The organism is Algoriphagus kandeliae (assembly GCF_004571135.1).
In the GTDB taxonomy this organism is placed as follows: domain Bacteria; phylum Bacteroidota; class Bacteroidia; order Cytophagales; family Cyclobacteriaceae; genus Algoriphagus; species Algoriphagus kandeliae.
This window is the reverse complement of the sequence record NZ_SPSB01000001.1, coordinates 980,418-1,038,088: the sequence shown is the minus strand read 5'-3', so window position 1 is coordinate 1,038,088 and position 57,671 is coordinate 980,418. Positions and strand designations below refer to the sequence as shown.

Genomic DNA, 57,671 nt, shown 5'->3' with positions numbered 1-57,671 from the left:
TTCAAATCAAAATGTTTTCGAGCGTTTGATGGAGGCGACAAAATATTGTTCTTTGGGACAAATTACTCAAGCCCTTTACCAAGTGGGCGGTCAGTATAGAAGAAATATGTAACCCATTCAATAGAATTCATGGCACATACTAGACATGTTACCGTCCGAATGAAGGCGGATTTTGAATATGAAGCTGAAAATCAGCAAGGAAATAAGGTGCAGATCGATATGTATGATGCGCCTGAGAAAAAAGCCCAATCTCCAATGGATTTATTGTTGAGTTCACTGGGAGGTTGTGCTTCTGTAGATGCTGTATTGATGATGAAAAAGAAGCGGAAAGAGGTGGTAGATTTTTATGTAGAAATCACGGGTGAGCGGAATGAAGGCGTTCCTTCTTTTTACACCGATATTCATCTTCATTTTGTTTTGGTTTCTCCGGATGCTAAAGAAGAAGAGTTTGAAAAAGTTGTTGCACTTTCAGTTGATAAATACTGTTCTGTTGCATCTTCGCTAAAATCCAGAATTTCCTACAGCTCTTCCGTAAAGCGAGTTCTATGAGAGTTGTAAAAGAATTGGTTCAGGAGGATATCCGAATAAGTATTTTTTCCTGGAACAATAAATATCTGATCAAATTTGAATTGGGGCCTATGGAACAGACCTTCAAAGTGAACGAATTGGATGTGTTTTCCGAGGAGGACTTGGAGGTCTTTTTCCAGGGGGAATTTTTTGATTCTGTTAAGAATCGATTTGAAGAAATGGGAAAATCATTGCGTAAGCAGCTCGAAAATCTTTAATTTTCCTGAAATCGTCAGGAAATGAATAAAGTTCGAAGTCTCTTTTCCTTATTTTTTATTCTGATTGCATGTAGTGATTCGATACAGGAAGGCTACCGATCGGATAAATTGCTGCTTGGAGAAATGGTTTCTGTGCTAGAGGAACAAGCAGATATTTTAACCCAGGAAATCGTAATTCTTGCTGATTACATGGATTCTTTATTGAAAAATAAAGAAACTGTCCTTGCCCAAAATTTGGCGGACCCCTACCTGATGGATGGTGTTTTCTCGTCGATTCCTACTTTGGGGGATACTGCTCGAAGTACAGTCATTCTTTTAAATTCTACCAAAAATTATGAAGCTGGTTTAGAAGAAATCAAGCTGACCAATTCCATGGATAGTGTATTTTCTAACCTGTATTCAAGATACGTTAATATCGCTCAGGTATATTTTAATACTTCCAATCAAGTCTCTAGAGTATATCCATCCTACGATGTGATCAACATGGTTGATCCAAATATTGATGTTACTGAGTTCAACTTTTATTATGAAGCGGATGAGGAGCATAATCCCGAGAAAGGTCCGGTTTGGATTCAAGAGCCTTATGTAGATCCTGCAGGTAAAGGTTGGATTCTTTCCCTAGTTCATCCCGTCTATGATGGAGACAAGCTTTTTGCAGTGATTGGGATAGATGTAACTGTGGATGAGATTATCCAAAACTTCTTCGATAATTATGAGGGAAGTTTTTTGATTGTAAACAGAAAGGGAGATATCGTGGCGGGAACGTCTTCGGCTATTGAGTCTCTTAGTATGCCTCCCCTCAAAAACCATGTTTATCGAGAGACAATCAATGCCGATTATTTTCGAATTACAGATTATAATCTATTCAACAGTAAAAGTAGAGAGGTTCGAAAAATGGCGAGTCGCTTTTTGATTGAGTCACAGGATTTATTTCCTTTTGAGTCAGAGTCTTATTTGCAAAATGCTGTATGTCAGCGTTTTGATGGGATTGATTGGTTTATGATAAAAATAAACCCACGAATCAAATGAAAATTAAACTTCCATTATTTGGTGAGTTTTGGGTCAATTTTTTGATTGGCACCCTTCTGGTATTTTTGATTTTGGTTTTAGGTCTTTCCTTTTTCAATGCGATCTATAATACCCAAATTGATTCCAGAAGGGAGTTTTTAAGTAAGCAGTCGGAATTGGCAGCTCGTGGCTTGGAGATGGAAATCAGACGCTTTGAAGAAGAATCAAGGGCTTTGATTGGTTATTTAGAAGATCCTGGTCATGAGTTGGATGATTATGACGAGGAGTTTACTTCTGCTGCCCGAAGGCTTTTTAATGCCTTTCCAAGTTTGATTGATTCTGCATGGGTAGATATGCAGGATTCGGTTTTGACTTTTACTTTCAACGAACGGAATGACTTTTTCAGAAAAGCTGTGGATACAGGATTTCCGGAGTCGAGCTCCAAAAAATACTCGACGCTAGTCATAGGAAGAAAAGGGTTTCGGATTTTATACTCCCTGGATTTTTTGGAGTATGTGACTGACTTTTCAGAGAATTATTACCTAAACCCAACCGGAGCAAAATTTCTCTACTTTGAAGGGAATGTCACTCCTTTAAACAGAAGTCAAATCCAGCTTTCTGATGAGGCTCTTAAGCAAGTCAGAGAAGATCTAGCTTTAGGGTTAAAGGGGATGTATGATATTAATTGGAGTATAGATGGAGAGGATTTTTCTGGAGTAGTTTCTCAATATCCGTTTCGTTTTAATATATCGAATAAGACTGGTGCTTTTGTTTTTGTAATCCCGATCGAAAGCCTTTCTTCTGGCATATACAGGACATACTTTTTTCTTTTCTTGGGCTTCATGATCCTTTTGGTGGGTACCATTGGTTTTTTTGTGGTTTCTCTGAAAAATAGCCTAGAGTTTCAACGAACTCAGGAGAGGAACATAAAAGAAATTCGGGATTTGTTTGAACAGCAAATTCTACTGCTTCAGGAGCTTCGTGGCTTTGTCTATTTCCATAATCAACGTGGTGAAATTATCCGCGTGAGTGAGGAGGTGGAAGCCGTTCTTGGGTACAATCAGAAGGAATTTATTGATGCCTTTCAAAGTAATTCTACGCATGAGGAGGCTAATCGTATTCGGGGTATTGTTTTGGAAAAAATTACCCAAAAGCTCGATGTAATGGACCTCGAATATGATTTTATCCGAAAGGATAGTAAGAAGCTTAGGGTCCGGATTTTTGAAAAATTTGTTTACGATTCTGAAGGGAATTTTTTGGGAGGAATGGGGATTTGTACCGATATCACTGAACAATATCAATCCCAGGTTAAACTTCAAGAGAGTGAAAACCGCCTGAGAAACTTGATTAGAAGTATTCCGGATATCATTTTCATTTATAACAATAAAGGAACTATCCTGGATGTACACCTACCTGTGGAGGCTAAAGATTTTCCGGATTTGCAGAAGGCAGTGGGTAAAAACTTTGCCGAAATTTTCTCTAAGGAGCAAAGAGAGGACGTGCAGAGTGCCTTTGAAGATGCTTTGAAATCCAGAAAGATTCATTCGGTGGAGGCTGCTTTTAGGAATTCTGGAACTGATCGATTTTTTGAAAACCGTTATTTCCCATTAGATGAAAATCAGATGATGTCCATTTCTCGAGACATTACCGGTCAAAAAATCTGGGAAAAGGGTTTGATGGAAGCCATCGCTGTAGCAGATAAGGCCAATAGAGCGAAGTCTGAATTTTTAGCGAATATGAGTCATGAAATTCGAACTCCCATGAATGGCTTGCTAGGAATCATTGACCTTTTAGAGCAGACCAAGCTAGACAAGATTCAAAAACAGTATGTAGATATTATCAAAAATAGCGGGAATACGCTTTTAGGAATCATTAAAGATATTCTCGACTATTCAAAAATCGAGGCTGGAAAAGTAGAAATCCTACCTGAGAAATTTGATCCTTTTGAAGAATTGGAAAACCAGTGTAAAATATTCTTAGGCTTAGCTTCTAAAAAGAATATTCAGTTTTCATTTCATAGAGGATTTGTAGATCCTTTATTAATCGAGGCGGATAAATTCAAGATCAATCAGGTCTTTCTGAATCTGGTTGGAAACGCAGTAAAGTTTACCCCGGATGGAGGTACTGTAAAAGTTGAGGTCAATTTCTTACCAATAAGCGAAGAAACGGGATTTTTGGAGTGTAGTGTAGAAGATACAGGGATAGGAATATCTGAGGACCATTTACAGCATCTTAGCGATCCTTTTTATCAAATCGACAGCTCCAATACAAGAAGTCATCAAGGAACTGGACTGGGATTGGCCATAGCCAAAAAACTCACAGAACTGATGGGAGGGGAGTTTGAAGTAAGCAGTGAATTGGGTAAAGGTTCCAAGTTTGAGTTTTCTGTTTTAGTAAAGAAGGTTTCTGCTTTAGAAGAACAGGTTCCATCTAAAGACCATAGTTGGGCTGATATCCGAAAAACATCCGGAAAATATCCTTTTAAAGTCCTTTTGATTGAGGATAATGATCTGAATTTACAGTTGATGGGGATGATGTTGGATCAGTTGGGTTTTACCTATGAGGTAGCGCGAAATGGAGCTGAATCTTTAGAAAAAGTAAATACGGGGAATTTCGATATCCTACTAATGGATGTTCAAATGCCTGTCATGAATGGACTAGAAGCTACTCGAATAATCCGAAAAATGGACCTTACAAAGCAGCCAATTATCATCGGTTTATCTGCAAACGTCTTTGATGATGATAAATTGGCTGCGATTGAATCAGGAATGGATGATTACTTAACGAAGCCGATTCGTTTGGGAGTTTTAGCTGAAAGACTTGAACACCATTTTCAAAAAATAAAATAAAAAAAGCCCCGATTTAGTCGGGGCTAATTTTTTAAAAGGTTGAATTCATATCAAATGCCTCCAAGTAATCGGCTACTCTTCTGACAAACATTCCTCCTAAAGAACCATCAACTACGCGGTGGTCATAGGAGTGGGAAAGGAACATTTTATGACGGATAGCGATTACATCTCCTGTTGGAGTTTCGACAACGGCAGGTTTTTTAACAATGGCACCTACTGCCATAATAGCAACTTGAGGCTGAGGAATAATTGGCGTTCCCATTACGTTACCAAATGAACCTACATTAGAAACTGTATACGTTCCACCAGCTAGGTCATCGGCATTCAATTTATTGCTTCTAGCTCGATTAGCGAGGTCATTTACCTTCTTGGATATTCCAACGAGGTTCAACTGATCAGCATTCTTGATAATAGGAACAATCAAATTGCCACTTGGAAGGGCTACAGCCATTCCGACGTTAATATCCTTTTTCTTAATGATTCTGTCTCCATCTACAGAGATGTTGATCATTGGAAAATCACGAATAGCTTTGGCTACCGCCTCGATGAAGAATGGAGTATAGGTGATTGGTTCGCCATACTTTTCTTTGTAGGCGTTCTTGTTCTTTTCTCTCCAAAGAACAATATTGGTCATATCAGCTTCCACGAAAGAAGTCACATGAGGAGAAATACGCTTGGAATCCACCATTCGCTGGGCGATCATTTTGCGCATTCTATCCATCTCAATGATTTCATCACTTGCAGAAACACTTACATGAACCTTAGGTTCTGCAATGGATGGTGATGCTGGTGTAGTTTGTAGATTCCCGGACGTTCTGTTTTTAAGGTAGGAAAGCATATCCTGCTTCGTTACCCTTCCATCTTTTCCTGTACCAGGGATTTTGGCTAGTTCGGCAGCTGAAATACCTTCCTCTTTAGCAATGCTTCTAACTAGAGGTGAATAAAATCTCCCATCTTCACCTGTGGAAGAGCTAATTGGTTCCGGTTGTTGTAGAATAGTATCGGTATTTGCAGGAGCTGCAGCTACAAGTTCTTCCTTGCTTTCTTCTTTCTCAACAGCTGGGGAAGGAGTTTCGGCAACTTCTCCGGTTGTCTCAATGATTGCGATAGGAGCTCCTACAGCAACCACATCGCCTTCTTTTACTAATATTTTTTTCAAGACCCCTCCATGAGTCGCTGGAACTTCTGTATCTACTTTATCAGTAGCTACTTCCAATACCGACTCATCCTGCTCTATCACATCACCCTCACTCTTTAACCAAGTAAGGATAGTTCCCTCTATGATACTTTCACCCATCTTGGGCATGAGCATTTCTACACTAGCCATTCTTTTTTAATATTTAATTGGGTATATATTCAAGTTTTAAAATTAAATTTTATATATGATCCATCAAAACCGATCACATAAAATTTTATTTGTCGTATTTCTGAATGCAAATTCTTAACAAGTTTAAAACAGCAACCCCTGTCAATTGAATATTTAACATTCGGTCTTGGGTCAATTGGAGTTTTTTAGTCTCCGTAAACCCTTCTCCTGCGCAGGCAATCCATACTGTTCCAACCGGTTTTTCGGGAGTTCCTCCATCAGGTCCGGCTATCCCGCTACTTGCCAATCCAAAATCTGCTCCAAATAGCTTTCGTACTCCTTGACTCATTTGCTCCACCGTTTCTTCGCTCACAGCACCAACTGTTTCCAAAGTTTCCTTTTTTACTCCAAGGATTTTCTCTTTGAATTGATTGTGATATGGCACTACAGCCCCTTGCAAATATTCACTACTTCCCGGTACAGTGGTAATCAAATGAGTGATATAGCCTCCCGAGCAGCTTTCAGCCAAAGCTAAGGTTTTCCCCTTTTCCTTCAAAAGTTTGCCTATCGCAGTTTCAAGGCTCTCTTCATTATAGCCATAAACATATTTTTGAATGGTAGGAAAGACCAATTCGATCTGATTTTCAATCTCAGCTTGAATTTGCTCCAGATTTGTACCAAATCCTGTTAGTCGTAATTTAACATGACCCAAAGAGGGAAGATAGGCTAGTTTGATATGTTCAGGGAGTGCATTTTCCCAGTCTTTGATAAGGTCGGCTAACCAGCTTTCCCCAATACCTGCAGTCTTGATGACTTTGTGATGAATAACTGGCAATTCAAAAATTTGGGGAAGTTTAGGCAAGACAAAGTCTTTCATGAGTTTTTTCATCTCATGAGGAACTCCGGGCATTGACATCCAATAGGTTCCGTTTCGTTCGAACCACATTCCCGGGGCAGTCCCAACTTCATTGGGTACATATTCACAGCATGAAGGCAAATGCCCCTGAAGTATGTTTAATGGGGTCATTTCACGACCTCGCCTTTTAAAAAATTCCGTGATAGCAGCTACTGCTTCGGGAACTTCCTGAATAGGGCACTCAAAATACTCCGCCAAAAGAGGTTTGGTTAAATCATCTTGAGTGGGACCGAGCCCTCCGGTGATTAGCACAAGGTCAGCTTTTTTTTCTGCCTCTGAAAAAGCATCCAAAATATCTTTTCGATTGTCTCCGACAGTTGTTTTCCGAACAACTTTCACCCCAACTAAGTCCAATTCCTTGGAAATCCAATGGCTATTGGTATCCATGATTTGTCCATAAAGGAGCTCATCGCCAATGGCAATGATTTCAGCTTTTACCAGTTTCATATTATCTGACTTTGGCTTTTCTAAGGATTTTTGAAAAAATGTGTGGGAAAAAGCGCTTGAGGTAAACCGCATAGATTTCTTTGCCTCCAACCAAAACCTCTTCCTTCTGCTTTTGGATTGCTTTGAAAATTGCATTTGCACAGCTTTCAGGGCTCATTCCCTTGGCTTGTGCATCATCCATTTTTCCTAAAGAAGAACCGTCTCCGGTAAGGGCGTTTACCGAAACCTGCGTGCGGATAAAGCCGGGGCAAATCAAGGTAACTGCAATATTATCCTGATAATGTTCTGCTCTTAACGTATCAAAAAAGCCATGTAGGGCATGCTTTGAAGCAGCATAAGCAGATCGGTAAGGAGAGGCAAATTTTCCTACTAAACTTGTCACAACTGCAAAATGACCAGATTTTCTTTCCATGAAATAGGGCAGAATGGCTTTGGTCAAAGCGACAGTTCCAAAGAAGTTGACTTCCATTAATTTCCGATCCACTTCTAAATCGGTTTCCTTTATAAGTGACCGCTGGCTGATCCCACCGTTGTGTAATAGAATGTCAACCTTACCAAATAGGGAGACGGCTTGCTTGACGGTATGTTCAAAATCTGATTGATCAGCTAGATCTAAAGGAAGAATTTTTACCCTATCAGGATGAATGCAGGTGTTTTTAACTCGCTCAAGTTCTGCTTCCTTCCTGGAGGAGATAATGACTTGATAGCCTTCTTGACAAAACTTTTTGGCGCAAGCCTCACCAATTCCTGAAGAGGCTCCGGTAATCCAAATTACGGGTTCATTCATACTTCTGTAACTTTTTCATAATCCACAAAAGAGAAGGCATATTGATGCTTACTATCCGCAGGATGGTATTCCCTAAAGACTTCTTTCCAATTAGTTGGATCAAATTCAGGGAAATAGGTATCACCATCAGGACTTGCTTCAACTTCGGTGAGAATCAGTTTATCGGCTAAAGGAAGTGTTTGCTTATAGATTTCACCCCCACCAATTACAAAAAGCTTATCGACCTCCAATTTGTTACAAAAAGTGAATGCATCTTCTATATTTTGGAAAACAAAATGCCCTTCAGGAACCTGATAATTTTTATCTCTGGAAATGACTAAGTGAATTCGATTTGGAAGAGGTTTTCCTAAGGATTCAAAGGTTTTTCTTCCCATCAAAAGGTAATGGCCGGTAGTCAGGGCTTTGAATCGCTTGAAATCTTCAGGTAGTCGCCAAACCAACTCGTTATTTTTACCAATAACATTGTTTTTTGCCTTGGCTGCAATGATTAGAATTTCCATAATTGATAAAATAAGGCTTGAAGATACCGGAGATAATTTGCTTAAAAAAGGAAAAGGGGACCTGAAGTCCCCTTTCTATTTGAATAATTTCTGATCCTATTTTCCTTGAAAGACATTTGGATATTCCTGCAAATTGAATAGGCTAGGAGATGAGGTTTGGAGATCAATGGTTTTCATATCAGCACTTGATCCATCTTTATCCAGGTAGTGCATTTCAAGGATACTTCCTTTTGGCATAGAAGAAAATATTTCTTGATACCTATCCATGGTCTTATTGGATACCATGGGGCTAGATCCTGGCGAAAAAAGTGAAAAGCCTTTAATTGCCTCCTGTGATACCCAATAGGTTCCTTTTCCCTCAGGTTGTTCAACCTCATATTCTTCACAGTGAAAACCCAAGATTTCTTTGGTGTTTCCAGTCTTGGTGATTTTAATTTGATCAGGAGCGGATTCTTCAGTCGAATTCAAATCCACTTGCTCTTGAATTTTGTCAAAATCAGATCCAATTGCCATGGATGATTTTCTCTCGCCATCATCCATCAGCAAAACAGTAGCTTGATTTTTAAGGTCCATGATCAAAACAGTTTTCATTTCTTCCTGATCAGGATCTTGAATTTCTATTCCAGAAAAATCAGGGTTTTCCGACAAAAAGGATTTCATCCTTACCGGATCTTCAGACTTTCCTCGGCTATTTGTGGAAGTAATCTCTAGGATCATAAAACCTGAAAAAGCATAAGATTCTTCTACATCTGCAGGTTCACCCAAAGCTCCCATCATACCCTCTAACATTTTGTTAGTTTCTTCCTCTGATTTTTCGTTTGTGGATTTGCTGACACTTTCTTCGACTGCTTTTTTGAGTTTTTTGAGGACTTGGGAATTGGCAGAAAATCCAATCGAAATCAAAAAGAATAAGCTGAAAATAATTTTTAGGTTTCTCATGATTTAAAAATTTTTGGTTCTTATAAAGTTTGGAAAAATAATACTCAAAAGGAAAAAGAATATAGAATTTTAAAGGGTGTTTCCTCGAAGGAAATCCTTGATATTCATCCGCTTTTTACCTTCCAGTTGGATTTCTAGCACTTCTAAATGCCCGTCTCCACATTGAAATTTCAGGTAATTTTTTCCATCGCTTAACCATTCTCCAGGCTTTTTTCCTGACAAGTCATCCGCTTGCGGTTTTGCCTTAAAGATTTTGCAATTTTTTTCTTCTATCAGTGTCCAAGCCGCTGGATAGGGAGAAAGTCCACGAATCAGATTATTTATTTCGATGGCACTCCTTGACCAATCAATTTGACAGGTTTCTTTGAAAATTTTTGGTGCATGATGTAGGGCCTTGCTTTCATCTTGTGGGATTGGTTTTACCTCATCTTTTGCAATAGCTTCTACAGTTCTTAAAACTAAATCAGCCCCTAGGTTCATCAGTTTGGTATAGACATCTCCCAAATCCTCTTCAGGCAAAATTGGAACCTTCTCCTGGAAAATGATTGATCCTGTATCGATTTCATGTTTTAGGAAAAATGTGGTCACCCCAGTTTCTGTCTCGCCATTGATGATGGCCCAGTTGATCGGAGCAGCTCCACGATAATCGGGAAGGAGGGATGCATGAAGATTGAATGTTCCCAAAGGTGGCATGTTCCAAACCACTTCAGGAAGCATCCTAAAAGCCACTACGATTTGAAGATCGACATTTAGCTTTCGAAGCTCTTCCAAGAATTCTGGGCTTTTCAAATTGGTAGGCTGTAACACATTCAAACCATATTTTAAGGCAGCTTCCTTGACAGGTGAAGGGATGAGCTTTTGACCTCTTCCTCTGGGTTTGTCGGGAGCAGTAATGACGCCAACTATGTTCCAACCCGCCTCTACCAAGCGCTCCAATGCCGGCACGGCAAACTCAGGAGTACCCATGTAAACAATTCTCAAATCTTTGGACTGAGCTGAATTCTTCATAAAATTTGTTTTGTAATTATTTTAATAATTGGTTTAGGAAAGAATTTTTAATTAATTATAAATCAGATAGTTGTTTCTTAATATTTTATATTCTTCCAACTCCTTTTTCCAGGTTTCTCGGATCTCTTGTTCACTTTTTCCTTCCAAGATCTGTTTCTTCAATTCATCTGTTCCGCTTAGGGTGTTGAAATAATTATTGAAGAATTTCTCACCCATTTCGGAGTCATTAAAGGCTTGCAATAGGAACCTTAATGTGAATTGATGATCCAGGGATTGAGTTCTCAAATCTTGCCCATAACATAATTTATCTTGATGTGGTGGATTTTTCGACATTCCATCGATGCTAATGGGAGTAAAGGTAAAGTCTCCGAATTTTGGGTCCGGATATCCATAAACCTGAAAAGGGAAAAGAGTTCCTCTTCCCAAGGAAACCACAGTTCCTTCGAAAAAACAAGTACTTGGATAAAGCCGAATGGCTAAGTCGTTGGGAAGATTTGGTGAAGGTTTGATTGGTAAGTGATATTCCTGGTCATGTACCCAATTTTTAACAGGTATAATCTCAAGTTCTACTTGTAATCCACCTTTTAGCCATTTTTCTCCATTGATCATTTTTGCCAATTCTCCCACAGTCAGGCCATGCACTATGGGGATGGGATGCATTCCAACAAAGCTTTCGAACCCTTCTTTACGAATAGGACCATCCACATAATCTCCTAGTGGGTTAGGCCGATCGAAAATAATCACCTGCTTTCCATTTTCTGCCGCAGCTTCCATTACATAATGCATCGTAGAGATATATGTAAAAAAGCGAACTCCCACATCCTGCAAATCAAAAATCAAGACATCTAAATCCTGAATTTGACTTGCAGAAGGTTTTTTGTTATTTCCATAGAGAGACACTATGTTCAAACCTGTCTTTTGATCGATGGAATTATCCACTTTTTCTCCTGCATCTGCGGTACCACGAAAGCCATGTTCTGGCACAAAGACTTTTTTCAAGGCCACTCCATTTTCCAATAAAAAGTCAACCACATGTTTATTGTTGCTTTGTGGCATGATAGAGGTCTGATTAGCTACAATCCCAACTTTTTTACCTTTTAAAAGGGGGAGATATAAGTCCGAACGTTCGGAACCTGTGAGAACCTGGGACCAAGCGAAATTTAATTGACCTATAGTCAAAAATAGAAGAAGAGACAAAAAACAAGTTGAGATTAATTTTTTCATAAGGTTCATGCTATTTTGCGATGCATTAGGACAAATTAAATCACTCCTTTGAACCTTTCCTATTTCATTGCCAAAAGAATCAGTTTTAGCCGGGTTGGTGGATTTTCAGCCATCATCCATCAGATTGCTGTCGGTAGCTTGGCAATAGGAATAGCAGTTTCTATAATTGCCTTCATGGTTTTGGGAGGTTTTCAAAAAACCGTTTCCGAAAAAGTATACGATTTCACGGGACATTATCAGGTTCAGCGCTTTACCATGAGTAATTCTTTTGAGGAAAATCCTTTTTCCTTGAAAGCTGATTTTTATCAGAATTATTCCTCCATTCCACAAATTGAAAAAGTACAGTCTTTTGCTCATAAAGCAGCATTAATCAAAGGAGAAGAGGAAGTAGAAGGCGTCCTGATGAAAGGGTTATCCACTGACTTTGATACGCTCAATTTTCAACAATACTTGGTGGAAGGCCGCTTTATCAACTTTCCTGAAACCGGTACTTCTAACGAAGTGGTAATTAGCCGCTATCTAGCCAATCGGCTTCTTTTGGAAGTTGGGGATAGAATTATCCTGTATTTTGTCCAAAATCCTCCTCGTTATCGGCGAGTGGAAGTAGTTGGGATCTATGAAACCTTGCTGGAAAACTTTGATCAAAAAATCATTCTTGGCGAGCTTCAAACAATCCGAAATCTTAATGGCTGGCAAGATGATGAAGTAGGGGGATTGGAGATTTTTATCAATGATAAACCGAGCCAAGAATTGAGTCGATCTATTGAAGAAATTCTGGATTTAGACCTAAAGCTGATTAATTCAGAAGACAAATATTTGGAAATATTTGATTGGCTTAAGTTGCTGGATACCAATGTATATGTGTTTATCAGTTTAATTGGTTTTGTTGCTATTTTTAACATGGGGGCTATATTGTTTATTTTGATCATGGAGCGCACCCAAATGATAGGTTTGTTAAAGGCTCTGGGAACTCAAGACTTTCAAATCCGACGTATATTTTTCTGGAATGGAATGCGAATCTTGGGAAGAGGTCTTTTGATAGGAAATGCTATTGGATTGGGTTTTGGACTGATTCAAGATATGTTTCGAATAATTCCTCTCGACGCTCAAAGTTATTATATGAGCTATGTGCCTATCGAATGGAATTGGCCGATTTTCATAGCCATCAATATTGGAATTACCCTTTTGACCGCTTTGGTTTTATGGATTCCTGTAATCGTGATATCAAGGGTAAACCCTATTCAATCTATACGCTTTGATTGAGCTTATAGGGTGAAAAAATACTTTTTACTTTCATCCAAATCACTCCGAAAATAGCTTCCTTAAAAATTCCTTTACTCATTTTGGATGTGCCTTTGGTACGATCTGTAAAAATGATGGGTACCTCTTTGATTTTGAAACCCAACTTCCAAGCTGTGAATTTCATTTCTATTTGAAATGCATAGCCAATAAACTTGATCTCATCGAGTTGGATTCCAGCTAAAACAGAACGATGGTAGCATTTAAAGCCCGCCGTAGCATCATTGATTGGTAAGCCGGTGATAAATCGAACATAGACCGAAGCAAAATAGGACATCAATACCCTTCCCATAGGCCAGTTGACTACATTTACTCCTGTGATGTAACGGCTACCAATAGCCATGTCAAAACCTTCAATAGCACAGGCCTCATAAAGTCGCACGAGATCTTTTGGATCATGGGAAAAATCGGCATCCATCTCAAAAATATAGTCATAACCATGGTTCAAGGCCCACTTGAAACCTGTGATATAGGCGGTTCCCAAGCCTAATTTCCCCGAACGTTGGATTAGATGAAGTCGATCAGCAAAATTTACCTGCTGCTCTTTTACCAATTTTGCTGTGCCATCAGGTGAGGCATCATCAATCACCAAGAGTTCAAAATCCCCAGGTAGCTCCATGACCGCCTGAATCATATCCACAATGTTTTCTTTTTCATTGTAGGTTGGGATAATGACGAGCTTTCGGTGTTCCATATTTTTTACAGTGCTCAAAAGTAATCCTTCGACTTGGTTTTTGAAGAATGGTCTATACAAAAATTGGTTAAAGGCTATTTTTGGGGCAAAATAGGAATATGAAAAAGAAGATTGGAATAGTTAGCTACATTTCTACAGGTGCATACGATGCTAATACCATTGATGAGGATCAAATTCTATCTGGAATTTTGAAGGATTTGGGCTTTGAAAATGAAATTTTACCTTGGTCTGATCCCAAGATTCAATGGAGTGACTACGATGAACTTTTAGTCAAGTCAGTTTGGGATTATTTCGATTATTATCCAGAATTTCTGGAATGGCTAGACAGAATCGATTCTCTTAAAATTCCTGTGCTTAATGATCTAAAAACTATCCGTTGGAATAGCAATAAGCGGTATTTGATCGAAATGGCGGAAAAAGGTTTTCCGGTTATTTCAGGATTGGTTTTGGAAAAAGGTACGAAGCCGGACTTTTCCCAGATTCAAAAACAAATGAAATCCGGTTTGGCTGTAATTAAACCGCTGGTAAGTGGTGGAGCAAAAAACACTTTTAAGGTTTCAGTTGAAAATTGGCCCGAATATGCGAGTAAATTAGAGGAGCTTTTAAAAGAAGAGGCTTTTTTGGTACAGCCATTTGTTAAGGAAGTTGCCGAGGTAGGGGAGTATTCTTTGATTTTCTTTAATGGAAACTTTTCTCATGCAGTTTTAAAGACTCCAAAAAAGGAGGATTTCCGGGTACAGCATTATTTTGGAGGAACCATTCAAGTGATTCAGCCATCCGCCAAAATGCTTCAAATAGCTCAAAGTTTTGTAGATCAATTCGCACCTGAATCCCTTTATGCAAGGGTAGATGGTGTAGAAATCAATGGAGAATTTTATCTAATGGAATTAGAGCTGATTGAGCCATACTTGTTTTTGGGATTAACTGATCAAGCTATTCCAAATTATAAAGCTGCGATCGAACAGAGACTTTCTTAAGAACAAAGATCTAAATGATTTAGGGCGTAATCAGAACCTTGAGAGGCTGCTTCTTTTATATATTGGCAGCCTTCCGTATTTCCCAGTTGGGCCAAGCAAATTCCTTTTTTCGCCAAAGCTTCCAAATGGTCAGGATATTTCTTCAAAACGGCTTCAAAATCTTCCAAAGCCCATTCCAAATAACCTACTTTCATCAAGGCAAATCCTCGATTGTATCGGCCAACCAAGTTATCTGGCTCTAGTTTGACGTATTGATTGAAAGAAGCGGCACAGCCTAAAACATCTCCTCGATAGGCCCTTGCCATTCCTAGATAAAAATGAAGTCGTGCATGCTGATCATTCAATTCCTTTGCTTTTTGGAAAAACTCCTCTGCTAGGGTGTAATTTTTATTTTGAAGTAAGGCTCTTCCCAAAAGATACAGAATATCGAAATCCGCTGGATCATATTTTGCTGCCCGCAATAAGCGAAGTTCGGCTTCTTTGTATTGCTTTTGATTAAATAGGATTTTCCCGATGCCGGCATGAGCCTGCGCATATTCTGGATTTAGAGAAATAATACGTTCATAATCTTCTAATGCTTTCTGAATTTTGCCTAGTTCTTCATAGGAACGTGCGCGCAAGTGAAATGCCTTGATGTCAGTTACATGGAAGAAGAGATAGGTATCCAAGGAGCTAATCGCTTCTTCATACTCCTTTTCTGAAAATAATTGCTCTGCTTCATAAAGCTCTGATCGGCAAGAGCTAAAAATTAGAAGATGAAGAATAAAAACTGATATATTAAGTTTTCGTAGCATAACGAAAGAAACAAAAAAATGGGTTTGAAAAAAAGTGATTTAACAATTTTTCAAACCCAAAAGCTTATCAAAGCATTCCTTTCGTACTCGGAAGCTGATCTATAGTCTGTGGATCTCTTTTGACAGCCATTTTAACTGCTCTTGCCAAGCCTTTGAAAATAGCCTCGATTTTATGGTGTTCGTTATCTCCTTCGACTTTGATATTCAGGTTGCATTTTGCGGTATCAGAGAATGATTTGAAGAAATGAAAGAACATCTCTGTAGGCATATCTCCGATTTTTTCGCGTTTAAATTCTGCATCCCACACCAACCAAGGCCTTCCTCCAAAATCAATCGCTACTTGAGCCAGTGCATCGTCCATTGGCAATAAGAAGCCATATCGATAAATTCCTTTTTTGTCTCCTAAAGCCTTCAAATAAGCCTCTCCAAGTGCTAAAGCAGTATCTTCTATGGTATGATGCTCATCGATGTGTAGATCACCTTTTACCTCGATTTCCAAATCGGTAGCCCCATGTTTTCCAAGCTGCTCAAGCATATGGTCAAAGAAGCTCAGGCCTGTATTGATTTTGCATTTTCCGCTTCCGTCCAGGTTTAGGTGAATTCGAATATCCGTTTCAGATGTGGTTCGGGTCACAGAAGCCTTTCGAGGAGGCATTTTGAGAAATTGGTAAATCTCATCCCAATCGTAGGTGGAAAGTGCTGCATCTTCGTGCGGTTCCCCTATAAATATGGCTTGAGATCCCAAATTTTTCGCTAGCTGAAGATCGGTTACCCGGTCTCCGATTACAAAGGAATTGACCAAATCGTATTCTTCAGAAAAATACTCTTCAAGCATTCCTGTTCGGGGTTTGCGTGTAGGAGCATTTTCATGCTCAAAAGAACGATCTACATGGATAGCTTTGAAGATGATGTTTTCCTGCTCCAGGGTTTTCAGCATTTTGAATTGAGCCGGCCAAAAATCCTGTTCAGGAAAAGAATCCGTCCCCAAACCATCCTGATTGGTCACCATAACTAGATGATAGTCTGTCTCTTCTGCAATTTTGCGAAGGTTGGATATTGCCTTAGGAATGAATTCCAGCTTTTCCAGGCTATCTACCTGATGGTCAGTTGGTGGCTCTTTGATAATAGTGCCATCCCGGTCAATAAATAAGACTTTCTTTTTCAACAACATCCGTTTTAAATTTTATTTCTGAACCGCGATTTCTTTCGAAACTTTATTCATAGCCTCAATCAAGGCTTCGTTTTCATCTTTTGTCCCAATGGTAATTCTTAAGCAATCCTCACAAAGCTGAACTTTGGAACGGTTTCGAACAATGATCTTGTGATTGATTAATTGATTGTAGAATTCGGTAGCCTGAGGAACTTTAACCAAAAAGAAATTGGCATGTGAAGGATATACTTTTTGTACAAAGTCAAGCTTTTCCAATTCATTTTCTAGCCTTTCCTTTTCCTGAAGAATAGTCTGAATCATGGATTTTACTTTCTTCTCATTCTGAAGTGCTTTGAGCACGAATTCCTGCGTCAAACCTGAAATATTATAGGGAGGTTTGATTCGGTTTAGAATTCGAATCAATTCTTCGGAAGCAAAAGCCATCCCTAAGCGAAGCGAGGCTAATCCCCAAGCTTTGGAAAGAGTCTGCATTACCAAAAGATTGGGATATATATCCAAATCCTGGGTAAAGCTTGGCTCATCATTAAAATCAATGTAAGCTTCATCAATGACCACCAAGGCATTGAATTGATCAAGGATTTGATAAATCGAATCCCGATCGATTTTATTACCACTTGGATTATTGGGAGAGCAGATGAATATGATTTTGGTATGTTCGTCAACCTGCTGAAGTACCTTTTCAGGGTCAAGCTGAAAATCTTCTGTCAATGAAACCTTCTTGGTAGCTACATCATTGATTGATGCGCTGACTTCGTACATCCCATAGGTGGGGGGTAGGAGAATTACATTATCCTTTCCGGGATTACAAAACGCCCGGAATAAAAGGTCAATCGCCTCATCGGACCCGTTTCCTAGAAATATCTGCTCCGGGCGTACGTTCTTGATTTTTGATAGCCGCTTTTTGATTTCCCATTGATACGGATCTGGATAGCGATTGAAGTCTTCATCTGTGGCTGATCCTAAAGGGTTCTCATTGGCATCCAAGAATATTCCTTCCTTTCCGGTATACTCATCCCTAGCAGAGGTGTAGGGCTTCAAAGAAGCAATATGTGGCCTCAGTAAAGAATTTAAGTCAAATGCCATTAGGAATTCTTTTTCAAATAGTTAAGTCGAACAGTTACAGCATTTTTATGCGCTTCCAGCAATTCTTCCCGAGCCATCACTTCTACAGTCGGTCCTAGGTTTTTCAAACCTTCCGGGCTTAATTTTTGGTAGGTGATTTTCTTGACAAAACTATCCAAGGAAACCCCACTATAATTTCTGGCATAGCCATAAGTAGGAAGTGTATGATTGGTGCCTGAAGCATAATCACCCACCGATTCCGGAGTGTACTTTCCAATGAAAATTGAACCAGCATTAACTATTCCCTGAACAGCTTCCTCTTCCTGTTCCACACTAATTATTAAGTGTTCAGGCGCATAGAAATTGATTAATTCCAGCGCTGTTTTTAAATCGTTTAAAACTATCGCTACTGAGTTTTCCAAGGATTTCTTTGCAATATCTTTCCGTGGTAGTTGTTCTACTTGCTCTTCGATTTCCTTCAAAACCTTCTTGGCAAATTTTTGGCTATGTGTCACCAAAACAACTTGGGAATCGACCCCATGTTCGGCTTGAGATAGTAAATCTGCTGCCACAAATGCAGGCACGGCCGTATCATCTGCATAAACCAAAACCTCTGAGGGTCCAGCCGGCATATCAATAGCAACTCCAAAATTTGTTGCGAGCTGCTTAGCTGCAGTGACAAATTGATTTCCTGGTCCGAAAATCTTATCTACTTGAGGTACTGTTTCTGTCCCAAAAGTCATGGCTGCAATTGCCTGAGCCCCTCCGGATTTGATGATTTTATGAATCCCAATCAGGTCCGCAGTAAATAAAATGGCCGGATGAATTTTGCCCTCTTCATTTGGTGGTGTACAAAGCACAATTTCTTTGCATCCAGCCAATTTAGCAGGTATTCCAAGCATTAGGACTGTGCTAAATAGGGGAGCTGTACCACCGGGAATATAAAGTCCAACACGTTGAATGGGTACACTTTTTCTTTTACAAACCACTCCTGGCATGAGCTCTTCTACCAATTCTGGCTGAGCCTGAGCAGCATGGAATCGCTCGATATTTTTCTTTGCCACCAAAATCGCTTCCTTCAAATCGGTAGGAAGAGCGGCTGCGGCTTCTTTGATCTCAGTTTGATCTACTTGTAAATCTTCTAATTCAACATGATCAAATTCATAGGCGTATTTGATCAATGCTTTATCGCCATTTCTTCTGACTTTCCGAAGAATAGGTTTGACGATTCGGTTGATTTTTTTGGTTTTAAAAACTGGCCTTGCCAATTCCTCTTTCCAAGTAGAAACATCTGGGTTGATGAGAATTTTCATCCGACAAATCTTTACGTTGGACTTTGTTTATTTTAAATCACCATTTTTTCGATAGGAACAACTAAGATGCCTTCTGCACCTGCAGCTCTTAATTCTTCAATGTTTTCCCAAAATTGGTCCTCATTCAGTACCGAATGAACAGATGACCAACCTTCCTGAGCCAAAGGCAAAATGGTAGGGCTTCGCATTCCAGGAATCAAGCTGATAATTTTATCCAAAGCATGATTTGGGGCATTAAGAAGAACGTATTTATTGCTTTTTCCCTTTTGGACAGCATTCATTCGAAACAAGAGCTTTTCTACAATTTCCTGCTTCCAACTCGCTAAGTTTTCATTTGCGATGAGGACTGCTTCCGAAGTGAAGATTTCTTCCACCTCTTTGAGCCCGTTCATCATCAAGGTAGAGCCTGAGCTGACTATGTCACAGATTCCCTCTGCCAATCCTATGCTTGGCGCGATTTCTACAGAACCGCTGATTTCATGGATTTCTGCATTAATTCCTTTTTCGGTAAGGTAATCTCCCAAAATCTTGGGATAGGAAGTTGCAATATTTTTTCCCTCAAAATAGGATAGACCAGAATAGGTTTGTCCTTTTGGGATTGCTAAGGAAAGTCTGCATTTTGAAAAGCCGAGTTTTTTAAGGGTTTGCACTTTTTTGTCCTTTTCGACCAACTCGTTTTCTCCGACAATTCCTAAATCAGCCACACCGTCGGCCACATATCCGGGAATATCATCGTCTCTGAGAAACAAAAATTCAATCGGAAAATTAGTGGCAGTGGATTTTAGCTTTCCTGTTCCATTATAAAACTTGATTCCGCATTCCTTGATCAATTTCAAGGAATCATCGGATAAACGTCCGCTTTTTTGGACAGCGATACGGATAATTTTTTCCATGGGTCTAAATTACGCTAAGAAATAAACTAGATGAATGATTTTTGGTGAAAAGTCCAATCCTAGATTGCGACGTCACCGGCTTGGGTGTGTTCTTATTCCTCCTCAAGAGGAATGATGAAAATGGTGCACATGCACCTGATGGTGATGTGAGCAAAAAATGGCGATATTTTTAGCCTGAGGATTCATTCGTTGCGACAAAGTTAAACACAGCTAAGAAACATGCAAATCCTGTAGAAGGTTTTAAAATTTAATTTATTGAAGGTTTCCAAGGGCCATAGACGGCATCTCTAAATGCTTTGTGAAGTCCAATTCCATCGTAGGGAGTAAGTTGGACAAACATGATAGCAATTAATTCATTCTCCGGATCAATAAAGAAAAGAGTACTTAAAGCTCCATCCCAGAAGAATTCACCAACGCTTCCCTGATTTTCTTCTGCATCCTGCGGAGGTGCTACTCGTACTGCAAAATCAATCCCAAAACCAACCTGACCTCGATTGGGTAACCAAGACCGCTCTTTGATGGAATCAGGAAGGTGATTTGTTCGCATTAACTCCACTGTTGAAGGTTGAAGGATTGTTTGATCTCCATGCTTGCCCTCATTCAAAAGCATTTTGGTGAATTTCAGGTAATCATCGATTGTACTACTCAATCCAAAACCTCCTGGAGTTAGTGGCCAATGATTATAGCTAAAACGATAAGCGATTGAGTCAATTTGGCGTGCTAAAGTTCCATCGGCTTGCCGCTCGTATACTGCTGCCATTCGATCTCTATATTCTTCCGGAACATAATACATGGTCTCATTCATCCCTAACGGCTCTAATATTTCCTTATTTACGAATTCCCCATAAGGCATTCCAGAAAGCTTTTCCACCAAATAGGCTTGTACATCCACACATAAACCATATTCCCATTGAGTTCCAGGCTGAAACCAAAGGGGAGTGCTTCCAATTTTTTCTGCCATGCTCGCCAATGTGTTGTTATAATTCCGAGCATCTTTTTCCTTCATGACTTCACTTAAGCCAGGAATATTATCTCGATTGGGAAAGCCTGCAGTATGTCGTGTGATATCTCGAACGCTAATCGATCTATCCGCTTCAGTCAGGATCATTTCTCCATTTTCATCCACGCCTTGATACACTTTCATGTTAGAAAATTCAGGGAGATACTTTTCAAGCGGATCATCGAGTTCAAACATTCCTTTCTCATAAAGTTTCATGAGTGCAGTTCCCGTAATAGGTTTGGTCATGGAATAGATTTGGACCATGGTTTCGCGACTCATGGGTTTTTGCTGCTCTTTGTCAGCATAGCCAACAGCCTGAAAATACCTTTCTTCTCCCTTTTCATAAATCAAAGCCGATATGCCGGCCACTTTGCCAGCTTCCACTAGTGCCGTTAAAGTGCTGTCAACACGGGATTTGGCGGCTTCATTGAAAACGAGATTTGGACTGTCTGATGATTGGGAGCAAGCAACAAAAAGAAACTGAATCAGGATGATTATCCGAAAGGCGTATTTCATTTCCGAGTAGGTTTTGATAGGGAAATTTAAAAAATATCTAGGTTGGATTTTTTAGCCCATCGCTTTATTCCATCAAAGGCAAAATTGGAAATTGCCTGATAGCCATAATCCGATGGATGGATACCGTCAATTGCGAAAAATTCAGGACTTAAATCGAATTGAATTTCTTCATAAATCATGTTGGAATATTGTGATGCAATATTCTCCATTTCTTTGGATAGGAATTTTCGCTGACCTAGAAGAAAATATTTTAATTGGGGAGTGAAGGAAGGAAAAATATGTACCGGTGGAATATCGGATAAGTAAAACCATTCCGGTGAATAGCTTTTGTAAAGCCAAGAAATGATGTTTTCTAAATCTGATTTGTAATCAGTGGGCTTAGTGAGACGAAAGCAGTCATTTGCTCCTATGAATAAAAATATACCTTCAAGTTTGCTGGGATTGGTACCCAAATCTTCTTTGAAAGTAGGGATCAACTCTTTAGCTCGAAGGCCATTTTTACCGAGATTAATTACCTGATATTTTTCTTGAAAAAGGTGAAAAATATTTCCTGCTAAAGTAGTTTCAGGTTGTGATGCACCCACTCCAGCAGCGGTGGATTCTCCAAGGATAAGTATTCTTTTGCTTGATTCGCCGAGGATTAGGTGATTGCTTTTGGCAGGAGGAAGTGGATTGTTTTTTCTGACTGTTTTTGCTTGGTAAATTAGGTAGGGCAACATTGGATAGAGTTGCGTTTGAAACCACCAATAAGCCTTCATTTATCCACCTGATTTTTTTGCTTTGTATCCTTCCTTCAATAAGATATCAAGGACTTTGTCTCGATGATCACCTTGGATCAAAATCTCTCCATCTTTTGCGGACCCACCCACGCCGCATTTGGATTTTAAGAGTTTTCCAAGGTCTTTCAGGTCATCTTCTGAGCCTACAAAGCCGCTGACCAAAGTTACCTGTTTTCCTCCTCGAGCCTTTTTGTCCAGCATAACTTTCAAGTTCTGTTGAGCAGGAGGAAGCGTCACAGCATTTTCTTCAGAATCGTAATTATATTCAAAATCAGAGGAAGTGGAGTAGACCACGCCATCTCTTTTTTTCCAATCGTTGTTTTTTCTTGACATGCTGTAAAATTAAAAAAGCCTGCGAATTTGCAGGCCTTCTAGATGATGAATAGTGATTATTCTACTCGTAGTGTCCATACCGGCCTCTTGGCGTGATTGACAACGTCTTCGGCTATACTTCCTGTAATCAGATGAAGGAAGCCTGTTCGGCCATTGGTAGCCATGGCTATCAAATCTGCATCAACATCCTCCGCAAATTGAATGATGCCTGCTTCCTCGGAAGTTGAATTATATATTTCTGCTTTGACATTCTTCATGTCAAATTCTTTCACAAAGCGCTTGATACGTGCTAAAGACTCTCGAGTCTCTTCAAAATTGCTAGGAGTATTCACGATCACCAAATAAACCTCTGCATCGAAAATATGCTGAAGCCTTTTTAATCGAGCTGCTATTTCAGCTGAATTTTGACGGAAATCACTCGCGAAAACAATCTTTTTAAGATCCTTAGGATTTACTGCCGATTTGATGGTTACGACCGGACATTTGGCTGTTCTTACTATTTTTTCGGTATTTGACCCAATCAAAACTTCTTCAAGTCCAGATGAGCCTTTGGAACCCATTACAACCAAATCGGGATTTTCATTCAGAATGGACTTAGTAATGCCTTTAAATGCATTGCCCAGCTCTATCTTGGTTTTTAGAGAATAATTTTTTCCCCGATGCGATTCAGCTAATTCCTCCATTTGCTTCTTTCGGCGATTAGCTAGTTCCACGAAAAATATCTGATTTTCAATTTCAGGCATCATTTCCCCTCCGCCCATCGTTCCAAAGCCAGTATTGCTTGGGACTTCCAAAACATGTAGAACTTCAATCTGAACATTGTCCAATCTGCTGGCTAAAGCAGTAGTGAAATCAAGGGCATTTTGCGCCTCTTCCGAAAAATCATAAGGTACAAGTACTTTGGTCATGGCATGGTTTGTTAATGTATTATGCCAAATTAACATAAAAATTAAAGGAAAAAAGGACTTTAATCAGGTTTCAAAAAAGTAAGAGCCCGAATCCAAATAGAATAACCCAAAGCAAGGTGCTTAAGGCCATTTTTTTAAGGAAAGGATCCGTGGAATGTGCATCTTTTGCTTTTTGAACGCCAAGACCAATAAGAATCATTAATGGCAATGCGATAAAGGCAAAAAGTGGTTTGGGAGATTGAATCAGGACAGCATATCCAATCAAAAATAGATTGCCTCCTAAAATCAAAGACCAATTGTATCGTACGGCAGCTTTTCTTCCGATTCGGACAGGAATAGATCGTTTTCCTGCTTTTTCGTCTGATTCTATGTCCCGTATATTGTTGATATTCAAAACGGCTGTACTGAAGCAACCCAATGAGCTTCCAATCAGTAGAACATCCCAATCAAATTGCAATCCATGTAAAAAGTAGGTGCCAACAACACCCAAAATTCCAAAAAATATAAATACAGAAATATCTCCTAAGCCTACGTAACCATATGGATTTGAGCCGGATGTATAGGAAATAGCAGCCCAAATAGCTAAAAGCCCAAGAACCAAGAAAATCGTAAAAAGAAGCCAATCATTCAAGGCAATATAGACCAAACTTATTCCAGAAATGAAGGAAAGCATTCCGAATAGATACATGGCCTTTTTCATTTCTGTTAGTGAGATTACCCCTGATTGTACAGCTCTCACAGGACCAGATCGATCTTTAGAGTCAGCTCCGTGAACGCTATCTCCATAATCATTGGATAGGTTGGAAAGAACCTGAAGAAAAATTGTAGTCAAGGAAGCAAGGATAAAGATTTCCCACCGAAAGATACCCTGATAAGCAGCAACAATTGATCCTGCAAAAATGCTAGCGAGCGCTAGTGGTAAAGTACGAAGCCTGACTGCATGCAGCCAGGCCTCTTTTTTAGTAGCGATGGTTTTTTTCACTTAAAACTAAACTTAGGCTTCAACTAGTGCCAAGATTTCTTCGTCCAAAGGAGCTACAGCAGATGGGAAAAACTTCATCAATTCTCCATTTTCATTGATGTAGTATTTGCAGAAATTCCATGTCGGTTCCTGACTATTCCATCCATTTAGTTTCTCATCTGACAACCATCTATAAAGCGGATGCTTATCGAAACCTTTCACAGATATTTTTTCGAAAACAGGGAAGGTAACTCCATAATTAGCAGAGCAAAATTCCTTGATTTCCTCATTAGAACCTGGTTCCTGGCCACCGAAATTGTTAGCCGGGAAAGCGAGGATTTGAATTTTGTCGCCATAATTCTCGTGTAATTCTTGAAGAGCCGCATATTGAGGCGTGTAACCACATTTAGAAGCTACATTCACTACCAATACTTTTTTTCCTTTGAACTGGTTGAAGTCAACTTCGTTTCCGTCCAAATCCTTCATTTTGAAATTGTAGAATTCGCTTTCCATAGTTTTTGTGCTTACAGGAATCATACTTGCCTGAATATGTTCAGGTCTCTCAAGTGTCTTGCCACATGCAGCAAGTAAAACGCTTAATAGGATAATGGATAATTTCTTCATATTACATTCTTTCGGGTACTTGTATACCTAGCAAACTCATCCCTTTTTTGATTGTTTGAGCGGTCAGCTCAGAAAGTGCAACTCTGAAAGCCATTACATTTGGATTCTCTTCGCTGAAAATAGGAAGATCTGCATAGAATCGGTTGTATTCTTTAGCCAAATCAAACAAATATTGTGCAATCACAGAAGGTGAATATTCTTCGCCAGCAAGCTTAATCTTTTTCTCAAAATCATTCAGTAAGAAAATTAGACTGCTTTCGGAATCCTCTACGTTTTTGATGCTGGAGAAATCCAGGTTTTTGTATTCTACTCCAATTTGATCTGCCTTTCGTAGGATTGATGCAATTCTTGCATGAGAGTATTGAACAAATGGCCCTGTGAATCCCTGGAATTCGATGGATTCCTGAGGATTGAATAGCATTCGTTTCTTAGGATCTACCTTAAGAAGGAAATATTTCAAGGCTCCAAGTCCTAAAATCTCATATAATTCAGCAGCTTGTTCTTCTGAAAAGCCTTCAATTTTCCCCAATTCTTTGGTGTGTCTTTCGGCTGTTTCCACCATTTCCTGAATCAAGTCGTCGGCATCTACTACTGTACCTTCTCTGGATTTCATTTTTCCGGTTGGAAGATCGACCATACCATAGGAGAGGTGGTACAAGCCTGGTCCATATGGTCTTCCTAGCTTTTGCATTATTTTGAAAAGGACATCAAAGTGATAGTCCTGCTCATTTCCAACTACATACACTGATTTGTCTATATGGAAATCCTTGTATTTCAAATCGGCTGTTCCCATATCTTGAGTGATGTAAACGGAAGTTCCATCTCCCCGAAGAACCAGTTTTTCATCCAGTCCTTCAGCCGTCAAATCCACCCAAACGGATCCATTTTCCTTTTTGAAGAAAACACCTTTTTTTAGTCCTTCTTCAACGATATCTTTTCCAAGTAGGTAGGTGTCTGATTCGTAGTAAAATTTATCGAAATCAACCCCCATTTTTCGATAGGTTTCATCAAAACCTGCATACACCCACTCATTCATTTGCTTCCAAAGCCCAACAACCTCTTCATCTCCAGCTTCCCACTTTCGTAGCATATCTTGAGCTTCTATAAGAATTGGGGCATTCTTTTTAGCCTCCTCCTCACTCTGTCCCTCATTCTTCAGTTGTTCAATTTGCTTTTTGTATTCCTTGTCAAAAATGACATAGTACTTCCCTGCTAAATGATCTCCTTTGAATCCTGACGATTCAGGAGTTTCTCCATTTCCAAAATGAAGATAAGCCACCATGGACTTACAAATATGGATTCCCCGATCATTTACCAAATTGGCTTTGATAACCTCATAACCATTGGCTTTTAGGATTTCTGCAACTGAATAGCCCAAGAAGTTATTTCGAAGGTGTCCCAGGTGAAGCGGCTTATTGGTATTAGGGGAGGAATATTCCACCATGACCTTTTGTCCATTGGAAGGTAATTGTCCCCAATGAGGCTTTTGGTAGATTTTACTGAAAATATCCAACCAAGAACGTTGGTTAAGGACCAAATTCAAAAACCCTTTCACCACATTGAAATCAGCTACTTGATCTACATTGGCTACTAAATAGTCTCCAATTTGCTTTGCAGTAATTTCTGGGGAAGTTTTGGAAACCTTCAAATAAGGAAACACAACAAAGGTGTAAGTACCTTCAAATTCCTTTCTAGTGGGAGCCAAGGAGAGCTGCTCCAATTCCACCGAATGATCGAAAAGAGCTTGAAAAGCATCTTGGATTCCTTTAAGGATATTTTCTTGTATGGTCATGGTTTTAATTTTCTAACACAAAGGTGGGTGAATTAAAAGTGTTCAACCAAGGAATTGGTGGTTATTTCTAGGATTTCAAAGGCATTTTCTGCCATGGTGTTTTCAGTATCCAATGTTGGGTTTACCTCTACAATTTCCCAGCAACAAACCCGCTTATCCTTAATTAATTCAGCATTTAAAGTGATCGCCTCTTCTACAGTCAAACCATTTGGGACTGGAGTTCCTGTTCCTACTGAAATGGATGAATCCAAACTATCAACGTCAAAGGAGATATAGATTTGATCACAATCTTTTAAAATTTCGAGAGTTTCTTCCGCCACTTTTTGGATTCCTAATTTCCGAACCTCCTCCGTTTTAAAATTTCGGATTCCGTATTTATCGATCAAATAATCTTCTGGTTTTTCCGTATCTCTTACGGAAATAAACACGATGTCTTGAGGATCAATTTTAGGAAAGTCTCCCCCGATTTTTTTGATTCTTTCCCAGAAATGGATGGTTTCTTCAGTGGGTTCATTGACCTGACAATCTTTGTTGTCAAGTTGGGCGGTCATTGCCAAAGGCATGCCATGCATATTGCCAGAAGGAGTGGTATAGGGAGTATGGAGATCTGCATGAGCATCAATCCAAATAACTCCTAATCGCTTTTCAGGATCAGCAGCCTTTATCCCCATGATAGTGCCTGCTGCAGTGCTGTGATCACCCGCCAAAACAATCGGAAAGACTTTTTCCAATCGAAGGGATTCTATGGTGCTGTATACGTTTTTCAAAACCTGGTATACTCCATCGATGTATTTGGCGTGTGGAAACTTATTTCCTTTCCAGAGGTAATTATTGGCATCTGGAACGTTGATTGGATCAAACTTGGTGAAAAAGTCAGATTTCTTGTCAAGCGAAGCGATTTTCAATGCATCAATTCCCAGGCTTGCTCCACGGGTTCCTGCTGCGATTTCGGATCTTACTTCTACGAGCTTGATATTTCTCATGAATTAGATAGGTAGGGTTTACATTCAGCTTGCAAAAGTACTCAAAATGGGCTAGGAATCCAGTCTGAATAATATCTTAAAAACTATTCTTCCCCGTAATTCCGGTAAATGATTTTTAAATTGGAGAGCAGATGTGATTTCTGGACAGATATTCCAATCTAATGGTTTGAAAATCCATCTTATTGTTCAAATTTTGCGACCTTATAACCCAAAAGCAATTGCCCCATGAATAGATACATCGATCTGATCCAACAAACTTTTGACTTTCCTACTAAAGAGTTTCATGTTGAGAACAATGAGCTTTTTTTCAATGGGGTCAATTTGATGGAGATCATTAAAACCTATGGTACTCCGCTTAAGCTGACTTACCTTCCTAAAATTTCTGAGAATATCCAGAATGCCAAGTCGTATTTTCATAATGCAATGAAAACCCATGATTATCAGGGGAAATATACTTATTGCTATTGTACCAAGTCTTCTCATTTTAGTTTTGTGCTAGATGAGGCTTTGAAGAATGATATTCATATCGAAACCTCATCTACATTTGATATTCCTTTGGTTCGTACGCTTTTTGAAAAAGGAAAAATCACCAAAGACACTTACATCGTTTGTAATGGCTTCAAGCGGGAAAAATACCTGCAATACATTACCGATTTGCTAAATGATGGATTCAAAAATTGTATTCCTATCCTAGATAATCTGAGCGAAATCGATTATTACTTAGAGCATGTCAAAGTCCCTTTCCAAGTTGGGATTCGGATTGCAGCAGACGAGGAGCCAAAATTCGGTTTTTATACTTCAAGGCTAGGCGTTCGCTATGCGGACATTATCAAGCTCTATGAAGAAAAAATAAAAGATCATCCTTTGGTGAGTCTGAAAATGTTGCACTTTTTTATCAATTCAGGCATTCGAGATACGGCTTACTATTGGTCAGAATTAACTCGTTTCATTCAGAAATATGTGGATTTGAAAAAGATCGCCCCAACCTTGGATACCATGGATATTGGTGGCGGTTGGCCTATAAAAACCAATGTGTTTTTCGATTACGACTACCAGTATATGGCAGATCAAATCGTGAAAAACATCAAGTGGATGTGTGCCAAAAACAACACGAAAGAGCCAAACATTTTCACAGAATTTGGTAGCTATACGGTAGGAGAGAGCGGAGCAGTTCTCTATTCAATTCTGGATCAAAAGCTTCAAAACGACAAGGAGCTTTGGTATATGATTGATGGTTCCTTCATTACCCAACTTCCAGATAGCTGGGGACTCAATCAGAAATACATAATGCTTGCAGTCAATAATTGGGACGAGGAATACCACAATATTTCACTAGGTGGCCTTACTTGTGACAGTATGGATTATTATAACTCAGAAGCCCACCAATTCAATATTTATCTTCCAAAAATTAAGGAAGGAAAACCTCAATACATAGGTTTCTTCCATACCGGGGCATACCAAGAATCATTGGGAGGATACGGAGGAATCCAGCATTGTTTGATTCCTGCTCCAAAGCACGTGTTGATCAATCGGGATGAAAATGGAAAAGTTACTCACCAATTATTTGCGGAAGATCAAACAGAAGAAAGCATGCTAAAGGTACTGGGTTATTAAATCCCAGTACCTGTATTAATTTTAGTAAGTGTACTTGACAAAAACTCGCTTGTTGATTTCTTGACCATCTGGAGCAATTAAAGGGGCATCAGCGCTTTCTGCATTGACTCTGAACTTTGCTACAGGCATATAAGCTCCTTCGAAAGAAACATGATGCACTTGAATTGAGCGTAGACCCAGTGTTTCTGCTATCAATTGAGCTTGATTTTGAGCGTCTAAAAGCGCTTCGGTTATCAAGGTTCTTTCAAGGGCTTTTTGTTGTTCTTTTGAAACATCAAATTGAAGATTAAAACTCATATCTCCAGCTGCTTGAATAGCTTCCACTATTTTTTGAAGTTCTTCAGTTTGGCTAGTGGTAACAATTTGTAGATTTTGACGTGCGACATAGCCACTGTCAATCCAAGTATTACCCCTCTGAATGCGGTTGATGTTTACAGAAAAATTATCCGCAATGAGCTTGTAATCTTTGATTTTAGCTTTTTTCAAGGCAGCAGCAAGATTCTCTGTTTTTGTATTCAATACGCTCGTGGCCGTAGCCACATTCATAGCTTTTTCCTGAAGATAGATATTGAATGAGGCTTGATCCGGAGCGATTTTTCTGGATGCATTCCCTTGAACTTCAATAAGCGGTATGGCACTGTTTTCTTGTCCTAGTGCTAGGGCAGAAATAGCAAAAACCAAAAATAAGGTGAGGATGGAATTTTTCATGTTTATAAGCATTTAATAGAAAATTAAGTCAAGGATTAGACTGCTCTAAGCAGTAAAAAGCTACAAAAATTACTGAATTTTAACAGGATTTAGGATCTATTTCAGAATCTACCTTAGATTCTTTTCCTCTTAAGTAGAAGACTATTGCTTACTACCGATACCGAACTAAAAGCCATAGCAGCACCTGCAATCATCGGATCTAATAAAAATCCATTAATAGGATAAAGAATACCAGCCGCTATCGGGATGCCGATTACATTATAAATAAAAGCCCAGAAAAGGTTTTGTTTGATTCCCCGCACGGTCAATTTGGACAGGTTTATGGCCTGAGGAATTTTGCGAAGGTCGGATGTGATAAGGGTAATTTTAGCAACATCCATGGCAATATCAGATCCGTGTCCCATGGCAATACTAACATCAGCCAAAGCCAAAGCCTCCGAATCGTTGATGCCATCTCCAACCATGGCAACAATTCTATCCTGCTTTTGCAATTCTTTTACGTAATCACCTTTTTCTGATGGTAAAACTCCAGCTTTAATATGTTTGATCCCGGCTTCTTTGGCTATGTATTGGGCTGCTATTTCCTGATCTCCAGTTAACATGTGAACTTCAATTCCCGAATTCTGTAGAGACTGAATAGCTTCCTTCGAACCGGTTTTGATTTGATCCGAAATTGTAAAAAGTGCTAGTGCCTGCCCTTTTTTTGCGAAGTAGACGAGTGTTTTTCCATCTTTAGCTTTTTCTCGGGCAAATGGCTGAAATGGCTTGGGTATTTCCACCGAATTTTCCTCAAGAAGCTTTTGATTTCCCACAAAAAAAGAATCCTGATCAATACTTGCTACCACACCCTTACCGGAAAAACTTTCAAAACCGGTAGGTGACAGTGGTTGTAAATCTTGCTTCTCCAAGTCCAAACTTATTGCCTTTGCAAGTGGGTGTTCGGATTTAGATTCAATTCCCAGCAGAATTCTAGAAAACCTTTGAATTTCAACTTTATTCAAATCCTGATTCCAAAGGACATCCTCAACTCTTGGTTTTCCTTCGGTAATCGTCCCAGTTTTGTCGAGAATGATGGTGTCTATTTTTTGGGCTAGTTCTAAGCTTTCAGCATCACGGATCAAAATATTGTTTTCAGCGCCTTTTCCCATTCCTACCATCACAGCTGTAGGCGTTGCCAAGCCTAGAGCACATGGACAAGCAATCACTAACACCGCAATAGAGGCAAGTAGGGCATGGGTAAGTCCATTTTCGGATCCTACCATCATCCAAATCGCAAAAGTGGAAATTGATATAAGAATAACAGTTGGGACAAAAATTCCCGCAATCTTATCGACCAATTTTTGGACAGGAGCCTTACTGCCTTGAGCCTCTTGTACTCGTTGGATGATTTGAGCTAAAATCGTGGAAGCTCCCACTGCAGTAGCCTGCATCTGAAGGCTTCCTTGTTGATTGATAGTGCCGGCAAATAATTTTTCCCCAGTCTCCTTTTGAACGGGGATAGGTTCGCCTGAAATCATGCTTTCATCCACAAAAGAGGAACCACTTATTACTTTCCCATCAACTGGGATTTTTTCACCGGGCTTTACCAAAATTCTGTCTCCTAATTGAACCTCTTCTATCGGGATTTCTTCATTTTTTTCATCCCCGATTCTCGTTAAGGTTTTGGGTTTAAGTCCTATCAATTTTTTAAGAGAGGAGGATGTGCTTGATTTAGCTTTTTCCTCCAGTAATTTTCCAAATGATATAAAGGTGATAATAACAGTAGCCGCTTCAAAATAAACATGCGGCTCCATCCCTTGTTGGATTAGGAATTGAGGGAAAATCGTATTGAATGCACTGAATAAAAAGGCAATTCCTGTTGATAAAGCCACTAAGGTATCCATATTGGCTTTTCTGTTTTTTGCTTGTTTCCAGGCATTGATAAAAAAGTGCTTTCCAAAATAGAATAGAACTGGAATAGTCAAAACCAAACTTATCCATCTTCCAGGTGTCCAATCCATAAAGAACATTCCCAACACAAAAACAGGAATAGTTAAAATAGCAGCTCCAATGGTCTGCTTTTTTACTTCCTGATAATGTCTTTCCTGCTCTTCTTCGACACTTTCCTGAATACTCTTATCAGAAATAATCAATCCATATCCTACGTCTTGAAGGGCGTCATTTAATGCTTGAGGAGTAATCCCTTCCTCATATTCTACTTGGACGGTATTGTTGGCAAAATTCACGGATGCAGATTTGACTCCGTCTGTGAAGGATAAAATAGTTTCCACACTAGAGGCACAGGCAGCACAGGTCATGCCTGTTACTGGAAAAGTCTGAGTGTGAGTGCCTTTAGTTGCTGTTGAAGATTCCATAGGAATTTGTTCGGAAAACAAAGCTTAAGTATAGGTTAAAAATTGAATGTATTGATAAATAGTTCACTTTGTGAATTAATGATTAGAATAAAAAAAAGCCCTGAATTTCACTTCAGGGCTTGAAAAAGGCTTCTTTAAATTAGTTTGAAGGTCCACCTTCAGGAGCTTTTGTAACTTCGATTTTATCTCCGTCTTTTAGCTCTTTGCTGACGATGAAATAAGGACCTGAAATTACTTCATCTCCTTCTTTCAATCCTTCTAATACTTCGATATTCTGATAATCTGAAATGCCTGTTTTGATTTGTCGCATGACCGCGCTTCCATTTTCTACCAAGAATACAAGCTCTTTCAATTGAGTAGTTGTTCCTCCTTCTAGGGTGTCTACTTCATTTTCTCGAGTAGTTACTGAAGAAAGCGGAATAGAAAGCACATCTGATTTTTCAGTAGTAATGATTTCTACAGAAGCAGTCATTCCAGGTCGGAAAGGATATCTATTTCCTTCTTTCACTAAGTCCTCGTAAGATGAATTTAGGATTCTGATTTTCACTTTAAATTCCGTTACTGCATCTGCAGAAGCTTTTGTGTTTGCGGTATTCGCAATGCTTGTTACAACGCCTTTAAACTTCTTGCCAGAGTAGGAGTAGGCATCCACATCAATAATCGTAGTATCTCCTTTGCTAAGACGAACGATGTCATTTTCATTTACGTCAACCCGCACTTCCATTAAGGATAAGTCAGCGATGGTCAACATCTCAGTACCAGCCATTTGCTGAGTTCCTACCACACGTTCCCCTTTTTCTACCAATAGGTTGGATACAATACCAGAAACAGGAGAGTAAACATTGGTCAGGCGAAGATTTTCAGCAGCTTCATTTACAGTAGCCTGAGAACTTTTGACAATAAACTCAGCTGCTACTACATTTTGCTTGGCAGCTTCTAAATCTTTTTGTGCAGAAATATAGGAAGCTTCAGCCTGCTCAAAATCAGCATCAGAAATTGCTTTTTGCTCGTAAAGAACTTTCTGCCGCTTGTAATTCAATTCGCTTTGCGTGAATTGAGCTTCTGCTCTTTGAAGACTTGCTCTAGCCTGTGCAAGGTTAGCTTCTTGCTGATTTAAGTTTGCGCGTGCACGATCCAAAGCAGAAATAAAGTTGTCAGGTCTAATTTTCACTAGAAGCTTTCCAACCTCTACAGAATCACCTTCCTGTACATTCAATTCGATGATTTCACCAGCTACGTCAGGACTAAGATTCACCTCAATTTCAGGTTGAATTTCTCCGGACGCTGAAACCTTTTCAATGATTTTGTTTTTGGAAACTTTTGCTGTTTGAACTTGGGTAACTTTTTCACCGCCAATCCAACCTGCAGATTTTCCAATAATTGCGAATAGGATGATTAATCCAACAACTCCCAGGAGGTAATAAAGAGATTTATTTGATTTTTTCGTTGTCATGGTTTAGTTAAGGTTGATGGGGTTTCCTAAATAGAAATCAAGGACTTTAACTCTGAAAATGTAGGTGTATTTTGCATTCAAAAGATCAGACTGAGCATTGAAATAATTCACCTGTGCTACTTGAAAGTCCACAGAATTGATTGCTCCAAGATCAAATCGCTGCTGAGCAATTCGAAGGGATTCTTCCAAGCTTTCCACTCGAGTTAAAGAAGCTTGATAAGAACGCTCAGCTGCTAAAGCTTGGTTGTAAGCTGTTTCAATGTCCTGACGCAATTGGTTTTTCGCTTCAAGTTCTGCTACCTCTGCCAATTGACGTTGAACTCTAGCCCGCTGCAAATTCGATTTATTGTTGAACTGCGTAAAGATCGGAATATTCAAAGAAAGGTTGACCGATTGAGAAAGGTTGTTTTCGATTTGAGTTCTGAAAGGATCCGGTTCTTGTCCTGGAGCAGCTCTATCTACATAGTTAGAGAAAATATTTGCTCCAATTCCTAAAGAAGGATAAAATGCTCCTTTAGCCGATTTTACTCCATATTCAGCACTTTCAATGTTTTTCTGTGCCGCCAAAATCTCTGGCATGATTTCCACCGCCGTATTATAAATCATGGTTGGGTTTTCGGTGGCCATCAGCGTTTCATTGAATTCAAGAGCAGGTTCTACCACATCAAAATCCTCAGTAAATGGAATTTGCATAGCTTGAGCCAAATTGAGCTTAGCTATTCGTAAAGCATTTTGAGCATTGATTACTTCTGATTCATTGGTGGCATTTTGTGCCTCTAAGTCCAATTGGTCGGAGTATGGCAAAGAGCCAGCTTCTACCAGTTTGGTAGTTCTTTCCAGTTGCTCTTGAGTAGTTTTTAGCTGGTTCTCAGCAATTTTCACTTGCTCCCGATTAAAAACGACGTTGATGAATAAATTGATAATATTCAAGGTAATCGTGTTCTCGGTGGCTTCTATGTTATATTGGCCAGCTTCCAAATCAGACTTTGCCTGATTAACTGAATTATTGATTCTGCCAGCACCAAAAATGGTCATGTTGGAGTTCATCGAAAGGTTGATGTTTCCGATTCGCTCAGTTTCAAAGAGGTTGGTTACTGGGTTAATGGAACGACCCCAACGGTAACCACTACTGGCGCCTGTAGATAGGGTAGGGAAGCGACTTCCTTTACGTTGCAACAAATTTGCTTCGTTGCCAATTTGGTTGAGTTGACTTCGTTTGAGTGTCAAATTGTTTTCGAGTGCAATTTCCACAGCAGTTTCCAGGTCAATAGGACCTGTAATTTCCTGTGCTTTAGTCTCAAAAAACAATCCGCAGATCAAAGCGAAGCTTACAAAAAGCTTTTTCATTGTGGTAGCTTATAGATCTATATCTGGTATGTAAATTAATTCTTTAATCCAAGGTAATGATTTCAAATAATCGATGGTAATAGGCCTTATGCCGGAGTCCATCTCAATGACATGGCAAGCTAAGTCGTTTTTTCCTTTTCGAGAAACAGACATAGTAGCAATATTGGTTTTTTCCTGAGCAATTACAGACGAAATGAAAGCAATTGCGCCGGAAACATCCTGTGCCTTAATAATCAATGTATGAAGTTGCGCCGAAAAGTTGGCAACAAATCCATCCACTTCAGCAATATTGATTAATCCTCCTCCCAAACTTTCACCGACGACTTCAACCTTTCTATCTCCCCTTCGAAGATTTAGTTTTATAGTATTTGGATGGTGAACAGAGGAATTTCCTATTGACTTGAAATGATAGACAAGTCCTTTTTCTTTAGCAAAATCCAATGCTTCTCGGATTCGCTCATCATCGGTTTTAAAATCCAAAAGACCACCGATAATTGCCCTGTCACTCCCATGCCCCTCATAAGTTCTAGCGAAAGAATTGTAGAAAACGATACTCGCTTCATCAGGAATTCCACCTAAAACTCGGATGGCAGCCCGGGCAATTCGAACTACTCCCGCCGTATGCGAGGAAGAGGGTCCTATCATTACGGGACCAATCATGTCAAAAACACTGCTTTTTCCTGCCATTGCACCAATTGACCAATTACTATGCTAAGAATCCTCTGATTTAAAATTCAGGTCAAAAATGAAAATATTTGAGGATTTTACAGAATTATTTTGGACCAATAGTCAAATTTAAATACGGTTTAAATAATTCAAATTTAAATTCTGTTCATAATCGAACGTTTTTATGCGCGATTTTGAACATGCTAATTCAATAAAACCTCGCTATTCAATAAAAGTGTATTAGTAGTCGGTTTTGGTGAAATCTAATTTTTTGGGAATGGGGAAGTTTTTTGACCATTGATAAGGCCAAGTATATTTTACATATAAAATTGACAGTAGTGGTTGCTGACCTTTATCTGAAAGTTTTATATTTAGTGGCTTATTTAGCTATTAGTCTTTAACCTATAAACTTATTACTAAGCCCAATAACCCTAAAATCTATGCTCTTAGAACCCTTAGACCTGGTAGTATTCATAGGATACTGCTTATTGATCGTTGGCATGGGGATATTTGTATCCCGTGAAAAGAAAGGCCACGTAAAGAACTCATCAGATTACTTTTTGGCGTCTAAAGCCCTTCCCTGGTGGGCAGTAGGTGCTTCTTTGATCGCCTCCAATATTTCAGCCGAGCAATTTATCGGAATGTCAGGTTCCGGTTTCGCGCTGGGTTTGGCAATTTCCACGTATGAGTGGATGGCTGCAGCTACTTTATTAGTAGTCGCAATTTTCTTCCTGCCTGTTTATATCAAAAAAGGCATTTACACGATGCCTGGTTTCTTGCTGGATCGCTACGATACAAGAGTAAGAACAACCATGGCGGTTTTCTGGCTTTTGCTTTATGTCTTCGTAAACCTGACCTCAGTTCTTTATTTAGGGGCTTTGAGCTTGAATACGATTCTAGATATTCCGCTTTCTTATGGAATCATCGGTTTGGCTTTATTCGCGATGATTTATTCCATTTATGGAGGACTAAAAGCTGTAGCCTGGACAGATGTGGTACAAGTTTTCTTCTTAATCGCGGGAGGACTAGCTACGACCTACATCGCACTTCAGATGGTAGGAGAAGGAGATGTTTGGGAAGGGATTAGCCTGCTTAGACAAGAAGTTCCCAATCACTTTTCCATGATTCTTTCCAAAGGTGAAATGATGATTCCTGATGGAAAAGGTGGTGAATATGACGCTTACCTGGATCTCCCTGGATTAAGTGTTCTAGTAGGAGGAATGTGGATTGTAAACCTCAGTTATTGGGGATTCAACCAATATATCACCCAGCGAGCATTGGCTGCAAAGAGCTTGGATGAGGCTCAAAAGGGGATGATTTTCGCAGGTTTCTTGAAGATTTTGATGCCTTTGATCGTAGTTATTCCAGGTATTGCGGCGTTGGTCATTGTGAATAAAGGAATGGATTCAAGTTTCTTGTCATCTATGCAGGATCCAATGACTGGCTTGGTAAAATCTGATCGAGCATATCCGACGTTACTTCAATTGCTTCCTGTAGGGTTGAAAGGTTTGGCTTTTGCTGCTTTGACAGCCGCGATTGTTTCCTCTTTGGCATCCATGGCAAATAGTACTTCGACTATCTTCACCATGGATATTTACAGCAAGTATTTTGGGAAGAACTCTACAGAAACGCAACAGGTAAGAGTTGGTAGAATTACAGCAGTGGTAGCCTTTGTAATCGCCTCCTTGGTGGCTCCTGCTTTGGGTCAGCTTGATCAAGCTTTCCAATTCATTCAGGAATATACAGGTTTTATTAGCCCTGGAGTATTTGCTATTTTCTTCTTTGGTGTTTTCTGGAAAAAAACAACTTCCAATGCTGCCTTGGTCGGTGCAGCTTTGAGTATTCCGCTTTCGGTGGTTCTAAAGTTTGGTTTCCCAGGTCTTCCATTCATTGATAGAATGGGAATAGTGTTTTTGATTTTGGCGGCATTGATGATCAGCATCAGTTTGATAGAAGGAAAAGGAAAGGATCATCCAAACAGCATCGATATCAACAGAGACCTATTCCGAACTAGTACTGGATTTAAAGTCGGAGCCTTCCTGATTTCTGGAATTATAGCAGCATTGTATATTATATTCTGGTAAGTCATGAGGAAATTATTGCTAGGATTAGATATAGGGAGTTCCTCAGTCAAAGCCTCTTTGCTGGATGCTGATTCAGGAACAGCTTTAGTAGCAAAAGCATTTCCTAGTGAAGAAATGCCGATTTCTTCCCCTAAATCAGGTTGGGCTGAACAAGATCCCGAAATGTGGTGGAAATATGTTCAGCAAGCTTCCAAATACGTACTCGACAAAGCACAGGTAAAAAAAGGGGAATTGAAGGGTATCGGAATTGCCTATCAAATGCATGGTTTGGTCCTAGTGGACGAAAATCAGCAAGTTCTTCGCTCTTCCATTATCTGGTGTGATAGTCGTGCGGTGGAAATTGGAGAAAAAGCTTTCGAGCGATTAGGGGAGGAATATTGCTTGAATAATCTGTTGAATTCCCCAGGGAATTTTACAGCTTCCAAATTGCGCTGGATCATAGAAAACGAACCTGATCTTGTTTCCAGAATCCATAAAATCATGCTTCCTGGAGATTACATTGCGATGAAATTGACAGGAGAAATTTTGACTTCGGAAACAGGCTTATCTGAAGGGATTTTTTGGGACTTCCAAAAAAACGGGATCAGTGAAAAACTCTTGGAAGATTACCAAATCTTGAAAGAATGGATTCCTGATGTTGTTCCTTCTTTTTCACTTCAAGGAAAAGTTACTTCCCAAGCGTCCAAGCTTACGGGGATAGAAGAAGGAGTTCCGGTTTCTTATCGCGCAGGTGATCAACCGAATAATGCATTTTCGCTAAAGGTACTAAAACCAGGCGAACTTGCTACTACTGCAGGTACTTCCGGTACGGTCTATGGAGTCTGTGATACTCCTTTGTTTGATCCGCTTTCAAGAGTAAATACCTTCGTCCACGTCAATCATCAAAAAAATACGCCTTCTTATGGGGTGTTGCTTTGTGTTAACGGAACAGGGATTTTGAATAGCTGGATTAAGCGATTGATGGGTGCTGGCAAAATTGAATATGATGAAATGAACAATTTTGCAGCTTCGGCAGGGATAGGAGCGGATGGCCTGCTTTTCATTCCTTTTGGAAATGGAGCAGAAAGAATCCTGCAAAACAAGCAAGTTGGAGCGCATATGATTGGCTTGGATTTGTTGAAACATGATAAAGGACATATGATCCGGGCAGCACAGGAAGGAATTGTAGCTGCATTGACCTATGGTTTCCAAATCATGAAAGATATGGGTTTGGATCTACAGACGGTTAAGGCAGGTCGGGCCAATATGTTTTTAAGTCCGATTTTTAGAAAAACCTTCATCCATATGAATCGTGTGGAGTTGAAATTATACGACACAGATGGAGCACAAGGTGCAGCAAGAGGAGCCGGAATTGGTGCAGGAATATTCACAAATGAGGCCGAAGCATTTGAAGGACTACAGCTTTTGGAGACCTACGAACCCAACGAAAATTTCTTTGAACCCTATGAGGAATTATTTTCCCGTTGGAAAAATTGCCTAGAAGAAGTTCAAAAAATGCATATATAATTGTTTAATAAACTCAAACCTAAAAATAACCAACATGTCAAAATTGTATTTTCCGGAAATTGGAAAAATCGGGTATGAAGGCCCTCAGAGTGACAATACACTAGCATTTCGGTATTACGATGCAAATCGTGTGATTGGTGGAAAAACGATGAAGGAACACTTCAAATTTGCCATTGCTTACTGGCATTCCTTCTGTGGCACTGGGGCTGATCCATTTGGTCCCGGAACGATCAGACATCCCTGGGATGTAAATCCTGATCCGATTCAGCGGGCAAAGGATAAAATGGATGCCGCTTTTGAATTCATTACAAAGATTGGCGCTCCCTATTATTGCTTTCACGATGTGGATTTGATTGATGAAGGAGACTCATTAGCTGAATACGAAAAGCGAATGGAAATCATCACCGATTATGCACTTCAAAAGCAAAAGGAAACCGGGGTGAAATTGCTTTGGGGAACTGCCAATGTCTTCAGCAATCCAAGATACATGAATGGAGCATCCACAAATCCGAATTTCGATGTGGTTGCTTGGGCGGGTGCTCAGGTTAAAAATGCATTAGATGCTACCATCAAGTTAGGTGGTGAAAATTATGTCTTTTGGGGAGGAAGAGAAGGATATATGTCTCTACTCAATACAGACATGAATCGAGAAGTAGAGCATTTGGCCAAGTTTCTTTCAATGGCTCGAGACTATGCTCGAAAAAATGGATTTAAAGGTACATTCTTCATTGAGCCTAAGCCGATGGAGCCTACAAAACATCAATATGATTATGACTCAGCGACAGTTATCGGTTTCTTGAGACATTATGGTTTGGACAAAGACTTCAAATTAAACATCGAAGTCAACCATGCGACCCTAGCAGGTCATACCTTCCAACATGAATTGCAGGTAGCGGCGGATGCAGGTCTTTTGGGAAGTATTGATGCTAACCGAGGTGATTATCAAAATGGTTGGGATACCGATCAATTTGCCATGAATCTTCAGGAATTGACCGAAGCTATGTTGGTTTTATTGACTTCCGGAGGATTGAAAGGTGGGGGAGTGAATTTTGACGCGAAAATCAGAAGAAACTCGACAGATCCTGATGATTTGTTTTTGGCCCATATCGGAAGTATGGATGCCTTCGCAAGAGGAATGCTGATAGCCAACGACATCTTAGAAAAATCTGATTACCTCGAGCGAAGAAAACAACGCTATGCGAGTTTTGATGCTGGTAAAGGAAAGGATTTTGAAGAAGGGAAATTGACTTTAGAAGACCTCCGAAACTATGCAGCTGAGGTAGGCGAGCCTGCCCAAATCAGTGGTAAGCAGGAATACTATGAAAATTTATTGAATCGGTTTATTTGATTTTGAAATAAAAAGAAAAAGCCCGCTGAATTAAATTTGGCGGGCTTTTTTAATTATTTATCCATCATGGAATTAGCTTCAATTAGTTCATCAATTTCCTGCTGAAATTTTGGGCTTGGTGGGATGCCTACTACATTTTCTAAAAAGTCGATCGTTTCAAAAAGTACTCCCTCCCAATCATCAGAAGTGATGGAACTTCCAATCACATGGTCACCTGATTTTGGGAAAGCTTTTTCTCTTTTCAATTCTTTAGGAGTTCCTAGTTGTTGATACATTTCCAGCATTTTCGGTACGGAAACTACCGGGTCTTGCTCCTCATCACTCTTATAATAATAGCCTAGAAAAAGTGGTTGTTTAATTTTTTCAAAGGTCTTTTTATCCATCATACTGTAAAGCAGTACAGCCAAACTTTCATAGGCGTTCATATGGTAATCTTCAGACCAATAGGCGGCTTTTTCACCCTCACGATTCTGATGAATAACTTTGTTTTTCATCATTGTTTTTTCCATAATCCATTGCTGCCAAGGACTGAATAAACCTTCCAATCGTCCACCATTATCTCGGATTGCCGGAGAATATAGGACTACAGCTTTTATATCGGGCTGTTGCGATGCCAAAATCAAAGTCAGAGCTCCTCCCATAGATGTCCCTACTACGATAACTTCATCGCCTAAACTTTTCCCGATTTGATATGCTTCACCTGCCGCGTCTACTAAGGCTTGCGCTGAAAGATATTCCATTCCGTTTTCCCGACGAATTCCATGTTCGGGAAGGCGTGTGACGTAGAGATTTGCGCCAAAATGTTCCGCCAAAAACCGATGAACAGGATCTCCTTCCATTGGGCTTGCCCCAAATCCATGAATATATACAATGGAATAGGGGGTCTTTCTTGGATTACTTTCATCTGCCCATTGGATATAGGCTTCATTCCCTTCCTTGAGACCGATCACGGTATCCTCACGAGTCTTTATATAATCCATCAATTCATTGACCCGAGTCGGAACTTCGGGATAATGGACGATCAACTCCTGCTTTTCTACTTTGGGACCAAGCATGTAGACAATGGCTATGACCATTGCGAGGGAGAATAGAACCAGAAAGAGTTTTCGGATCATGATTTAGTTCGTTGAAATTATTGGAGAGGTAGAATCAAAAATTATCTGTCTTCCATCTCTCAAAAATAAGTAGGTTCTCGTATGCAATTGAGAATTATTTTCTATATCACCGGTAAATTTCAACCCAAATGTTTTTTCAAACTTCCTGAAATCCCGAATTTCTGATAGCGGAATATCTTCCCTATTTTCAAATAGATAGGATATGTCTGAACCTGCCTGAATGTTGCCAAGCGGTTTAGTTAAGGTAATGGCAATGTTAGAGATGTTTTGAAAATTGTAGAGTGGAATACAGGAAAGAGCATAAGCGGAGCCAAATCCTGATCCTTTATTCAGATTTTCGGTAAGTAAATCAAATTCCAGATCTATGACCAATTCAAAATCCTGTTTGGGGACAATATCCGATGAAGTAGAAAAACGGTCATTTTTAAAAGGCAGATATTTAACATTTATATCGGTAGCCGCCGCATTCCGTGGATCGGGGCAACGGCTATACAAATCTGGAAGTTGCTCCTGAACGCAAGACTGACCGATCATTAGAATCATATAGCCTATTAAAATGGAAAAAAGTGATATGGTTTTTTTCTGAATCATTTTCATTCACTTATTACTAAAATAATGGAAATATTACGAGCTTTCAGAAAATGACCTTTCTTTAACATTTATTAGAAATTCCATTTGATTTAGTATCCTTTCTTTCTCCGAATACGTTACCAAGCCAGATTACGATACGATTTTTAATCACTATGAAAAAAACTCTTCTAATTCTTGCGATTTTGATCTTTGCAGGATCCCTCAAAGCACAGGAAAATTCTCGCTTACCCTATCAATCTATTTTTGTGGAATTGGGAGGTCCGGGACTTCCTTACAGCTTCAATTACGATTTCCGATTCAACAAGGAAAAAATGGATTCCTGGGGGCTTCGTGTTGGAGCCAGTGGATATGCTTTTTCAGGAGGTGAATCCTTTTTCTCTTTGCCTGTGATGGCAAATCGTCTTTATGGAAAGGGGCCTCATTATTTCGAGATGGGTTTTGGCTTGACTTTTTTCGCTTTTGATAATCAAAGTGATGATTACTATTGCCTAGATGGTTACTTTGATCAAAATTCAGGGCAGTATGTATGTACGAATTATGGAGGCAATGATTACAATTTTATTCTCGATGTAGACGGTTCTCCAAGTTTGATGGGCACGATGAATTTCGGGTACCGTAGAATACCAGTTGATGGGGGATTTATGTGGAAAATCAGTTTAAACCCTATCTTCAATAACAACGGTTTTTGGCCTTTATATGCCGGTGTGGGATTGGGATATGCTTTTTAAGGTGAGTTTATGAAAAAATACATTTTGGCAATCCTGGTTTTTCTAGGACTTCAATTCTTCGCTCAAGCTCAATCCTCCGAAAGAGAAAAAGGTAGAGGAGTCTATGTGGAATTATTTGGAAACGGGATCACGTACTCTTTCAACTATGATCAGCGATTTTCGAATCGATTTGATGGATTGGGTTTTAAAGCAGGCGTTTCTTATTTCGCTATAGATGGTAGTTCTCTGACAACTTTGCCCTTGGGGTTAAATTACTTGCTTGGTAAAGAAGGGAAATATTTCGAAGTAGGAATGGGAGGAACCTACCTCAGAGGAGCTGATAAAAACAATAATTTTACTGTCGGAGATTCCCGAACCGTGGGTGATGGTTTCGTGGGAACAATGGTTTTTGGCTATCGTCGGGAACCTGTAGATGGTGGATTTCTATTTAGGGCCTCTTTGACTCCTGTATTCACGAGTGAATTCTTTTGGCCATTGTCTATAGGAATCAGTTTTGGCTATGCTTTTTAAAATGCACTAACGCTCGAACCCATAATCCTTTTCCACAAGACAGATTCTCGTTTTGAAGGATTGATACCATTGTTCTCTTCCCAGTTGTTGGGCTAGTTGATGTTCAGCTTCTTCTTTCCATTTTTTGATAGATTCTAAGTCTCTCCAATAACTGATTGTAATACCCATTTGGTCCCGCACACTTTCATGCCCCAAATAGCCCGATTGCTCCTTTGCCAATTCCACCATGCGTTCAGCCATTTCATGGTATCCATCTTGATTTTCAGTTAAATAATTTGTGAAAATCACTGCGTAATAAGGCGGATTTGGAGTAGGAGCAATCATTTGAAGCGCAATTATTGGATACTTTCTAAAACTAATCGGACCAATTCAGCTTTGTCTCCATTTGGAATCCATCTTGCAACAATTACTAAATCATTTTCAGGATCAACATAAATCATGTTAGTTCCTGCCCCAATATGCAAAAAGGCAGTTTCAGGAGCGGCAGGCACTTGTTGTTTATCTTGATTCAAGAAATAATTCATAAATCCATACCCGGGATTGGCAGGAGTAGGAATTTTTGACTTTTTGATCCATTCCTCGGATATCAATTGCTTTCCTCCCCAGTTTCCGTTTCGAAGGGTCAAATACCCGAATCGGGCTTGGTCCCAAGCTGAAAGCATCATTCCGCCTCCCCAGTGGGAACCTCCGCTGACAGATTGAACGATTTGCCCATCCATAACTATAAAGGAGTTTTCATAGCCTGTCCATCTCCAGGTATCACTTGCTCCGATTGGGTCCATAATTTTTTCTTTTAGGACGATTGGAAGTGGCTTTCGCCAAATATTCAAAAGTGCGAGTGCTAAGACATTTACTCGAGTATCATTGTATTCATACTTGCTTCCAGGTTCATTTTGCGGCCTGGCCCGCTTTTGTGCGACTCCTTCGGCTGGACGATCTGCCCAATCAGGTTTTCCCCAAAGGTTTCCTTCCCAATCAGAAGTTTGTCTTAAGAGATGATCCCAGGTTATTTTTCGGTTATGTTCTGTGTCAAAAAGCTCAAAAACATCCTCCTCTTCAAAATGATCGGCTTTATTCATACCAAGACGCTCTGGTCTGTATGGGTAAATTGGAGCCATGTAGGGGTAAACCAGATCGTGCTCACTTCGAATCAGTCCTTCTTCTACGGCAAGCCCTGCTGTAGTCGATAAGAAACTTTTCGCTACTGAAAAGGTCAAATCCACTCGATTTGGGTCGCCCCATTGACCAACCACATAGCCTTTGTAAATGATCACACCGGTGGCAGGTCCTCGTGTTTTCATAGGACCAATTGGATAGCCAAAAGGCTCTCTTCCAAAGGCACTTTCGTAATGTGCGATTTTCAAATTTGGATTAGCATCGCTTTCGTGAGAAATAGCGAATTCAATGGCTTCCTGAATTTTTTCTGGGTTAAGGTTGAGTTCTTCTGGAGATTTTTTCTCCCAATTTCCCTTTTCAGGAAAGTAGGTTTGGGCACTTATTTGAAATGCTCCAAATGTTAGGATGATAGCCAGCAGGAATAAATTCTTCATTTTGGATTTTTTTGTGATTTTAAGAAAAAGCTTTGAATTGGCTGAGACCATTGGTGTATTTGATCAATTTGGATCAAACTCTTTGCCTAATCATCAGTTATTGATGAATAGAAATTAGCACTTTCTAAAGAAAATTGTTTTCTGCAATTTTACCCAGTAGACTATGAAAGAAGAAAAAATTTACATTATCGGTGCCGGATTGTCCGGCTTGATAGCTGCTTTAGAATTAGAAAAATCCGGATTTCAGCCCATAATTTTAGAGGCATCTGACCGCATAGGTGGTAGAATGAAGACAGATGAAGTAGATGGTTTTTTACTGGATCACGGATTTCAGGTTTTAAATACTGCTTATCCAGAAGTAAAAAAGTATTTGGATTTTCAGGCACTTCATCTCAAAAAATTTGATCCGGGAGCAGTCATTTTTGATGAAAACGAATCCTATATCATTTCTGATCCATTGAGGAATCCTTTGAAGGTTGTCAGTATGGCATTTTCTAAAGTGGGGACCTTTATGGATAAGGTAAAGATGTTTACACTGACTCAAGATCTGAAACAAAAAAGTTTAGATGAAATTTTCAGTTCTAAGAGTATTCCCACCCATCAGTATTTGAAGGATTATGGTTTTTCTGATCAAATCATCGAGAATTTCTTCAAACCGTTTTTCAGGGGCATTTTTTTAGAAAAGCACTTGAATACTTCCTCCCGAATGTTTGAGTTTATTTTTAAAATGTTTGCAATTGGACATGCTGCTGTGCCTGAAAAGGGAATGGGGGAGATTCCGGCAATGATTCGGGAGCAGCTTAGTTCCACTCAGATTTATTTCAATCATCCAGTTGAAGAGGTTCAGGGATCAACCGTTTTACTTAAAAATGGGGAACAATTAGAGGCCGATCGAATCATTATAGCTGTTCAACCGGATAAAGTGATGAAGCAGCTTCAAGGACAGTTTGCCCCTCCTCAATCGGTGATAAACCTTTATTTTTCCCTTCAAAAATCCTTTTTGGCTCGTCCTATGATTGGGTTATTACCGGGTGAGCATCTGGTAAATAATATTGTCTTTATGGATGATGTTTCTCCTGAATACAGCAAAGATGGAAAGGCGTTGTTATCCGTAACGGTGTTGGAATCTGATTTGGACGAAAAAGAGCTAATTCGGCAAGTTCAAAAAGAATTGAGCCAAATTTCAGGGATTAAATCTGATTTCTTCAAATTCATTAAAAGTTACCATATCAACTATGCATTACCTCATGTTGATGATTTAAAATACACTATTCCTTTTACGGAGTGTAAGATTTCAGATCAGGTTTATTTGGCAGGTGATTACTTGTTGAATGGATCAATCAATGCAGCAATGACCTCAGGTAGAATAGCCGCAGAGGCGGTTATTCATTCCTTTATGCCAACTCATTAATTTAATTTTCCTGAATAGGAGAATCATCACAAGCCACATCTCCAACTATATATTGAAGTCCGTCTAGGAAAAATTGTAGCAATTCTGGGTTTTCAAAGCTTTGGGCGTTGTGGGAAGGTGCAGCATAAAAGACCTTCCCCTTTCCCTCTGATCGTATCCAGGCAGCGTAAGTTTTGCCGCTACTCATTTCCTTTCCTTTGCGTTGGTTTTTGATTTCTTGATTATTGAAATATAAAAGTGGTCGGAAATCCATCTTTTCGTAGGCATTCATGTAAAAATAGGGTTCATCCACATGGACGAAACTCCCAGAAGAAAAGGCTTGAGTCAAGGGGTGAGTTGAATCCTCTACCTGAACGTTAATAGATTGCTGCGGTGGGTGGTAATCAAAACTTCCACCGACCAAATCACTGAATGCTTGAGATTTATTCTGGGTTGTAATTCCGCCGTGCAAAACCATTAACCCTCCTCCGGATTTCACATAATCAATCAGGTTTTTTTCTAGTTGAAGTGCCTTTTTCATCAAGATGACGGAATCCTCATCGGATTCGAAACTCAATTGATCCCAAAATAAATTTCGATGATCTGGCTTGGAACAGGTATTATTCAAGACAATTGCATCAAATTCTTTTAGATTTTCCAATTCGAATAGTTCGATATCCTTACTTCCAGTTACTTCAAATGCACCGGACTTTTCACCTAAAATTTTGATCATTTCTTCCGTATGGGGAATCACCCAATGCTCAAACCCTGTGTGCAGAGAAAAGACCAAAATCTTTTTCTTGGCCGAATAAGGGAATCTTGTTTGGCTGGGTGCGATCTGCTGTATTTTTTGATTCCATTTTTCGTCATATTGGATTTCAGGAAGGTCCTGCGAAAAGGAATTCTGGGCTCCGGATAGGATCAAAAAGACGAGGGAAATCGTCAAGTAAAGAAGGCTTTTAATTCTGAATGTTCTCAAAGTTTAGTAGCTTTTCAGTGGATCAACAATCTTCCAATTTCAATAAAAAACCATGCGATTCAAAGTATTTATCCTAGGGATCATTTTTTGGACACTTCCCAATCTTGTGTACTCTCAATTGATCCAATTGGTAGAAAATGATTCAAGTTTTAACTTTTTGATGAATGATGTTCAAGTATTGGTCTACCAAAAAAGCAAAGCACCCATTCCTTTAGGAATTGATACTTTATTTTCAAAATCTGGGTTTATTCATCCCTTGGCGACCACTAGCGGAGAAATATTGACTAGAATTCAACCTGCGGATCATTATCATCATTATGGGATATGGGGCCCTTGGACAAAAACGAAGATTGAAGGAAGGGAAGTTGATTTTTGGAACCTAGGTGATGTAAAAGGACTCGTGGAATTTGATCAGGTACTTGACACAAAAGTCGACTCTTTTGGAGCAGAAATCACAGTTCGACAAAATCACATTGATTTTACCGGAAAATCATCTCCAAAAATCGCCATGGTGGAAAATCTTCGAATTCGAGTGGAAGCTCTTCAATCGGACCGATATCAAGTAGATTACACTTCAGAATTTACCAATCAATTGGATTCGCCAATTTTATTCGAAGCTTACCGCTATGGAGGAGGCATTGCATTTCGGGCGAGAAAGGAATGGGGACCGAAAAACAGCAAAATCCTCACTTCTGAAGGAAATCAGAGGGAAAATTCAGATGGAACAAGGGCTCGATGGGTTTTGGTATATGGAAAATCTAATTCGCCCCAAGGCTCAAGTGGATTGTTGATATTAAGCCATCCTAAGAACTTTGAGCATCCCGAACCGCTACGTGTTTGGCCGGAAGATTCTAATGAAGGGGTTGAAAATGTCTTTTTGAATTTTACCCCGACCCGGTTTCATCCTTGGGAAATTTTGCCAGAAAAAACTTACCAACTTCAATATCGGCTGATTGTCTTTGATGGGATATTAGAGGTATCTGAAGCCGATGAATATTGGAAAACCTTTTCGGGTCAAAAATAGAGTTAATTAGGGTCTTGATTGATTCCAAATTCATGGTTTTGATTGACCTTTTGATTTGTAATCGTTTATTTCAAAGAAAATACTTCGATTGGAGGAATATGATGAAAAATGTGATTTTTAGGAACGGAGATAAAATGCCCATTTTGGGTTTGGGAACTTGGAAAAGTAAACCTGGGGAAGTTAAACAGGCCGTTTATTGGGCTTTGGAAGCCGGATACCGACATATTGACTGTGCGGCTATCTATGGGAATGAAAAAGAAGTGGGGGAAGGATTAGCTGAAGCCATTCGAGCCGGCATCGTACAGCGATCGGATGTGTTTTTGACTTCCAAGCTATGGAATGATTCTCATCGTTTTGAGGATGTAGGACCTGCTTTGGACAAGACTTTGGAAGATTTGGGAGTTGATTATTTAAACCTTTATTTGATTCATTGGCCGATTTCATTCAAGCATGGGGTCAGCTTTGCTACCCATCGAGAAGAATTTTATACGTATGAGGATGTCCCTTTGACACAAACTTGGTCAGCTATGCAGGAGCAAAAATCTCTTGGAAAAGCTCGTCATATTGGAGTATCTAACTTTAATAGCACCAAACTACTGGAACTGATTAAGATGAACGAGGAGGTGCCTGAAATGAACCAAATTGAGATGCATCCCTTCCTGCCACAAGAAAAACTGGTAGAATACTGCAGGCAGCATCACATCTTGTTGACTGCATATAGTCCGCTTGGTTCTCCAGATTCTCGTGCAGAAAAACATCAAAATGACCCCAAACTTTTGACAAACCCTGTCGTTCGAGAAATCGCCAGAAAACATGGGGTTTCAGAAGGTCAAGTTTTGATTGCTTGGTCGGTGGCACGCGATATCGTGGTAATCCCTAAATCAGTCAATCAAGACCGAATCATAGCGAATCTTAAAGCTGCTGATTTAAAACTTGACGATCACGATATGATGGAATTACGAGACATTGGTATTTCTCATCGTTTTGTGGATGGTACTTTTTTCACTCAAGGGCAAAGTCCTTATGAATTAAGCGATCTTTGGGAATAGGAGATGAGTTGAAATAGAAATTAGTCTTCGATTTCAAGTTCTTCAAGAATCTCAGCTAATTCATCATAATCCTTTAATCCAGGCTTGATTTCTTCACCGCCTTCAAGGGCAATTCCGAATAGATTCAAGTCATTGATCAGGCTTTTTACATTAAAAGGGGAAATTCCACCAGCTAAAATGACTTTAGCCTTTTTAGCTATCAGTGCTACAGATTTCAGCTGATCTCCATCCAAAGTTGCGGAATCAGTTGTCAGTAATAAATGAATTCCTTTGGTTTTGATTTTTTCAGCCACTTCATCCTCAATATGTCTGATTTCTTGAAGAGGTGCTTCAAAAATCAATTGGTATCCCTGATCTGCAAACTCTAATAAAACATCAAGGTGATTATGCTGAATCCAGCTGATGTTCTGGTATTTACTTAGTTTTTGAGAAACAACATGTGAGTCATCATCTTTAAATTCAGCACAAAAATCACATCCAGAAACCCAACCTGTGATTTCTGAAAATAAAGTAGGGGGAACAAACTTTTCAGAGGCTTCATCCAGGCAAAACCCGATTACATCCACATACATCCCAGAACTGTAGCGGGCATCACTGAGATTTGTGACACCACTTATCTTTACAAAAGTACTTAAAGCCATTCCATTGAATTTTGGGCGAAGTTACTCATTCGTGCTTGTTTTACCAGTATGTCGTATAGTTCTGAAATTCTCTTAGTGCTGTTTTTGGTAAAAAAAGCTTAATTTTAGGCTTCTAGGATTTATGAAAAAACAAGTACTCTTTTTATTTTTTCCCTTCCTATTTCTCTTTTCATGTGATCGGGAAATAGAAAACCCTATTCCTACTAATTCATTTGATTTTTTTCCGCTTCTGATTGGGAATTATTGGACCTATGAAGTGGAAGAGCGGATTTATTTTGGGGAAAATGATTTTGAGGATGATTCATTTTTTTATCGGGACCAAATCCGAACAGTTTATGTAAATGATGCTGGGGAGCAAGTTTTTATTGTTAGAAGAGATAAGTCGGAGAATAATGAAATTTGGGAGCTTGAGGTAGAATATACCTTAGTGATTAGGGAAAATAACTTAATCATGAATCTTCAGAATCAGCCTCTGATTGTTTTGGTTTATCCAATCAAAGAAGGGGTGATTTGGAATGGAAATAAATATCGGGATGCCTCCCTAGATGAATTTGAATTAAAAATTGAAAACCCTTCTAGTTCTGGAAATTCAACAGTTCGGGTGATTCAGGAAGATGCTGATGATTTGATTACCTTTAGGGATATTCGATATGATGTTTTCGAAGAAAATGTCGGATTAACAGAACGCTACTATGAAGTGTTAACTTATTGTTCGAGAAACGACTGCTTGGGCGATCAGTTGATAGACTCGGGTAGGGTGACATATATGAAATTGATTGAGTTTGGGGATGTATAAATATTTGGTTCTTGCCTTCATTTCTTTTTCTTTTTTAGGGCAAATTGCTCAAGCACAGGATCGCTATGCAGTTTTTTTTAAATACAAGCCCCAATCAAGTTTTAGCCTAGAAAGGCCTTCTGAATTCTTAACGGAAAGAGCTCTTCAGCGAAGAGTAAAAGAAAATGTTTCACCGGATAGCACGGATTTGCCGGTTTCAGAAGGTTATGTCGAACAAGTAAAAGAATATGCAACCGCTATCTTATATCAAACCAAATGGTTGAATGCCTCATTGGTTGTTGCTGATTTGGAAGCTGTCCAAAATATTGAGCAACTGCCTTTTGTGGATAGAGTTGAGTTGGTGGGAAAAGGATATAATCCCCAACCTAATGAGCGGCTTAGAACTCCAGAATCTGAATCAAAGATTCAGAAATTCCTTCCATTGGAAAAAGCAAATGCCAGGACATTGGTTGCTGAAGAATTACCATCTGATTTTCAAAATTCCCTACTAGGAATTGATAAAATGCATGAAGAAGGCTTTAAGGGGGAAGGAATTCGAATTGCTGTTTTTGATGTTGGTTTTCCGGCTGTGAATACCATCAATGCTTTTTCTCACCTGATCAATAATGGTCAAATCATCGATCAGAAGGATTTTGTCAGACCTTGGAATGAGAATGTTTTTACAGATTATCAACATGGTACTAATGTACTTTCCCTAATAGGGGCCATGGAAGCGGAAGCCTATATTTCTGGGGCTCCCAATGCCGAATATTTCTTGGCTATGACCGAGGAATTGTTGACAGAGTACAAGATTGAAGAATATAATTGGCTTAGAGCAGCGGAATATGCAGACTCTATTGGGGTGGATATTATCAATAGTTCCTTGGGGTATTTTGATTTTGATGATCCTTCCATGAATTACACTTTTGAAGATTTGGATGGAAAAACAACTGTTATAACCCGTGCTGCGAATTTCGCTTCTCAGAAAGGGATCCTAGTAGTTAATAGTGTAGGTAATTATGGACCAAGTGAACCGAGTTTAGTAGCTCCCTCTGATTCTCCTGAAGTTTTGGCAATTGGATCCGTAAATCAAGATTTAGCAGTTTCTAATTTCAGCTCAAGAGGACCAACTAGCGATGGAAGAATTAAACCAGATTTGGCGGCTTTTGGGAATGGAGTTTCACTTATTCGAAATAATGGAAGCATTGGGCCTGGTAGTGGAACCTCTTTTGCCGCTCCGCAAATTGTTGCTTTAGCGGCTGGATTGTGGCAGGCCAGGCCTGATTGGACTCGATCGGAATTAATAGACAATCTTCTTCGGAGTGCAAGCAATTATGATAATCCGGATAATTTGATAGGTTATGGTATCCCCGATTTTTATAAAGCACTTTATGGTGAAATTCTTTCAATAGAAGAGCAGGGGGAAGAACTCGTATGGAAAGTTTACCCGAATCCGATATCAGGGAATTCTTTAAAAATCCATTTTGGCAAAAACTTGGAGGCAAGTTTTACCATTTTCGATATGAGTGGAAAATCCATTTCGAATCTTCAACTAAAGAGGAATTCAAATAAGGATCCATTTGAGGTTAATATAGAGGGGCTTCCATCTGGTTTCTTTATCATACAAATGGAGGATGGATCCGATATAAAGCGACAAAAATTAATTCGCTATTAATCAAAGCCTAAATTACCTTTCAATTCAAGATTAAAAATATGCCTATTCAAGTTGCTCCATCAATATTAGCTGCGGATTTTGCAAACCTTCAATCTGAAGTAGAATTATTGAATAAATCTCAGGCCGACTATATCCATGTGGATATTATGGATGGAATATTTGTTCCCAATATTTCCTTTGGAATCCCGGTTACCGAGGCGATATATCGTCATGCGCAAAAGCCCTTGGATGTTCACTTGATGATAACCAATCCTGATTTGTATTTAGAGGCATTCAGAAATGCAGGGGCATCTGTGATTTCAGTTCATATAGAGGCTTGCTCGCACTTAAATCGAAGTATTCAGTCTATCAAATCCTTGGGGGCGAAAGCAGGCGTAACCCTAAATCCGCATACCTCAGTGACTTTGTTAGAAGACTCAATTGAATCATTGGATGTAGTCTGCCTAATGTCTGTGAATCCGGGATTTGGAGGGCAAAAGTTTATAGAGAACACCTATTCAAAAATCACTCGATTAAAAGAACTGATCCTTGCTAAAGGAGCCAAAACTTTGATTGAAGTAGATGGAGGGGTGAACCTTGAAAATGCCCCACGATTGAAGGAAGTAGGTGCGGATATTTTAGTAGCTGGAAGCTTTGTTTTCAATTCGGTGGATCCAATCCAAACAATTGCTGAATTAAAAGCTATCTGATTTTCAGCTTTCTACCGCTCGTCATAAAATATCCAAAATAAGGCGGAATTACTTGATTTTTTAGCCAAGGTTCTATTTTTTGCAATCTTGTAACGAACCAAATAAACTAATCATGATGAAAAAACTATTGCTCTCCGCCTTATTTCTATCCTTCTTTGGGATGATTTCTTATGCTCAAGAAGCAACTGAAGGACCTGTCACCGATGAAGAATTAACTCAATATGCAACTGTAGAAGTGATGACTTCTCAATTTGTAGATCAGAAAACCGAAGAGCTTCGGAATATGATTTTGAAAAATGAGGTGATTGATGGAGGAGCTCGATACAATGAGATTAAGGCAGCGTGGGGCGATGAGGCTAAAATGACTGAAGCCAACATCACTGATGAAGAAAAAGCCGCTTATCAGGCTATTTTGGATTTCCAAGGTTCACTTCAGCAAAGTGTTGTAGATTATAAAACAGGGTTGATTACCGATAGCGATGTGATCAGTGTTTCTGTTTATAACAAAGTGTTAGGAGCATTAAAAGAGGATCCTTCCGTAAAAGAAAAGTTAGATAGCTTGATTGAAGAGTTGAAGCAGCAAACTTCAGAAGGAGAAGAAGATGGTTCTTCTGAAGACGGAAAATAATTTGTTAAAAAATACCCGCATATAAAAGCCTCCTAAGGGAGGCTTTTTTTATATTTCAACACTAATTAAAGTTTCATTCCGTTAATCAAGTTATGGCCTTCAAAAAACTTTTCCTTACAGGACTTTCGATAATGGTACTTTCTTTTTCTTTCGCTCAGGAAGAAGATATTTTTGGAATTTCTCGGAAGGCAAAAAATCCAAAAAGTGAATCTTCCATTGGTAATGTTTATCGAAATGTTTTAGAGCAATTTGCATTGGAAATATCAACCGGGGGAGGCTATCAGGAATTCCGAACAAGTTTTTTTTCTGAAAATCCAGACTTATATCCGCTTTTTCAATACCAAAATTTCGATGAACCATTAGATATTTCCGAGGAAAACCCACTTCAAATGAAAGGAGGGGATTGGGTTTTTCCAGTGCTGAATGCAGGAGTTCGAATCAATCTCTTTAATCTATTTACAATTGGTGGAGGATATGGGATAGAATCGGGGAATATCAGTCCCATGCGTGGAGGGAATTTTGAATTTCCTTTTGAAGGAGCATCTTACCAAGCAAGTAAATTCTATGGGACTTTGGGGATTGTACTATGGGATGCAAATAGAAGAGCCAAATATCTTCAGTGGCGCTATAGACGATATGCTTCAGCAAACTTATATATGCAGTCTGAGCTTCGACAGCGGGTGCGTCAAATTTATCCCTGGAGACTAGTTTTGGAAGCTGAATATGGAAATTTATCCATCAAAAAATTTGTAGATCCGACCCTTACACAAAATGGAAATTATACGCCAAGATTAGCTGTTGCAGATCCTTATTTTGGCTTGGGATTGCGACTTGAACGGGATTTTTCAGAATACACCAAGTTATTTCTAAAAGGGGGTGTTGACTTAAGATCATTTACGTATTCATCTTCAGATTTTTCTGAATTTCAGGAGCTTGACCAGCGCTTATATGCTATGCAAATCGGGCTAGCCATTCGAATTCCTGGAACAAAACGATGTAAAATCCAAGGTTGTGGGGTAGTGATGAAGCATATGCACAATGGAATTGAATATCGTGGTAGTTCAATTTTTAAACTCCAGGATCGAAAGATAGGTCAATGGTATTGATTCAGATTTAGCCTTTAGACTTTGCATTTCCCTTTTCAAAAGCAGGGCCTTTTTACTATCTTGCGGCCTAAATCTACCCTGTGAAATAGCTATATATGGCCCAAGGAGAAAACGAGAATATTATTCCTATCAATATTGAGGAGGAAATGCGTGGAGCCTACATCGATTATTCGATGTCGGTTATTGTTTCAAGAGCCCTTCCAGACGTCCGAGACGGACTGAAGCCCGTTCACCGTAGAATTCTTTACGGGATGCAAGAATTGGGTGTTTTGCATAATAAACCTTATAAAAAATCAGCGAGAATTGTCGGTGAGGTATTAGGTAAATATCACCCACACGGTGATTCGGCTGTCTATGATACCATGGTCCGAATGGCTCAGCCATGGTCCTTGAGGTACCAATTGGTGGATGGTCAAGGTAACTTCGGTTCCATTGACGGAGATAATCCGGCAGCCATGCGATACACTGAGGCTAGACTCAAGCGAATTGCTGAGGAGCTTTTGGTCGATATCAATAAAGACACTGTTGATTTCCAATTCAACTTTGATGACTCCCTAAAAGAGCCAGTCGTATTACCTGCGAAAGTTCCTGCTCTATTGTTGAATGGTGCTTCTGGTATTGCGGTGGGTATGGCTACTAACATGGCGCCTCATAATTTAAGTGAGGTGATAGATGGGATTGTAGCTTTTATTGATAACCGAGATATCACCGTATCTGAGCTGATGGAGCATATTATTGCACCGGATTTTCCTACAGGAGGAATTATCTACGGATACAATGGGGTGAAGGCAGCCTTTGAGACGGGTCGTGGTCGAATCGTCGTAAGAGGTAAGGCAAACATTGAAACCAAGGATAATGGGAATAGGGAAATGATTGTCATTACCGAAATCCCATACATGGTGAATAAGGCAAGTATGGTTGAAAAGACTGCTGCCTTAATCAATGAAAAGAAAATAGAAGGAATATCCGCAATCCGGGATGAGTCTGATCGATCAGGAATGCGCATTGTATATGAATTGAAAAAAGATGCAATTTCAAATGTAGTCTTAAACAATTTGTATAAACAAACCCAATTACAAACCTCATTCTCAGTAAATAATGTTGCGCTTGTAAAAGGTCGTCCACAGACTCTTAATCTGAAGGATTTGATCATGCATTATGTCAACCACCGACATGAGGTAGTTGTCAGAAGAACACAGTATGAGCTAAAAGAAGCTGAAAAGAGAGCTCATATCTTACAGGGTTATCTAATCGCCTTGGATAATTTGGATGAGGTGATTGCATTGATTCGAAATTCTGCCGATCCTGAAACTGCAAGGAATGGTTTGATGGAGCGATTTGAATTAAGTGAAATTCAAGCGAGAGCCATCTTGGATATGAGACTGCAGCGATTGACCGGAATGGAACGAGATAAAATCGTTCAGGAATACAAGGAAATCATGGCTTTGATTGAGGAGTTGAAGGATATTCTGGCCAATGAGGACAAACGAATGGATATCATCAAAACCGAGCTTCTTGAAATGAAAGAGCGATATGGTGATGACCGTCGTACCGAAATTGAGCATAACGCAGAGGACTTCAGCTATGAGGACATGATTCCAAATGAAGAAGTGATCATCACAGTTTCCCACCAAGGATATGTGAAGCGAACCGCATTAACTGAATATAGAACGCAAGGACGTGGAGGCGTTGGTTCTAGAGGTGTAAGTACCAAAGAGGACGATTTTACAGAATATTTATTTACCGCTTCTACGCATAATTACCTCTTGATATTTACTGATCAGGGTAAATTGTTCTGGTTGAAAACTTATGCCATTCCTGAAGGAAGCAAGACTTCGAAAGGTAGGCCAATCCAAAACTTGATCAATATTGCTTCAGATGACAAAATCAGAGCGATTATTCAAGTTAATGACCTGAATGATCAAGATTACATCAACAATCACTTCTTGGTGATGGTGACCAAAAAGGGTGTGATCAAAAAGACCACTTTGGAGCAATATAGCCGACCAAGAACAAATGGTATTATTGCCCTGAATATTCGCGAAGATGATCAATTGGTGAATGTGGATATGACCAATGGTGATCAACATATAGTTATCGCCGCAAAATCAGGTCGTGCTATTCACTTCCATGAGTCCGCTGTTAGACCTATGGGAAGAACGGCTACAGGGGTAAAAGCGATCACCTTAAATGATGTTAATGACTATGTCGTTGGCATGGTATGTGCCTCTGAGGAGAATGCGACCTTGTTGGTAGTTTCTGAAAAGGGATAT

General features: G+C 39.5%; 54 protein-coding genes (2 of these 54 cut by a window edge). 22 read left to right on the top strand and 32 right to left on the bottom strand.

What is annotated here, in order from left to right; genetic code table 11:
* The 5 genes in view from E4S40_RS04480 to E4S40_RS04460 are tightly spaced (at most 21 nt apart) and all read left to right on the top strand, a layout consistent with a single transcriptional unit that may run on beyond the window.
* Positions 1-112, top strand: partial view of a methylmalonyl-CoA mutase family protein gene (locus E4S40_RS04480; RefSeq protein WP_135071431.1) — the end only. 3,266 nt of this gene lie to the left of the window's left edge; the window shows 112 of its 3,378 coding nt (coding positions 3,267-3,378); its start codon lies off the left edge, out of view; it ends in the stop codon at positions 110-112.
* Positions 113-129: 17 nt separating this feature from the next.
* On the top strand, positions 130-549 hold the full coding sequence (locus tag E4S40_RS04475) for an OsmC family protein (RefSeq protein ID WP_237563128.1): 420 nt from the start codon (positions 130-132) through the stop codon (positions 547-549).
* Positions 546-785 carry a hypothetical protein gene (locus E4S40_RS04470; RefSeq protein WP_135071428.1) on the top strand — a complete coding sequence of 80 codons (240 nt, stop codon included), beginning with the start codon at positions 546-548 and terminating at the stop codon, positions 783-785. The genes E4S40_RS04475 and E4S40_RS04470 overlap by 4 nt, the downstream gene beginning before the upstream one ends.
* A gap of 21 nt (positions 786-806) precedes the next feature.
* Entirely contained in the window at positions 807-1,814 is a 1,008-nt protein-coding gene (locus E4S40_RS04465) for a PDC sensor domain-containing protein (protein ID WP_135071425.1), read from the top strand.
* Entirely contained in the window at positions 1,811-4,642 is a 2,832-nt protein-coding gene (locus E4S40_RS04460; RefSeq protein ID WP_135071422.1) for a PAS domain-containing hybrid sensor histidine kinase/response regulator, read from the top strand. Before E4S40_RS04465 ends, E4S40_RS04460 begins: the two co-directional genes overlap by 4 nt.
* A 31-nt stretch (positions 4,643-4,673) precedes the next feature.
* Here the strand turns inward: E4S40_RS04460 and E4S40_RS04455 are convergent, their stop codons facing one another.
* The 7 genes from E4S40_RS04455 to E4S40_RS04425 form a co-directional block, all read right to left on the bottom strand.
* Positions 4,674-5,969 (bottom strand): dihydrolipoamide acetyltransferase family protein, encoded by a 1,296-nt coding sequence (locus tag E4S40_RS04455; protein ID WP_135071419.1) that lies wholly within the window; start codon positions 5,967-5,969, stop codon positions 4,674-4,676.
* 85 nt (positions 5,970-6,054) lie between these two features.
* Positions 6,055-7,311 (bottom strand): competence/damage-inducible protein A, encoded by a 1,257-nt coding sequence (locus tag E4S40_RS04450; RefSeq protein ID WP_135071416.1) that lies wholly within the window; start codon positions 7,309-7,311, stop codon positions 6,055-6,057.
* 1 nt (position 7,312) lies between these two features.
* Positions 7,313-8,098 carry an SDR family oxidoreductase gene (locus tag E4S40_RS04445; protein ID WP_135071413.1) on the bottom strand — a complete coding sequence of 262 codons (786 nt, stop codon included), beginning with the start codon at positions 8,096-8,098 and terminating at the stop codon, positions 7,313-7,315.
* Positions 8,095-8,598, bottom strand: a complete 504-nt coding sequence (locus tag E4S40_RS04440) for a dihydrofolate reductase (protein WP_135071410.1) — start codon at positions 8,596-8,598, stop codon at positions 8,095-8,097. The genes E4S40_RS04445 and E4S40_RS04440 overlap by 4 nt, the downstream gene beginning before the upstream one ends.
* A 96-nt stretch (positions 8,599-8,694) precedes the next feature.
* Positions 8,695-9,537 (bottom strand): DUF4412 domain-containing protein, encoded by an 843-nt coding sequence (locus E4S40_RS04435; RefSeq protein WP_135071407.1) that lies wholly within the window; start codon positions 9,535-9,537, stop codon positions 8,695-8,697.
* Between the two features lie 69 nt (positions 9,538-9,606).
* Positions 9,607-10,545, bottom strand: a complete 939-nt coding sequence (gene fmt, locus E4S40_RS04430) for a methionyl-tRNA formyltransferase (RefSeq protein ID WP_202615331.1) — start codon at positions 10,543-10,545, stop codon at positions 9,607-9,609.
* A 51-nt stretch (positions 10,546-10,596) separates the two neighbouring features.
* A complete protein-coding gene (locus E4S40_RS04425; protein ID WP_394345394.1) occupies positions 10,597-11,778 on the bottom strand; it encodes an exo-beta-N-acetylmuramidase NamZ family protein in 1,182 nt (393 codons plus the stop codon).
* Between the two features lie 39 nt (positions 11,779-11,817).
* Here E4S40_RS04425 and E4S40_RS04420 point away from each other — a divergent pair, with 39 nt between their 5' ends.
* Positions 11,818-13,032 carry an ABC transporter permease gene (locus tag E4S40_RS04420; protein WP_135071401.1) on the top strand — a complete coding sequence of 405 codons (1,215 nt, stop codon included), beginning with the start codon at positions 11,818-11,820 and terminating at the stop codon, positions 13,030-13,032.
* Here the strand turns inward: E4S40_RS04420 and E4S40_RS04415 are convergent.
* Complete coding sequence (locus tag E4S40_RS04415) at positions 13,016-13,762, bottom strand: polyprenol monophosphomannose synthase (protein ID WP_135071398.1); 747 nt, start codon at positions 13,760-13,762, stop codon at positions 13,016-13,018. The two genes, E4S40_RS04420 and E4S40_RS04415, sit on opposite strands and share 17 nt — an antisense overlap.
* Before the next feature lie 98 nt (positions 13,763-13,860).
* Between E4S40_RS04415 and E4S40_RS04410 the strand changes: the two genes are divergently transcribed.
* Entirely contained in the window at positions 13,861-14,739 is an 879-nt protein-coding gene (locus E4S40_RS04410) for an ATP-grasp domain-containing protein (RefSeq protein ID WP_135071395.1), read from the top strand.
* Here the strand turns inward: E4S40_RS04410 and E4S40_RS04405 are convergent.
* The 13 genes from E4S40_RS04405 to rocF all read right to left on the bottom strand — a co-directional run bounded on the left by E4S40_RS04405 (position 14,736) and on the right by rocF (position 27,868).
* Complete coding sequence (locus tag E4S40_RS04405) at positions 14,736-15,533, bottom strand: tetratricopeptide repeat protein (RefSeq protein ID WP_135071392.1); 798 nt, start codon at positions 15,531-15,533, stop codon at positions 14,736-14,738. The two genes, E4S40_RS04410 and E4S40_RS04405, sit on opposite strands and share 4 nt — an antisense overlap.
* Before the next feature lie 67 nt (positions 15,534-15,600).
* Positions 15,601-16,704: a bifunctional histidinol-phosphatase/imidazoleglycerol-phosphate dehydratase HisB gene (hisB, locus tag E4S40_RS04400; protein WP_135071389.1), complete on the bottom strand. Its 1,104-nt coding sequence runs from the start codon at positions 16,702-16,704 to the stop codon at positions 15,601-15,603.
* A gap of 12 nt (positions 16,705-16,716) precedes the next feature.
* Positions 16,717-17,787 (bottom strand): histidinol-phosphate transaminase, encoded by a 1,071-nt coding sequence (gene hisC, locus E4S40_RS04395; RefSeq protein ID WP_135071386.1) that lies wholly within the window; start codon positions 17,785-17,787, stop codon positions 16,717-16,719.
* Positions 17,787-19,079 (bottom strand): histidinol dehydrogenase, encoded by a 1,293-nt coding sequence (gene hisD, locus E4S40_RS04390; protein WP_135071383.1) that lies wholly within the window; start codon positions 19,077-19,079, stop codon positions 17,787-17,789. Before hisD ends, hisC begins: the two co-directional genes overlap by 1 nt.
* A 32-nt stretch (positions 19,080-19,111) precedes the next feature.
* Positions 19,112-19,972, bottom strand: a complete 861-nt coding sequence (gene hisG, locus E4S40_RS04385) for an ATP phosphoribosyltransferase (protein ID WP_135071380.1) — start codon at positions 19,970-19,972, stop codon at positions 19,112-19,114.
* Positions 19,973-20,219: 247 nt separating this feature from the next.
* Positions 20,220-21,488 carry a serine hydrolase domain-containing protein gene (locus E4S40_RS04380; protein WP_135071377.1) on the bottom strand — a complete coding sequence of 423 codons (1,269 nt, stop codon included), beginning with the start codon at positions 21,486-21,488 and terminating at the stop codon, positions 20,220-20,222.
* Positions 21,489-21,514: 26 nt separating this feature from the next.
* Positions 21,515-22,246: a GDSL-type esterase/lipase family protein gene (locus E4S40_RS04375; protein ID WP_135071374.1), complete on the bottom strand. Its 732-nt coding sequence runs from the start codon at positions 22,244-22,246 to the stop codon at positions 21,515-21,517.
* Complete coding sequence (locus E4S40_RS04370) at positions 22,247-22,600, bottom strand: translation initiation factor (RefSeq protein ID WP_135071372.1); 354 nt, start codon at positions 22,598-22,600, stop codon at positions 22,247-22,249. It lies immediately after the preceding gene.
* A gap of 56 nt (positions 22,601-22,656) precedes the next feature.
* Complete coding sequence (locus tag E4S40_RS04365) at positions 22,657-23,508, bottom strand: universal stress protein (RefSeq protein WP_135071369.1); 852 nt, start codon at positions 23,506-23,508, stop codon at positions 22,657-22,659.
* A 70-nt stretch (positions 23,509-23,578) separates the two neighbouring features.
* Positions 23,579-24,490, bottom strand: a complete 912-nt coding sequence (locus E4S40_RS04360; protein WP_135071366.1) for a 1,4-dihydroxy-2-naphthoate polyprenyltransferase — start codon at positions 24,488-24,490, stop codon at positions 23,579-23,581.
* 12 nt (positions 24,491-24,502) lie between these two features.
* The gene (locus E4S40_RS04355) at positions 24,503-25,093 is read right to left on the bottom strand and encodes a glutathione peroxidase (protein WP_135071363.1); all 591 of its coding nucleotides are present in this window, start codon (positions 25,091-25,093) and stop codon (positions 24,503-24,505) included.
* A 1-nt stretch (position 25,094) separates the two neighbouring features.
* Complete coding sequence (gene argS, locus E4S40_RS04350; RefSeq protein WP_135071360.1) at positions 25,095-26,885, bottom strand: arginine--tRNA ligase; 1,791 nt, start codon at positions 26,883-26,885, stop codon at positions 25,095-25,097.
* Between the two features lie 32 nt (positions 26,886-26,917).
* Positions 26,918-27,868, bottom strand: a complete 951-nt coding sequence (gene rocF / locus E4S40_RS04345; protein ID WP_135071355.1) for an arginase — start codon at positions 27,866-27,868, stop codon at positions 26,918-26,920.
* Between the two features lie 225 nt (positions 27,869-28,093).
* Here rocF and E4S40_RS04340 point away from each other — a divergent pair, with 225 nt between their 5' ends.
* A complete protein-coding gene (locus tag E4S40_RS04340; RefSeq protein ID WP_135071352.1) occupies positions 28,094-29,482 on the top strand; it encodes an arginine decarboxylase in 1,389 nt (462 codons plus the stop codon).
* Between the two features lie 21 nt (positions 29,483-29,503).
* Here E4S40_RS04340 and E4S40_RS04335 read toward each other — a convergent pair whose 3' ends face one another.
* The 5 genes from E4S40_RS04335 to sdaAB all read right to left on the bottom strand — a co-directional run bounded on the left by E4S40_RS04335 (position 29,504) and on the right by sdaAB (position 36,031).
* The gene (locus E4S40_RS04335) at positions 29,504-30,190 is read right to left on the bottom strand and encodes an SIMPL domain-containing protein (RefSeq protein ID WP_161971767.1); all 687 of its coding nucleotides are present in this window, start codon (positions 30,188-30,190) and stop codon (positions 29,504-29,506) included.
* Between the two features lie 113 nt (positions 30,191-30,303).
* The gene (locus E4S40_RS04330; protein ID WP_135071346.1) at positions 30,304-32,544 is read right to left on the bottom strand and encodes a heavy metal translocating P-type ATPase; all 2,241 of its coding nucleotides are present in this window, start codon (positions 32,542-32,544) and stop codon (positions 30,304-30,306) included.
* Between the two features lie 139 nt (positions 32,545-32,683).
* Positions 32,684-33,997: an efflux RND transporter periplasmic adaptor subunit gene (locus E4S40_RS04325; RefSeq protein ID WP_135071343.1), complete on the bottom strand. Its 1,314-nt coding sequence runs from the start codon at positions 33,995-33,997 to the stop codon at positions 32,684-32,686.
* 3 nt (positions 33,998-34,000) lie between these two features.
* Complete coding sequence (locus E4S40_RS04320) at positions 34,001-35,344, bottom strand: TolC family protein (RefSeq protein ID WP_135071341.1); 1,344 nt, start codon at positions 35,342-35,344, stop codon at positions 34,001-34,003.
* A 9-nt stretch (positions 35,345-35,353) separates the two neighbouring features.
* The gene (sdaAB, locus tag E4S40_RS04315) at positions 35,354-36,031 is read right to left on the bottom strand and encodes an L-serine ammonia-lyase, iron-sulfur-dependent subunit beta (protein ID WP_135071338.1); all 678 of its coding nucleotides are present in this window, start codon (positions 36,029-36,031) and stop codon (positions 35,354-35,356) included.
* Positions 36,032-36,450: 419 nt separating this feature from the next.
* Between sdaAB and E4S40_RS04310 the strand changes: the two genes are divergently transcribed.
* Genes E4S40_RS04310 through xylA form a run of 3 tightly spaced genes read left to right on the top strand, consistent with a single transcriptional unit; the run spans position 36,451 to position 40,948 of the window.
* Positions 36,451-38,094 (top strand): sodium/sugar symporter, encoded by a 1,644-nt coding sequence (locus E4S40_RS04310; RefSeq protein ID WP_135071335.1) that lies wholly within the window; start codon positions 36,451-36,453, stop codon positions 38,092-38,094.
* Between the two features lie 3 nt (positions 38,095-38,097).
* Positions 38,098-39,600, top strand: coding sequence for a xylulokinase (locus E4S40_RS04305; protein ID WP_135071332.1), 1,503 nt, complete (start codon positions 38,098-38,100; stop codon positions 39,598-39,600).
* A 34-nt stretch (positions 39,601-39,634) separates the two neighbouring features.
* Positions 39,635-40,948 carry a xylose isomerase gene (gene xylA, locus E4S40_RS04300; RefSeq protein WP_135071329.1) on the top strand — a complete coding sequence of 438 codons (1,314 nt, stop codon included), beginning with the start codon at positions 39,635-39,637 and terminating at the stop codon, positions 40,946-40,948.
* A 53-nt stretch (positions 40,949-41,001) separates the two neighbouring features.
* Here the strand turns inward: xylA and E4S40_RS04295 are convergent, their stop codons facing one another.
* Together E4S40_RS04295 and E4S40_RS04290 are read right to left on the bottom strand one after the other, a co-directional pair.
* The gene (locus E4S40_RS04295; protein WP_135071326.1) at positions 41,002-42,063 is read right to left on the bottom strand and encodes an alpha/beta hydrolase; all 1,062 of its coding nucleotides are present in this window, start codon (positions 42,061-42,063) and stop codon (positions 41,002-41,004) included.
* 3 nt (positions 42,064-42,066) lie between these two features.
* The gene (locus E4S40_RS04290; RefSeq protein WP_135071323.1) at positions 42,067-42,654 is read right to left on the bottom strand and encodes a hypothetical protein; all 588 of its coding nucleotides are present in this window, start codon (positions 42,652-42,654) and stop codon (positions 42,067-42,069) included.
* Positions 42,655-42,806: 152 nt separating this feature from the next.
* Here E4S40_RS04290 and E4S40_RS04285 point away from each other — a divergent pair, with 152 nt between their 5' ends.
* Positions 42,807-43,382, top strand: a complete 576-nt coding sequence (locus tag E4S40_RS04285; protein WP_202615330.1) for a hypothetical protein — start codon at positions 42,807-42,809, stop codon at positions 43,380-43,382.
* A 9-nt stretch (positions 43,383-43,391) separates the two neighbouring features.
* Positions 43,392-43,892, top strand: coding sequence for a hypothetical protein (locus tag E4S40_RS04280; RefSeq protein ID WP_237563127.1), 501 nt, complete (start codon positions 43,392-43,394; stop codon positions 43,890-43,892).
* 6 nt (positions 43,893-43,898) lie between these two features.
* Here E4S40_RS04280 and E4S40_RS04275 read toward each other — a convergent pair whose 3' ends face one another.
* Positions 43,899-44,216: an antibiotic biosynthesis monooxygenase family protein gene (locus E4S40_RS04275; protein ID WP_135071320.1), complete on the bottom strand. Its 318-nt coding sequence runs from the start codon at positions 44,214-44,216 to the stop codon at positions 43,899-43,901.
* A gap of 11 nt (positions 44,217-44,227) precedes the next feature.
* Entirely contained in the window at positions 44,228-45,442 is a 1,215-nt protein-coding gene (locus E4S40_RS04270) for a serine hydrolase domain-containing protein (RefSeq protein WP_135071318.1), read from the bottom strand.
* A 163-nt stretch (positions 45,443-45,605) separates the two neighbouring features.
* On the opposite strand from E4S40_RS04270, the gene E4S40_RS04265 reads away from it, so the two are divergent.
* Positions 45,606-46,853: an NAD(P)/FAD-dependent oxidoreductase gene (locus tag E4S40_RS04265; protein ID WP_135071315.1), complete on the top strand. Its 1,248-nt coding sequence runs from the start codon at positions 45,606-45,608 to the stop codon at positions 46,851-46,853.
* A 1-nt stretch (position 46,854) separates the two neighbouring features.
* Here the strand turns inward: E4S40_RS04265 and E4S40_RS04260 are convergent, their stop codons facing one another.
* Complete coding sequence (locus tag E4S40_RS04260) at positions 46,855-47,811, bottom strand: ThuA domain-containing protein (protein WP_237563126.1); 957 nt, start codon at positions 47,809-47,811, stop codon at positions 46,855-46,857.
* Positions 47,812-47,863: 52 nt separating this feature from the next.
* Between E4S40_RS04260 and E4S40_RS04255 the strand changes: the two genes are divergently transcribed.
* The gene (locus E4S40_RS04255; protein WP_135071312.1) at positions 47,864-48,835 is read left to right on the top strand and encodes a DUF6807 domain-containing protein; all 972 of its coding nucleotides are present in this window, start codon (positions 47,864-47,866) and stop codon (positions 48,833-48,835) included.
* A gap of 101 nt (positions 48,836-48,936) precedes the next feature.
* Complete coding sequence (locus tag E4S40_RS04250) at positions 48,937-49,884, top strand: aldo/keto reductase (RefSeq protein ID WP_135071607.1); 948 nt, start codon at positions 48,937-48,939, stop codon at positions 49,882-49,884.
* A 20-nt stretch (positions 49,885-49,904) separates the two neighbouring features.
* Here the strand turns inward: E4S40_RS04250 and trpF are convergent, their stop codons facing one another.
* The gene (gene trpF, locus E4S40_RS04245; protein ID WP_135071309.1) at positions 49,905-50,525 is read right to left on the bottom strand and encodes a phosphoribosylanthranilate isomerase; all 621 of its coding nucleotides are present in this window, start codon (positions 50,523-50,525) and stop codon (positions 49,905-49,907) included.
* 121 nt (positions 50,526-50,646) lie between these two features.
* Here trpF and E4S40_RS04240 point away from each other — a divergent pair, with 121 nt between their 5' ends.
* From E4S40_RS04240 to gyrA, 6 genes are all read left to right on the top strand, one after another.
* Positions 50,647-51,321 (top strand): hypothetical protein, encoded by a 675-nt coding sequence (locus E4S40_RS04240; protein WP_135071306.1) that lies wholly within the window; start codon positions 50,647-50,649, stop codon positions 51,319-51,321.
* Entirely contained in the window at positions 51,314-52,975 is a 1,662-nt protein-coding gene (locus E4S40_RS04235; RefSeq protein ID WP_135071303.1) for a S8 family serine peptidase, read from the top strand. Before E4S40_RS04240 ends, E4S40_RS04235 begins: the two co-directional genes overlap by 8 nt.
* 38 nt (positions 52,976-53,013) lie before the next feature.
* Entirely contained in the window at positions 53,014-53,664 is a 651-nt protein-coding gene (gene rpe / locus E4S40_RS04230; protein WP_135071300.1) for a ribulose-phosphate 3-epimerase, read from the top strand.
* 112 nt (positions 53,665-53,776) lie between these two features.
* The gene (locus E4S40_RS04225; RefSeq protein WP_135071297.1) at positions 53,777-54,292 is read left to right on the top strand and encodes a hypothetical protein; all 516 of its coding nucleotides are present in this window, start codon (positions 53,777-53,779) and stop codon (positions 54,290-54,292) included.
* A 92-nt stretch (positions 54,293-54,384) separates the two neighbouring features.
* On the top strand, positions 54,385-55,398 hold the full coding sequence (locus tag E4S40_RS04220; protein WP_135071294.1) for a hypothetical protein: 1,014 nt from the start codon (positions 54,385-54,387) through the stop codon (positions 55,396-55,398).
* Between the two features lie 95 nt (positions 55,399-55,493).
* Positions 55,494-57,671: the 5' portion of a DNA gyrase subunit A gene (gene gyrA, locus E4S40_RS04215; RefSeq protein WP_135071291.1), read on the top strand. 354 nt of this gene lie beyond the right edge of the window; the window shows 2,178 of its 2,532 coding nt (coding positions 1-2,178); it begins with the start codon at positions 55,494-55,496; the stop codon falls past the right edge of the window.

Coding starts and splice junctions, on each gene's coding strand:
- rpe (WP_135071300.1), top strand. CDS start 53,014: ATGCCTATTCAAGTTGCTCCATCAATATTAGCTGCGGATTTTGCAAAC.
- E4S40_RS04425 (WP_394345394.1), bottom strand. CDS start 11,778: ATGAACCTTATGAAAAAATTAATCTCAACTTGTTTTTTGTCTCTTCTT.
- E4S40_RS04475 (WP_237563128.1), top strand. CDS start 130: ATGGCACATACTAGACATGTTACCGTCCGAATGAAGGCGGATTTTGAA.
- E4S40_RS04370 (WP_135071372.1), bottom strand. CDS start 22,600: ATGTCAAGAAAAAACAACGATTGGAAAAAAAGAGATGGCGTGGTCTAC.
- E4S40_RS04375 (WP_135071374.1), bottom strand. CDS start 22,246: ATGAAGGCTTATTGGTGGTTTCAAACGCAACTCTATCCAATGTTGCCC.
- E4S40_RS04355 (WP_135071363.1), bottom strand. CDS start 25,093: ATGAAGAAATTATCCATTATCCTATTAAGCGTTTTACTTGCTGCATGT.
- E4S40_RS04235 (WP_135071303.1), top strand. CDS start 51,314: ATGTATAAATATTTGGTTCTTGCCTTCATTTCTTTTTCTTTTTTAGGG.
- E4S40_RS04455 (WP_135071419.1), bottom strand. CDS start 5,969: ATGGCTAGTGTAGAAATGCTCATGCCCAAGATGGGTGAAAGTATCATA.
- E4S40_RS04225 (WP_135071297.1), top strand. CDS start 53,777: ATGATGAAAAAACTATTGCTCTCCGCCTTATTTCTATCCTTCTTTGGG.
- E4S40_RS04290 (WP_135071323.1), bottom strand. CDS start 42,654: ATGATTCAGAAAAAAACCATATCACTTTTTTCCATTTTAATAGGCTAT.
- argS (WP_135071360.1), bottom strand. CDS start 26,885: ATGACCATACAAGAAAATATCCTTAAAGGAATCCAAGATGCTTTTCAA.
- E4S40_RS04280 (WP_237563127.1), top strand. CDS start 43,392: ATGAAAAAATACATTTTGGCAATCCTGGTTTTTCTAGGACTTCAATTC.
- E4S40_RS04340 (WP_135071352.1), top strand. CDS start 28,094: ATGAATAGATACATCGATCTGATCCAACAAACTTTTGACTTTCCTACT.
- E4S40_RS04405 (WP_135071392.1), bottom strand. CDS start 15,533: ATGCTACGAAAACTTAATATATCAGTTTTTATTCTTCATCTTCTAATT.
- hisB (WP_135071389.1), bottom strand. CDS start 16,704: ATGTTGTTGAAAAAGAAAGTCTTATTTATTGACCGGGATGGCACTATT.
- E4S40_RS04275 (WP_135071320.1), bottom strand. CDS start 44,216: ATGATTGCTCCTACTCCAAATCCGCCTTATTACGCAGTGATTTTCACA.
- E4S40_RS04285 (WP_202615330.1), top strand. CDS start 42,807: ATGAAAAAAACTCTTCTAATTCTTGCGATTTTGATCTTTGCAGGATCC.
- E4S40_RS04445 (WP_135071413.1), bottom strand. CDS start 8,098: ATGAATGAACCCGTAATTTGGATTACCGGAGCCTCTTCAGGAATTGGT.
- E4S40_RS04295 (WP_135071326.1), bottom strand. CDS start 42,063: ATGATCCGAAAACTCTTTCTGGTTCTATTCTCCCTCGCAATGGTCATA.
- xylA (WP_135071329.1), top strand. CDS start 39,635: ATGTCAAAATTGTATTTTCCGGAAATTGGAAAAATCGGGTATGAAGGC.
- E4S40_RS04305 (WP_135071332.1), top strand. CDS start 38,098: ATGAGGAAATTATTGCTAGGATTAGATATAGGGAGTTCCTCAGTCAAA.
- E4S40_RS04270 (WP_135071318.1), bottom strand. CDS start 45,442: ATGAAGAATTTATTCCTGCTGGCTATCATCCTAACATTTGGAGCATTT.
- hisG (WP_135071380.1), bottom strand. CDS start 19,972: ATGGAAAAAATTATCCGTATCGCTGTCCAAAAAAGCGGACGTTTATCC.
- E4S40_RS04440 (WP_135071410.1), bottom strand. CDS start 8,598: ATGGAAATTCTAATCATTGCAGCCAAGGCAAAAAACAATGTTATTGGT.
- E4S40_RS04365 (WP_135071369.1), bottom strand. CDS start 23,508: ATGACCAAAGTACTTGTACCTTATGATTTTTCGGAAGAGGCGCAAAAT.
- E4S40_RS04460 (WP_135071422.1), top strand. CDS start 1,811: ATGAAAATTAAACTTCCATTATTTGGTGAGTTTTGGGTCAATTTTTTG.
- E4S40_RS04470 (WP_135071428.1), top strand. CDS start 546: ATGAGAGTTGTAAAAGAATTGGTTCAGGAGGATATCCGAATAAGTATT.
- E4S40_RS04415 (WP_135071398.1), bottom strand. CDS start 13,762: ATGGAACACCGAAAGCTCGTCATTATCCCAACCTACAATGAAAAAGAA.
- E4S40_RS04465 (WP_135071425.1), top strand. CDS start 807: ATGAATAAAGTTCGAAGTCTCTTTTCCTTATTTTTTATTCTGATTGCA.
- E4S40_RS04220 (WP_135071294.1), top strand. CDS start 54,385: ATGGCCTTCAAAAAACTTTTCCTTACAGGACTTTCGATAATGGTACTT.
- trpF (WP_135071309.1), bottom strand. CDS start 50,525: ATGGCTTTAAGTACTTTTGTAAAGATAAGTGGTGTCACAAATCTCAGT.
- E4S40_RS04320 (WP_135071341.1), bottom strand. CDS start 35,344: ATGAAAAAGCTTTTTGTAAGCTTCGCTTTGATCTGCGGATTGTTTTTT.
- E4S40_RS04325 (WP_135071343.1), bottom strand. CDS start 33,997: ATGACAACGAAAAAATCAAATAAATCTCTTTATTACCTCCTGGGAGTT.
- E4S40_RS04265 (WP_135071315.1), top strand. CDS start 45,606: ATGAAAGAAGAAAAAATTTACATTATCGGTGCCGGATTGTCCGGCTTG.
- hisC (WP_135071386.1), bottom strand. CDS start 17,787: ATGGCATTTGACTTAAATTCTTTACTGAGGCCACATATTGCTTCTTTG.
- E4S40_RS04380 (WP_135071377.1), bottom strand. CDS start 21,488: ATGAAATACGCCTTTCGGATAATCATCCTGATTCAGTTTCTTTTTGTT.
- E4S40_RS04310 (WP_135071335.1), top strand. CDS start 36,451: ATGCTCTTAGAACCCTTAGACCTGGTAGTATTCATAGGATACTGCTTA.
- E4S40_RS04330 (WP_135071346.1), bottom strand. CDS start 32,544: ATGGAATCTTCAACAGCAACTAAAGGCACTCACACTCAGACTTTTCCA.
- sdaAB (WP_135071338.1), bottom strand. CDS start 36,031: ATGGCAGGAAAAAGCAGTGTTTTTGACATGATTGGTCCCGTAATGATA.
- E4S40_RS04335 (WP_161971767.1), bottom strand. CDS start 30,190: ATGAAAAATTCCATCCTCACCTTATTTTTGGTTTTTGCTATTTCTGCC.
- E4S40_RS04240 (WP_135071306.1), top strand. CDS start 50,647: ATGAAAAAACAAGTACTCTTTTTATTTTTTCCCTTCCTATTTCTCTTT.
- E4S40_RS04450 (WP_135071416.1), bottom strand. CDS start 7,311: ATGAAACTGGTAAAAGCTGAAATCATTGCCATTGGCGATGAGCTCCTT.
- hisD (WP_135071383.1), bottom strand. CDS start 19,079: ATGAAAATTCTCATCAACCCAGATGTTTCTACTTGGAAAGAGGAATTG.
- E4S40_RS04255 (WP_135071312.1), top strand. CDS start 47,864: ATGCGATTCAAAGTATTTATCCTAGGGATCATTTTTTGGACACTTCCC.
- E4S40_RS04410 (WP_135071395.1), top strand. CDS start 13,861: ATGAAAAAGAAGATTGGAATAGTTAGCTACATTTCTACAGGTGCATAC.
- E4S40_RS04250 (WP_135071607.1), top strand. CDS start 48,937: ATGAAAAATGTGATTTTTAGGAACGGAGATAAAATGCCCATTTTGGGT.
- rocF (WP_135071355.1), bottom strand. CDS start 27,868: ATGAGAAATATCAAGCTCGTAGAAGTAAGATCCGAAATCGCAGCAGGA.
- fmt (WP_202615331.1), bottom strand. CDS start 10,545: ATGAAGAATTCAGCTCAGTCCAAAGATTTGAGAATTGTTTACATGGGT.
- E4S40_RS04435 (WP_135071407.1), bottom strand. CDS start 9,537: ATGAGAAACCTAAAAATTATTTTCAGCTTATTCTTTTTGATTTCGATT.